This window comes from Kushneria sp. AK178, assembly GCF_053903105.1.
Map to the genome: position 1 here is coordinate 401,421 of NZ_CP096381.1, position 57,333 is coordinate 458,753.

51 protein-coding genes (2 of these 51 running past the window's edge) are annotated in these 57,333 nt (G+C 63.6%); 26 read left to right on the forward strand and 25 right to left on the reverse strand.

Annotated features, from left to right (window positions below):
* Positions 1-99, reverse strand: partial view of a ParA family protein gene (locus M1D97_RS01830; protein ID WP_456269042.1) — the beginning only. The gene continues 636 nt to the left of window position 1, outside the view; the window shows 99 of its 735 coding nt (coding positions 1-99); it begins with the start codon at positions 97-99; its stop codon lies beyond the left edge, outside the window.
* 178 nt (positions 100-277) lie between these two features.
* On the opposite strand from M1D97_RS01830, the gene M1D97_RS01835 reads away from it, so the two are divergent.
* Positions 278-1,171, forward strand: a complete 894-nt coding sequence (locus tag M1D97_RS01835) for an alpha/beta fold hydrolase (RefSeq protein ID WP_456269043.1) — start codon at positions 278-280, stop codon at positions 1,169-1,171.
* A 188-nt stretch (positions 1,172-1,359) separates the two neighbouring features.
* Complete coding sequence (locus tag M1D97_RS01840; RefSeq protein WP_456269044.1) at positions 1,360-1,761, forward strand: DUF488 domain-containing protein; 402 nt, start codon at positions 1,360-1,362, stop codon at positions 1,759-1,761.
* Between the two features lie 74 nt (positions 1,762-1,835).
* On the opposite strand, the gene fnr is transcribed toward M1D97_RS01840, so the two are convergent.
* The 5 genes from fnr to M1D97_RS01865 all read right to left on the reverse strand — a co-directional run bounded on the left by fnr (position 1,836) and on the right by M1D97_RS01865 (position 8,516).
* A complete protein-coding gene (fnr, locus tag M1D97_RS01845) occupies positions 1,836-2,579 on the reverse strand; it encodes a fumarate/nitrate reduction transcriptional regulator Fnr (protein ID WP_456269045.1) in 744 nt (247 codons plus the stop codon).
* Between the two features lie 114 nt (positions 2,580-2,693).
* Positions 2,694-4,106 carry an oxygen-independent coproporphyrinogen III oxidase gene (hemN, locus tag M1D97_RS01850; protein WP_456270161.1) on the reverse strand — a complete coding sequence of 471 codons (1,413 nt, stop codon included), beginning with the start codon at positions 4,104-4,106 and terminating at the stop codon, positions 2,694-2,696.
* 105 nt (positions 4,107-4,211) lie between these two features.
* On the reverse strand, positions 4,212-4,640 hold the full coding sequence (locus tag M1D97_RS01855) for a carboxymuconolactone decarboxylase family protein (protein ID WP_456269046.1): 429 nt from the start codon (positions 4,638-4,640) through the stop codon (positions 4,212-4,214).
* Between the two features lie 172 nt (positions 4,641-4,812).
* Positions 4,813-7,419, reverse strand: a complete 2,607-nt coding sequence (locus M1D97_RS01860) for a TRAP transporter permease (protein ID WP_456269047.1) — start codon at positions 7,417-7,419, stop codon at positions 4,813-4,815.
* A 110-nt stretch (positions 7,420-7,529) separates the two neighbouring features.
* The gene (locus M1D97_RS01865; protein ID WP_456270162.1) at positions 7,530-8,516 is read right to left on the reverse strand and encodes a TAXI family TRAP transporter solute-binding subunit; all 987 of its coding nucleotides are present in this window, start codon (positions 8,514-8,516) and stop codon (positions 7,530-7,532) included.
* A gap of 258 nt (positions 8,517-8,774) precedes the next feature.
* On the opposite strand from M1D97_RS01865, the gene M1D97_RS01870 reads away from it, so the two are divergent.
* The 5 genes from M1D97_RS01870 to M1D97_RS01890 all read left to right on the forward strand — a co-directional run bounded on the left by M1D97_RS01870 (position 8,775) and on the right by M1D97_RS01890 (position 14,566).
* Entirely contained in the window at positions 8,775-10,028 is a 1,254-nt protein-coding gene (locus tag M1D97_RS01870; protein WP_456269048.1) for a pyridoxal-phosphate-dependent aminotransferase family protein, read from the forward strand.
* On the forward strand, positions 10,021-11,250 hold the full coding sequence (locus tag M1D97_RS01875) for an allantoate amidohydrolase (RefSeq protein ID WP_456269049.1): 1,230 nt from the start codon (positions 10,021-10,023) through the stop codon (positions 11,248-11,250). Before M1D97_RS01870 ends, M1D97_RS01875 begins: the two co-directional genes overlap by 8 nt.
* A 48-nt stretch (positions 11,251-11,298) precedes the next feature.
* Positions 11,299-12,165: a MurR/RpiR family transcriptional regulator gene (locus tag M1D97_RS01880; RefSeq protein WP_456269050.1), complete on the forward strand. Its 867-nt coding sequence runs from the start codon at positions 11,299-11,301 to the stop codon at positions 12,163-12,165.
* Positions 12,166-12,387: 222 nt separating this feature from the next.
* On the forward strand, positions 12,388-13,572 hold the full coding sequence (locus M1D97_RS01885; RefSeq protein ID WP_456269051.1) for an amidase: 1,185 nt from the start codon (positions 12,388-12,390) through the stop codon (positions 13,570-13,572).
* A 91-nt stretch (positions 13,573-13,663) separates the two neighbouring features.
* On the forward strand, positions 13,664-14,566 hold the full coding sequence (locus M1D97_RS01890; RefSeq protein WP_456269052.1) for an AEC family transporter: 903 nt from the start codon (positions 13,664-13,666) through the stop codon (positions 14,564-14,566).
* Between the two features lie 68 nt (positions 14,567-14,634).
* On the opposite strand, the gene M1D97_RS01895 is transcribed toward M1D97_RS01890, so the two are convergent.
* Positions 14,635-15,255, reverse strand: coding sequence for a GntR family transcriptional regulator (locus M1D97_RS01895; RefSeq protein WP_456269053.1), 621 nt, complete (start codon positions 15,253-15,255; stop codon positions 14,635-14,637).
* 92 nt (positions 15,256-15,347) lie between these two features.
* Positions 15,348-16,673, reverse strand: coding sequence for an MFS transporter (locus M1D97_RS01900; RefSeq protein ID WP_456269054.1), 1,326 nt, complete (start codon positions 16,671-16,673; stop codon positions 15,348-15,350).
* Positions 16,674-16,955: 282 nt separating this feature from the next.
* On the opposite strand from M1D97_RS01900, the gene M1D97_RS01905 reads away from it, so the two are divergent.
* Positions 16,956-17,339: a hypothetical protein gene (locus M1D97_RS01905; protein ID WP_456269055.1), complete on the forward strand. Its 384-nt coding sequence runs from the start codon at positions 16,956-16,958 to the stop codon at positions 17,337-17,339.
* Positions 17,340-17,396: 57 nt separating this feature from the next.
* On the opposite strand, the gene M1D97_RS01910 is transcribed toward M1D97_RS01905, so the two are convergent.
* From M1D97_RS01910 to M1D97_RS01930, 5 genes are all read right to left on the reverse strand, one after another.
* Positions 17,397-19,424, reverse strand: coding sequence for a CocE/NonD family hydrolase (locus tag M1D97_RS01910; RefSeq protein ID WP_456269056.1), 2,028 nt, complete (start codon positions 19,422-19,424; stop codon positions 17,397-17,399).
* A 24-nt stretch (positions 19,425-19,448) separates the two neighbouring features.
* Positions 19,449-20,750 (reverse strand): ATP-grasp domain-containing protein, encoded by a 1,302-nt coding sequence (locus M1D97_RS01915; protein ID WP_456269057.1) that lies wholly within the window; start codon positions 20,748-20,750, stop codon positions 19,449-19,451.
* A gap of 256 nt (positions 20,751-21,006) precedes the next feature.
* Positions 21,007-21,945: an allantoinase PuuE gene (gene puuE / locus M1D97_RS01920; protein ID WP_456269058.1), complete on the reverse strand. Its 939-nt coding sequence runs from the start codon at positions 21,943-21,945 to the stop codon at positions 21,007-21,009.
* Positions 21,942-22,697 carry an aspartate/glutamate racemase family protein gene (locus tag M1D97_RS01925; protein WP_456269059.1) on the reverse strand — a complete coding sequence of 252 codons (756 nt, stop codon included), beginning with the start codon at positions 22,695-22,697 and terminating at the stop codon, positions 21,942-21,944. Before M1D97_RS01925 ends, puuE begins: the two co-directional genes overlap by 4 nt.
* Entirely contained in the window at positions 22,694-23,416 is a 723-nt protein-coding gene (locus tag M1D97_RS01930) for a GntR family transcriptional regulator (RefSeq protein WP_456269060.1), read from the reverse strand. Before M1D97_RS01930 ends, M1D97_RS01925 begins: the two co-directional genes overlap by 4 nt.
* 448 nt (positions 23,417-23,864) lie before the next feature.
* On the opposite strand from M1D97_RS01930, the gene M1D97_RS01935 reads away from it, so the two are divergent.
* The 3 genes from M1D97_RS01935 (at position 23,865) to M1D97_RS01945 (ending at position 28,085) form a co-directional block, all read left to right on the forward strand.
* Positions 23,865-25,325 (forward strand): NCS1 family nucleobase:cation symporter-1, encoded by a 1,461-nt coding sequence (locus M1D97_RS01935; RefSeq protein ID WP_456269061.1) that lies wholly within the window; start codon positions 23,865-23,867, stop codon positions 25,323-25,325.
* A gap of 202 nt (positions 25,326-25,527) precedes the next feature.
* Positions 25,528-26,745 carry an MFS transporter gene (locus M1D97_RS01940; RefSeq protein ID WP_456269062.1) on the forward strand — a complete coding sequence of 406 codons (1,218 nt, stop codon included), beginning with the start codon at positions 25,528-25,530 and terminating at the stop codon, positions 26,743-26,745.
* Between the two features lie 134 nt (positions 26,746-26,879).
* Complete coding sequence (locus M1D97_RS01945; protein ID WP_456269063.1) at positions 26,880-28,085, forward strand: MFS transporter; 1,206 nt, start codon at positions 26,880-26,882, stop codon at positions 28,083-28,085.
* A gap of 2 nt (positions 28,086-28,087) precedes the next feature.
* Here M1D97_RS01945 and M1D97_RS01950 read toward each other — a convergent pair whose 3' ends face one another.
* The 6 genes from M1D97_RS01950 to M1D97_RS01975 all read right to left on the reverse strand — a co-directional run bounded on the left by M1D97_RS01950 (position 28,088) and on the right by M1D97_RS01975 (position 33,567).
* A complete protein-coding gene (locus tag M1D97_RS01950) occupies positions 28,088-29,395 on the reverse strand; it encodes a TRAP transporter large permease (RefSeq protein WP_456269064.1) in 1,308 nt (435 codons plus the stop codon).
* Positions 29,392-29,985: a TRAP transporter small permease gene (locus tag M1D97_RS01955; RefSeq protein ID WP_456269065.1), complete on the reverse strand. Its 594-nt coding sequence runs from the start codon at positions 29,983-29,985 to the stop codon at positions 29,392-29,394. The genes M1D97_RS01950 and M1D97_RS01955 overlap by 4 nt, the downstream gene beginning before the upstream one ends.
* A gap of 11 nt (positions 29,986-29,996) precedes the next feature.
* Entirely contained in the window at positions 29,997-30,998 is a 1,002-nt protein-coding gene (locus tag M1D97_RS01960; protein WP_456269066.1) for a TRAP transporter substrate-binding protein, read from the reverse strand.
* The gene (locus M1D97_RS01965; protein ID WP_456269067.1) at positions 30,995-32,038 is read right to left on the reverse strand and encodes a LacI family DNA-binding transcriptional regulator; all 1,044 of its coding nucleotides are present in this window, start codon (positions 32,036-32,038) and stop codon (positions 30,995-30,997) included. The genes M1D97_RS01960 and M1D97_RS01965 overlap by 4 nt, the downstream gene beginning before the upstream one ends.
* 241 nt (positions 32,039-32,279) lie before the next feature.
* Positions 32,280-32,462 carry a sugar transferase gene (locus M1D97_RS01970; protein ID WP_456269068.1) on the reverse strand — a complete coding sequence of 61 codons (183 nt, stop codon included), beginning with the start codon at positions 32,460-32,462 and terminating at the stop codon, positions 32,280-32,282.
* A complete protein-coding gene (locus M1D97_RS01975; RefSeq protein WP_456269069.1) occupies positions 32,374-33,567 on the reverse strand; it encodes a sugar transferase in 1,194 nt (397 codons plus the stop codon). Before M1D97_RS01975 ends, M1D97_RS01970 begins: the two co-directional genes overlap by 89 nt.
* A gap of 649 nt (positions 33,568-34,216) precedes the next feature.
* On the opposite strand from M1D97_RS01975, the gene M1D97_RS01980 reads away from it, so the two are divergent.
* Positions 34,217-34,372 (forward strand): hypothetical protein, encoded by a 156-nt coding sequence (locus M1D97_RS01980; RefSeq protein ID WP_456269070.1) that lies wholly within the window; start codon positions 34,217-34,219, stop codon positions 34,370-34,372.
* Between the two features lie 84 nt (positions 34,373-34,456).
* On the opposite strand, the gene M1D97_RS01985 is transcribed toward M1D97_RS01980, so the two are convergent.
* Both M1D97_RS01985 and M1D97_RS01990 read right to left on the reverse strand, forming a co-directional pair.
* Positions 34,457-35,206: an alpha/beta hydrolase gene (locus M1D97_RS01985; protein ID WP_456269071.1), complete on the reverse strand. Its 750-nt coding sequence runs from the start codon at positions 35,204-35,206 to the stop codon at positions 34,457-34,459.
* A 144-nt stretch (positions 35,207-35,350) separates the two neighbouring features.
* A complete protein-coding gene (locus tag M1D97_RS01990; protein WP_456269072.1) occupies positions 35,351-36,373 on the reverse strand; it encodes a LysR family transcriptional regulator in 1,023 nt (340 codons plus the stop codon).
* 254 nt (positions 36,374-36,627) lie between these two features.
* Here M1D97_RS01990 and rhmD point away from each other — a divergent pair, with 254 nt between their 5' ends.
* The 11 genes from rhmD (at position 36,628) to M1D97_RS02045 (ending at position 49,283) form a co-directional block, all read left to right on the forward strand.
* Positions 36,628-37,812 (forward strand): L-rhamnonate dehydratase, encoded by a 1,185-nt coding sequence (gene rhmD, locus M1D97_RS01995; protein WP_456269073.1) that lies wholly within the window; start codon positions 36,628-36,630, stop codon positions 37,810-37,812.
* 91 nt (positions 37,813-37,903) lie between these two features.
* Positions 37,904-39,259, forward strand: coding sequence for a GntP family permease (locus tag M1D97_RS02000; protein WP_456269074.1), 1,356 nt, complete (start codon positions 37,904-37,906; stop codon positions 39,257-39,259).
* 55 nt (positions 39,260-39,314) lie between these two features.
* Entirely contained in the window at positions 39,315-39,650 is a 336-nt protein-coding gene (locus M1D97_RS02005; protein WP_456269075.1) for an L-rhamnose mutarotase, read from the forward strand.
* Positions 39,641-40,528, forward strand: coding sequence for an amidohydrolase family protein (locus M1D97_RS02010; protein WP_456269076.1), 888 nt, complete (start codon positions 39,641-39,643; stop codon positions 40,526-40,528). Before M1D97_RS02005 ends, M1D97_RS02010 begins: the two co-directional genes overlap by 10 nt.
* A gap of 24 nt (positions 40,529-40,552) precedes the next feature.
* Complete coding sequence (locus tag M1D97_RS02015) at positions 40,553-41,791, forward strand: MFS transporter (protein WP_456269077.1); 1,239 nt, start codon at positions 40,553-40,555, stop codon at positions 41,789-41,791.
* Between the two features lie 35 nt (positions 41,792-41,826).
* The gene (locus tag M1D97_RS02020) at positions 41,827-44,451 is read left to right on the forward strand and encodes a family 78 glycoside hydrolase catalytic domain (RefSeq protein WP_456269078.1); all 2,625 of its coding nucleotides are present in this window, start codon (positions 41,827-41,829) and stop codon (positions 44,449-44,451) included.
* The gene (locus tag M1D97_RS02025) at positions 44,448-45,236 is read left to right on the forward strand and encodes an SDR family NAD(P)-dependent oxidoreductase (protein ID WP_456269079.1); all 789 of its coding nucleotides are present in this window, start codon (positions 44,448-44,450) and stop codon (positions 45,234-45,236) included. The genes M1D97_RS02020 and M1D97_RS02025 overlap by 4 nt, the downstream gene beginning before the upstream one ends.
* 12 nt (positions 45,237-45,248) lie before the next feature.
* The gene (locus M1D97_RS02030; RefSeq protein WP_456269080.1) at positions 45,249-46,046 is read left to right on the forward strand and encodes an HpcH/HpaI aldolase family protein; all 798 of its coding nucleotides are present in this window, start codon (positions 45,249-45,251) and stop codon (positions 46,044-46,046) included.
* Between the two features lie 58 nt (positions 46,047-46,104).
* Positions 46,105-47,544, forward strand: coding sequence for an aldehyde dehydrogenase (gene aldA / locus M1D97_RS02035; protein WP_456269081.1), 1,440 nt, complete (start codon positions 46,105-46,107; stop codon positions 47,542-47,544).
* A gap of 48 nt (positions 47,545-47,592) precedes the next feature.
* Positions 47,593-49,095: a purine-cytosine permease family protein gene (locus tag M1D97_RS02040; protein ID WP_456269082.1), complete on the forward strand. Its 1,503-nt coding sequence runs from the start codon at positions 47,593-47,595 to the stop codon at positions 49,093-49,095.
* Complete coding sequence (locus M1D97_RS02045) at positions 49,092-49,283, forward strand: hypothetical protein (protein ID WP_456269083.1); 192 nt, start codon at positions 49,092-49,094, stop codon at positions 49,281-49,283. Before M1D97_RS02040 ends, M1D97_RS02045 begins: the two co-directional genes overlap by 4 nt.
* Before the next feature lie 123 nt (positions 49,284-49,406).
* Here the strand turns inward: M1D97_RS02045 and M1D97_RS02050 are convergent, their stop codons facing one another.
* The 4 genes from M1D97_RS02050 to M1D97_RS02065 all read right to left on the reverse strand — a co-directional run bounded on the left by M1D97_RS02050 (position 49,407) and on the right by M1D97_RS02065 (position 54,215).
* Entirely contained in the window at positions 49,407-50,162 is a 756-nt protein-coding gene (locus M1D97_RS02050) for a DeoR/GlpR family DNA-binding transcription regulator (protein ID WP_456269084.1), read from the reverse strand.
* 205 nt (positions 50,163-50,367) lie between these two features.
* Complete coding sequence (locus M1D97_RS02055) at positions 50,368-51,255, reverse strand: sugar phosphate isomerase/epimerase family protein (RefSeq protein ID WP_456269085.1); 888 nt, start codon at positions 51,253-51,255, stop codon at positions 50,368-50,370.
* A 145-nt stretch (positions 51,256-51,400) separates the two neighbouring features.
* Positions 51,401-52,735: a sugar porter family MFS transporter gene (locus M1D97_RS02060; protein ID WP_456269086.1), complete on the reverse strand. Its 1,335-nt coding sequence runs from the start codon at positions 52,733-52,735 to the stop codon at positions 51,401-51,403.
* A gap of 34 nt (positions 52,736-52,769) precedes the next feature.
* The gene (locus M1D97_RS02065) at positions 52,770-54,215 is read right to left on the reverse strand and encodes a rhamnulokinase (protein WP_456269087.1); all 1,446 of its coding nucleotides are present in this window, start codon (positions 54,213-54,215) and stop codon (positions 52,770-52,772) included.
* Positions 54,216-54,375: 160 nt separating this feature from the next.
* Here M1D97_RS02065 and M1D97_RS02070 point away from each other — a divergent pair, with 160 nt between their 5' ends.
* From M1D97_RS02070 to M1D97_RS02080, 3 genes are all read left to right on the forward strand, one after another.
* Positions 54,376-55,062 carry a class II aldolase/adducin family protein gene (locus M1D97_RS02070; protein ID WP_456269088.1) on the forward strand — a complete coding sequence of 229 codons (687 nt, stop codon included), beginning with the start codon at positions 54,376-54,378 and terminating at the stop codon, positions 55,060-55,062.
* Between the two features lie 19 nt (positions 55,063-55,081).
* Complete coding sequence (locus tag M1D97_RS02075) at positions 55,082-56,155, forward strand: alcohol dehydrogenase catalytic domain-containing protein (protein ID WP_456269089.1); 1,074 nt, start codon at positions 55,082-55,084, stop codon at positions 56,153-56,155.
* A gap of 69 nt (positions 56,156-56,224) precedes the next feature.
* Positions 56,225-57,333 carry the 5' portion of an MFS transporter gene (locus M1D97_RS02080; protein WP_456269090.1) on the forward strand. The gene runs 145 nt beyond the window's last position, so only the first 1,109 of its 1,254 coding nucleotides appear in the window; the start codon lies at positions 56,225-56,227; its stop codon lies beyond the right edge, outside the window.

Consider the following 57,333-nt stretch of genomic DNA (forward strand, 5'->3'; position numbering starts at 1 on the left):
CACCCGTTGACCGGTCAGGCTGGCCTGGGCGGCCAGGTTGATGGCCGAGGCCGTCTTGCCCACGCCTCCCTTGATACTGTAAAGCGCCAGCATCTGCATATCAGCGTTCCTGTTGATGGCTCACGGATTGGGTCATGGATCATGGCGCTCCAGTTTGTGTCGGGGCGATGACACTTTGATGACATTCCGGCCGCCGCCATGTCGGCATCGGTGTCGATGATCCTGTGTCATGATGGACCACAGTGGCGCAACGTGTTCAGGTAATGGAGGCAGTGACATGGATACTGAGGTGACAGAGGAGACGCTCCACTGGACGTGGGGCGGCATGACCATCGAAGTGGGCATCACCCGGCGTGGCCAGGGGCCGGAGGTGCTGCTGCTGCCGGCGCTGTCGAGCATCTCGACGCGTCACGAGATGGATGCGCTGCAGGCGGGACTGGCCGAGCGCTTTACCACGGTGTCGGTGGACTGGCCGGGGTTCGGCGACCGCCCGCGGCCTTTCATGGAGGCCGAGCCGCGCATGCTCACCGCCTTCATCGACTACCTGCTCGATGAGGTTGTCTTTCTGCCCGAGATGATCATTGCCGCCGGCCACGGGGCGGGCATGGTCATTCGCCATCTGGAGCAGAACCCCGATGCCGCCGACCGACTGGTGCTGATCGCCCCCACCTGGCGCGGGCCGCTGCCGACCATGGCCGGCGAGCATCGGCCGTGGTTCGGCCATCTGCGTGCCTGGTTCGATCGCCCGGTCATCGGCGCCGGGATCTATCGGCTCAACGTCAGCAACTGGTTTCTGCGACGCATGGCCGGGGAGCACGTCTATGAAACGCCCGACTGGCTGTCGGGAGAGCGTCTGGCCGCCAAGCGCCGGGTCGCTCGCACGCCCGGCGCCCGCCACGGCGCGATCCGGTTCGTGACCGGCGGCGTCGACCCCTTCAATAGCCGCGAGGCGTGCGTGGCCGCGCTCAAGGGCGCCAGTGCTCGCACGCTGTTGCTCATGAGCGAGCACATGCCGCCGCGCTCGCGTGCCGAGATGCGTGCGATGGGCGCGCTACCCCGGGTCACGATGATGTCGCTGCCCCATGGGCGGCTGTCGGTGCACGAGGAGTATCCCGATGACGTGCTCGCGGCCATTCTGGCATGGCATGACGACCCTTCAGGGCACGAGTAACGCCATGCACCGCGTCGGCCCGGCTGTCATCCGCGTGGCCGCCGGGCATGACGCTGCGTGATCGCAGGCGACTGTGCCGAGCCGCCCCTGATACGTGAAACGACCTGGCACCCGGTGTATTCTTGCCGGGCTGACACCTCAAAAGAAGAAGGGCATTCAGCGCCGGGAACATGAAGGCAGGGGGTAATATGCTTATTGGTGATGTTCGCCTCAAACGCGTCTATCAGCACTCGGCCCGGGAAGACGGGGCACGCTGGCTGGTGGATCAGGTATGGCCGCGCGGCAAGCGTGAGGAAGAGCTGTCGGTCGAGCGATGGTATCGCGCCGTGGCGCCGTCCCGCCGTCTGCGTCATGCATGGGAAAGCGGGCGAATCGATCGCGAAACCTTTGAGCGCCGCTATCGTCTGGAGCTCAACCCGGGCGATCTCGAGCCGCTGCTGGCGCAGGCACGTCAGCGCCGGCTGACGCTGGTCAGTGCCGTGCGCGACCTGGAAGGCTCGCATCTGCCCATCCTGCGCGAGGTGATTCTGGAAATGCTGCGGGAAGAGCAGGTCGACAGTGCGCCCGCGGCGGTCGCCGAGGCCCGCTGACCTCGGCGACAGGTCAAATCAAAAACGCCCCGATCCTGTCGGGGCGTTTTTGCTGGCAGCCTGCGATCAAACGATCAGGCGTGCTGGCGCTCGCCGCAGCAGGGCGCGACGATGCCGGCGCGCTCGCCCAGCGCGGCCATGTCCAGAATCTCGACGTGGCGCCCCTGGATATTGAGCAGCCCCTGCTGCTGGAACCGGCCCAGCACGCGGCTGATGGTCTCGATCGCCAGCCCCAGATAGGTACCGATATCGCTGCGCGACATCGGCAGGCGAAAGCGCACCGCGTTGTGGCCGCAGCGGTCAAGGCGCACCGAGAGGTTGCGAAAGAAGCTCGCCAGGCGCTCATCGGCGGTCTTGCTGGAGAGAAGGCGCATCAGGCGGCGGTCATCGACGATTTCGCGGCTCATGCAGCGATAGAGCTGATGGCGCAGCTCCGGCAGCTGCTCCGAGAGGCTTTCCAGCCGCTTGAAGGGAATTTCACACACCGTCGTGCGCTCGAGGGCGGTGAGAAAGCCCGGATGGGTATCGCTGTCGATGCTGTCCAGGCCGACCAGCTCGCCGGGCAGGTAGAAGCTGGTGATCTGCTCCTCGCCGTCGGCCTCGATGATGGTCTGCTTGAGGCTGCCGCTGCGCACCGCATAGACGTTTTCAAACGTCTCGCCCTGCATGTAAAGGGTCTCGCCGCGGGTCAGCGGGGAGCGTCGGCGCACGATCGTGTCGAACTGCTCAACATCATCAAGTGACAGGGACAGCGGCAGACACAGCGAACTCAAAGAGCAGGTCTGGCAGCGCGTCCGGTGAAGATGAGAGGTGTTCATTGGCCTGACAGGCTCCTGTGCATGGTGTGAGGTGGCAGGCTCCCGAAAGGGGCCGTGGCCGCCTGTTGCCGGCGCCGGGACCCTGCCCGGCCGGTCCCTGCCCTGAACGTACGCCTAGAGAATCCGCGAGAACCGCTGGCGGCATTCGGCCGGCAGATGCGCATCAAAGGTCATGGCCAGCTGACGGATCAGCAGTCGTCCCATGGGCGTCACCATCAGCGCATGCTTATCATATTCGATGAGGCCGTCTCGTCGAAAGGTGGCAAGCCTTTCGAATACGTCGGCAAAATAGTATGACGTATCGATGCCGAAGGCGGTTTCGATGGCATCGAAATCCAGCCGCATATCGCACATCAGGCGATGAATCACGTAGCGGCGCAGGCGATCATCACCGCTTAGACGTACGCCGCGACAGGTGGCCGGCCGGCCGCGATCGATGGCGTTCTGCCAGCCCTCGAGCTGCGCCGTGTTCTGGGCATAGACGTCATCGACCTGGCTGATGGCCGACACTCCCAGCCCCACCAGATCACAGTGGGCGTGGGTGGTATAGCCCTGAAAGTTGCGCTGCAGTTCTCCCTCGCGCTGCGCCACGGCCAGGCTGTCATCGGGTCTGGCAAAGTGATCCATGCCGATATGCACATAGCCCGCCTGCGTCAGTTTCTCCACCGTCATGCACTGGATGGCCAGGCGGGTGGCCGTGTCCGGCAGATCGGCACGGTTGATGCGCCGCTGGGGCAGAAAACGCTCGGGCAGATGGGCATAGTTGAAAACGGACAGCCGGGCCGGCGCCATGTCGATCACCTGATCCAGGGTGTCGGCAAAGCTCGCCTCGCTCTGATGCGGCAGACCGTAGATCAGATCCAGGTTCAGCGAGCGAAAGCCCAGCCGGTGGGCCTCATCGATCAGGTTTTCACTCAGCTCGCGGGGCTGGACGCGGTTGATCGCCTTTTGCACCCGCGCGTCCAGATCCTGAACGCCCAGACTCAGCCGGTTGAAGCCCAGCGACTGCAGATGGCGCAGGGTATAGATGTTGGCCTCGCGGGGGTCGATCTCGATGGCAAAGTCGCGCTCCCGCGCGCCGGAGAGACTGAAATGCGCCCCCAGCTGATCCATCAGCCGGCTCATCTGGTCCAGATCGAGAAAGGTCGGCGTGCCGCCGCCCCAGTGCAGCTGCTCGACCACGCGGTCGCCGTCGAGATGCTCGGCCATCAGGGCCATCTCGCGGGTCAGTCGGTCCAGATAGGGTTCGGCCACGGCCGTACGGCGAGTGGCAATACGGTTGCAGCCGCAGTAAAAGCAGATGCGCCGGCAAAAGGGGATATGCACGTAGAGCGACAGCGCCCGTGCGGTGGCATTGCTGCGCGACAGCGCCTGGGTCAGCTGTTCAGGGCCAAAATGATCGGTAAAGGCCGTGGCGGGCGGGTAGGAGGTATAGCGTGGACCGGCACCGTCATGACGCTCGAGCAGAGCAGCGTCCGGAGAAAACGTGGCATCGAAACGATCGGGTCGGGGCGCGGGGGACAACATGGCGATGCTCGCAGCAGGCAGTGAGCCTGCCATGCTACGAGCATCGTCATGGTCGGGGTGTGACCCAGGTCAAATCATGGCCGCACGGGGCGCCGAGCTGCGGTATCAGCCGACGTGCGCGTCGTTGTCCATGTGACGGGCCACGCGCGACATGGTACTGGTCAGCTCGATGGTCAGCGTCAGATCCGCCAGCTCGCGCGGCGAGAAGGTGGAGATGGCCATCATGCGGGTGCTGGCGTCGACCGGGCGGAAATGGGTAAAGGATTCACACCAGGCAAGCGCGGCCCGTTCACGGGCGGTAAAGCGGTCGGAGTCGGCCCAGCGGGCGAGCTCGCGAAGCTTGTCGGCATCGATGCCCAGCGACTCGGCTTCGCTGACGCGCAGGTTCTCGCAGTTGTCGCAGCCGCCGTTGATCTGCGAGGTACGAAGCTCGGCCAGACAGCGAATGGAGGGATCGAGACTGCAGTGCCGTACCGTACGCGTGGTGTGGTAGATATCGGTCGCATCGATTCGCTTGGGTCGTTCACTGGACATGAGTGCACCTCGAAATGGTATGAATCTGGTCCTATTTAACGCTCCTGGCAGCAATTAATCCACAGCCTGCCTTTATAAAGTTGAGCGCGGTTTAACTTTTATCTTTTCAGGCAGAATGCTGCCGTCACAAAGGGTTGATGCCGCCCGACAATCTGCCCGGGCGGCGCGGCGCTCAGGACGCTGCCGATGCCGCCTGCGATCCGGTGTGATCCGTTCGACGCCGGCGCTGCAGGAAAACAATCAGCGCCAGTACCCCAAGGGCCGGTATCCACAGCCACTCCTTGGCAAAACGCTCGCGGGGCAGGGCCACCGAGGTGATCGTCTGGTCCATGTCAAAGCCCAGCTCGCTTGCCTGGCTGCCCCAGCTGACCATGTCCACCAGCGTATCGCCGTCCTCCTGGCGCAGCATCAGCCCCAGATTGTCCAGCCGCGCCTGGCCGCTGTCGCCCTCGACGGCGGGGACCTCGATGACAAGACGCATGGCGGCGCCATAATCGTCGAGCCCCTCGATGGCCACGCGCAGCGACTGCCCCTCACCCAGCTCGCCATAGGCCTGAGCCAGCTGGGCCGGCGGCATTTCCTCATAGGGCGGGACGATCATGTCCTGCCAGTAGCCCGGCCTGAACAGCGTAAAGGCGATCAGCAGCAGCAACACCGTTTCATACCAGCGGCTTCTGGTCACGAACCAGCCCTGGGTGGCGGCCGCGAAGATCAGCATGGCAAGGGTCGCTACCACAAAGATCACGATACCGTGCCAGAGATCGACATCGATGAGCAGCAGGTCGGTGTTGAAGATGAACAGAAACGGCAGGGCGGCGGTGCGCAGGCTGTACCAGAAGGCCTGAAAACCGGTGCGAATCGGATCGGCGCCCGAAATCGCCGCCGCGGCAAAGGAGGCCAGGCCCACCGGCGGGGTGACATCGGCCATGATGCCGAAATAGAACACGAACAGATGCACCGCGATCAACGGCACGATCAGCCCCTGCTGCTGACCCAGCTGGACGATCACCGGCGCCAGCAGCGCCGAGACCACGATGTAGTTGGCCGTGGTCGGCAACCCCATGCCCAGAATCAGGCTCAAAACGGCCGTAAGCAGCAGCATCAGCATCAGGCTGCCCATGGAAAGCTGCTCGACCAGATCGGCCAGTACCAGCCCGACACCGGTCTGTGACACCGCGCCCACGATGATCCCGGCGGTAGCGGTGGCGATACCGATGCCGACCATGTTGCGCGCGCCGTCGACCATGCCCATCCAGACGTCGTGCACGCCGGCTCTGGCGGCCTCGCCGAGCCGGCCACGGCCGCGAAACAGGGCATCGATCGGGCGCTGGGTGACCATGATCAGTATCATCATGACGGTGGCCCAGAACGCGGACAGCCCCGGCGACAGGCGCTCGACCATCAGACACCACACCAGCACCACCACCGGCAGCAGAAAGTGCAGCCCCACCATGACGGTAGGCCGGGTCCGTGGCAGCTCGCTGATGTCACTGTCGGGGTGATCGTGCTCAAGCTCGGGGTAGTTCGAGCCAAGTTTCAAAAGCGCCACATAGACCACGGCCAGCAGGGCCGCGACCACCCAGGGAGTGGCACTGCCGAGCAGCGGCTTGAGCCAGCCCAGTCCGTAATAGACGGCGAAGGCCAGCGCCATGATGCCGATCAGTCCGGTCAAAAAGCCGAGTATCTTCTGAACCCAGGGTTTTGGCGGATTGGCGCTTTTGAGGCCGCTCATGTCCGCCTTCATTGCTTCCAGATGAACGATATAGAGCAGGGCGATATAGGAGATCACTGCCGGCAGAAAGGCGTGCTTGATCACCTCGACATAGGGAATGCCGACATATTCGACCATCAAAAAGGCCGCCGCACCCATCACCGGTGGCATGATCTGACCGTTGACGGAGGAGCCGACTTCGACGGCGCCGGCCTTGGTCGGCGTGAAACCGACCTTTTTCATCATCGGAATCGTGAAGGTGCCGGTGGTGACCGTATTGGCAATCGAGGAGCCGGAAATCAATCCGGTCAGCCCCGAGGCCACCACGGCGGCCTTGGCCGGTCCGCCGCGATAGTGACCCAGCATCGAGAAGGCCACCTTGATGAAATAGTTTCCCGCGCCGGCCTTGTCGAGCAGGGCGCTAAAGAGCACGAACAGAAAGACGAAGCTGGTGGAGACGCCCAGTGCAATGCCGAAGACGCCCTGGGTGGTCAGCCACTGATGATTGATCAGCGCCTCGAAGCTCACGCCCCGGTGGGCCAGCATGCCCGGCATGTACGGCCCGGCCAGCGAATAGCCCAGAAAGACCAGTGCGACGATCATCAGCGGGGGACCGAGCGAGCGGCGCGTGCCCTCCAGCAGCAGCACCAGTCCCACAATGCCGACCACGACATCCTGGGTGATCGGGTTGCCGGGGCGGGTCGCCAGCTGATCGTAGAAAATATAGAGATACATGGCCGCGAATGCCGCGACCAGTGCCATGGCCCAGTCCGGCAGCGGCACCCGCTCCTTCGGTGAGCGCTTGAGCGCAGGGTAGGACAGAAACGCGAGTATCAGCGCGAACGCAAGGTGGATCGAGCGGGCCTCGGTGGCGCCGAAGACGCCAAACCCCAGCATGTAGGGCAGCGGTGAGGCGATCCAGAGCTGAAAGGCCGACCAGCAGAACGCCAGCAGCAGAATCAGCCTCGATGGCCAGCCCGAGAGCTGGCGGCCGCCGGTATCGGCGCTGGCCGCCAGCTGACGGGCGCGTTCGGCCGAATCGTCTGTGTGAGTATCGGACTGTGCCATGAGAGCTTTCCTTCCAGAACCCGGAGCGCGCATGGCGTTCATCGGGCAGCAACGCAATACCCCCGGCGAACCGGGGGCGTCATGACCTTACTGGAGCAGAGGTTGTCGGCTCAGTTGTCGGTGGACCAGCCCTTTTCCTGATAGTAGCGCTCGGCGCCTTCATGCAGCGGTGCAGAGAGCCCTTCGCTGATCATGGTCTGCTCGTCGAGGTTGGCAAAGGCCGGATGCAGCTTCTTGAACCGGTCAAAGTTGTCGAAGACGGCTTTGGTCGCGGCGTAGACCGTATCGGCATCGACTTTTGAGGAGCTGACCAGCGTTGCGCCCACACCAAAGACGGTCACATCGTCAGGGTTGCCCTTGTACATGCCGCCGGGCACGGTATAGAAGCTGTAATACGGGTTGTCTTCCACCAGCGTGTCGATGGCCGGGTCGTCCATCGGGATCAGTGTCACGTCGGTGGTAGTGGCCGCTTCCTGGATGGAGCCGTTGGGGTGGCCGGCCACGAACAAAAACGCATCGATATTGTTGTCGGCAAGGGCCGAGGCCTGTTCGGCGCTGTCGAGTTCGGAGGCGAGGGCGAAGTCGTCACGGCTCCAGCCCTTGGCCTGCATGATCATGTCCATGGTGGCGCGGTTGCCGGAGCCGGGGTTGCCGATGTTGACGCGCTTGCCCTTCAGGTCATCGAGCGTCTCGATGCCGGCATCGGCGCGGGCCACCAGGGTGGCCGGCTCACCGTGAATGGCAAAGACCGAGCGCAGGTCCTCGTGGGCGTCGCCCTCGAACTGGGCTTCGCCGTTGTAGGCGTTGTATTGAACGTCGGACTGGGCGACCCCCATGTCCAGGTCACCGTTGTCGATGCCGTTGACGTTGGCCACCGAGGCGCCGGTGGACGGCGCGTTGCAGCGATAGCCGCTGTCGCCCTGGTTGACGAAGCGGCAGATCGACTGGCCCACCACGTAGTAGACGCCGGTCTGGCCGCCGGTACCGATGGTCATGAACTGCTGCTGGCCGGCCTGGGCACTGGCGGTGGAGAGCGCCATCGCGCCCAGCGTCATCACGGTGGCCGACAGCATCGAAGCGAAGGTCTGGCGTTTGATCATGAGCAGGTTCCTTTTTATGGCTTGTTATCCCTTGTGACAGGCCGCGCCTGTCAGGTGAGGCTACGTTACTGCTGCAGCGACAGCACTGCAAAACGACCATCTTACTAGCTTAAGTTTAGTAAAAGTTTTCGGCGAGTGTGTTGGGTGAGAACCCGGGCATCAGGAGAATGATAAAAATCAATCACCGAGGGGTCGCGCTGCAACCACGGTTTCCTATAGCATCGTCATGAAACGATCGTAACGAGGTTGCCCGCCATGTCGCTTGAGTCCTTCAATCCGCCGACCCGCCTGCTGATGGGCCCGGGGCCGATCAACGCCGATCCGCGCGTGCTGCGCGCCATGTCCGCGCCGCTGATCGGCCAGTACGACCCGGCCATGACCGCCTGCATGAACGAGACCCAGGCGCTGTATCGCGACGTCTTTCGCACCACCAACGATGCCACGCTGCTGATCGATGGTACCTCGCGCGCCGGCATCGAGGCGGTACTGGTGTCGCTGATCGAGCCGGGCGATCGAGTGCTGGTCCCGGTGTTCGGCCGCTTTGGCCATCTGCTGCGCGAAATCGCCGAGCGTGCCGGCGCCGAGGTGCACATCATCGAGGTCGAGTGGGGCGAGGTCTTCACGCCCGAACAGGTCGAGACCGCCCTTCGCGACGTGCGCCCGAAGGTGCTCGCCATGGTGCAGGGCGATACCTCCACCACCATGTGTCAGCCGCTCGAGGCGATCGGCCGGATCTGCCGTGACCACGATGTGCTGTTCTATACCGATGCCACCGCATCATTGGCCGGCAATGCGCTGGACACCGACGCCTGGCAGCTCGATGCCGTCACCGCCGGTCTGCAGAAGTGCCTGGCCGGCCCCTCCGGCAGCGCGCCGACCACGCTGTCGCCGCGCGCCGTCGAGCGCATTCGCGCGCGCTCGCACGTCGAGGCCGGCCTGGCCGGTAACGGTCACGATGGCGGGCAGGGCAGCCGCATCCGGTCGAACTATTTCGATCTGTCGATGATTCTCGACTACTGGGGCGAGGCGCGTCTCAATCACCACACCGAAGCCACCAGCATGCTCTACGGCGCGCGGGAGTGCGCCCGGCTACTGGTCAACGAAGGCATGGATCAGGCCGTGGCGCGTCATGCCCTGCATGGCGGCGCGCTCACCGCGGGGCTGTCGGCGATGGGGCTTGCGCTGTTCGGCGATCAGGCCCATCGCATGAACAATGTGGTCGGCATCTACATTCCCGACGGCGTCGAGGGCGAGGTGCTGCGCCGCACCCTGCTGGAGGATTACGCCATCGAGATCGGCACCTCCTTCGGCCCGCTTCACGGGCGCATCTGGCGCATCGGCACCATGGGCTACAACGCCCGTCGCGATACCGTCATGACCACGCTGTCAGCCCTTGAAGAAGTGCTGCGTCAGGCCGGGGTCAGCATCACCGGCGGCAGCGGCGCCGGGGCGGCGCGCGAATACTATCAACAACACCTGCAGCAGCGCCCGGAGCGTGCCCATGTATAACGGTGATGCCATCGTGGCGGCCTGTGACCAGCTTGCCGCCATTTCGGCCGATGAAGGCCAGCTCACGCGCGCCTACCTGACGCCGGAGCACGCCCGCGCCAACGCGCAGCTGGCGCAGTGGATGACGGATGCCGGCATGCAGACCTGGCAGGACGCCGCCGGCAACCAGTGGGGGCGGCTGGAAGGCAGTAACCCGTCGCTGCCGGCGCTGGTGCTGGGCTCGCACAGTGACAGCGTCATCAACGCCGGACGCTTTGACGGCCCGCTGGGCGTTTTGCTGGCGATCGGCGTGGTGGCGCGCTTGAACGCCGCCGATCAGCGTCCGGTCCGGTCGGTGGACGTGGTCGCCTTTGCCGATGAAGAGGGCACCCGGTTCGGCACCGCGCTGCTGGGCAGCCGCGCCGTGGCCGGCACCTGGGACCCGGCCTGGTGGGAGATCACCGGTCGTGACGGTGTGACCCTGCGCCAGGCCTTTATCGATTTCGGCCTCGATCCCGAGCGCGTCGGTGAGGCCGCGCGCGCGCCGGAGACGGTCGCCGGCTATCTGGAAGCCCACATCGAGCAGGGGCCGGTGCTGGAGGCCGAGCGCCGCTCGCTGGGCGTGGTCAGTGCCATTGCCGGCGCCCGACGATTCAGCATCACCATCGGCGGCGAAGCGGGACATGCCGGTACCACGCCGCTGGAGTTGCGTCGCGACGCGCTCTCCGGGGCGGCCGAGGCGATCGTCGCCATCGAGACGCTGGCGCGCGCCGCCGACATTGTTGCCACGGTCGGCTCGCTGGAAACCTTCCCCGGGGCGGTCAACGTCATCCCCGGCGAGGTGCGCATGACGCTCGACATTCGCGCCGAGCGCGACGAGACCCGCGACCGCACCCTGGCAGCCATTCGCGAAACCTGTGATCGCATCGGCGAGACCCGGGGGCTGGCCTGGCACTGGCAGGAGACCCACTCGGCGCCGGCGGTGGCCTGCTCGCCGCGGCTCATCGAGGCGCTGTCCGGGGCGATCGAGACGGCCGTCGGCACCGACACCGGCCCGGTCCTGCAGCTGGCCAGCGGTGCCGGCCACGACGGCATGGCCATGGCCGCGATCTGCGATATCGGCATGCTGTTCGTGCGCTGCGATCGCGGCATCAGTCATCACCCGGACGAGTCGGTCCAGGCCCGCGACGTGGATGACGCGCTCAACGCCATGAGCGGCGCCGTCGCCGCGCTGGTGACCTGACACCGCCTCCCTGATGTGTGCCCCGGGCGATGTGTGGTCCGGGGCGTCATGTCGCCATCTTCCTTCGGAACCGCCATGGATCAGCACCTGGGTCAGCGACTGCGCCAACAGTTTGACCAGCTCACGCCCAACGAACAGAAGGTGGCCGGGTTCATCCTCGATCACTTCGATGACGTGGCCGTCTACAGCGCCGCTGAAATCGCCCGGCTCACCGGGGTCTCCAAGGCCACGGTCAGCCGGCTTTTTCGCCGCCTGGGCTTTGCCAGCTTCAGCGAGGTGCGCCAGCACGCCCGCGAGCTGCGCTACCACGGCGTGCCGCTGGTCACCGATGAAAGCGCGCTGGGCAGCGGGCTGGAGCGCTTCCAGCGCCACTTCGAGCGCGAGCGCGACAATCTCCACCAGATGCTGGCGGCCATCGACGCCGAAACCTTCGATGCGCTGATCGCCGCCCTCGACCGCGCCCCGGAGGTGCTGGTGATCGGCTATCGCAACGGCTATCCGCCCGCCCTGCATCTGCGCCAGCAGCTGATCCAGATCCGGCCGGACGTGCGGCTGGCGCCGCTGCCCGGACAGTCGCTGGGCGAGGAGCTGATCGGCGTGCGTCCGGGCACGCTGGCCATCGTGATGGGCTTTCGGCGCCGGGCGCACGGCTTTTCGAACCTGCTCGAGCAGCTCGGCGGCCGCGGTCTGGACACGCTGGTGATCGGCGACCCGACCCTGGCCGCCACCGGCGTGTCGCCCACCTGGCAGCTGGAGTGCCCGCTGGACAGTATCTCTGCCTTTGACAGCTACACCCCGGTGATGAGCCTGATCAATCTGCTCGCCAACGCCCTGCTGCACAAGCGACTCGGCGAGGGGCGCGCGCGCATCGAGGCCATCAGCGAGCTCTACTCGGACCTCGACGAACTCTCCTGATCGATTGCCCGGTGCCGACCGGGTCGCCTGGTTGCCTTCAATGAGGGCAAGCGGCGTGCCGCATGCACCCCATCTGTGCACCCCTTCAGGCATTCCGGCGTTGACAGGCGGTCGTCGCGTCGGCCCGAGGCCCGCGGCAGGCGGGGCCGTTCCGGCCTGGCACAAGGCTTGCAGACGCTCTCATGGATATCTCAACAGCGCCGGTCAGGCCAGGGAGTGCACATGAGTGATGTCATCGAGCGTGTGGATCGCAGCGTCTGGGTCAAGGGGCGCCCCGGCAACAGTACCCTCGCCATGGGGCGCGGCCCGCTGGTGGGCCAGCGGCTGGCGGTCAAGGATCTCTTTGATATCGAGGGCGAGATCACCGGCGCCGGCAATCCCGACTGGGCCGCCGCCCGCCAGCCGGCCCGGCGCACCGCATCGAGCGTGCAGGCGCTTTTGAACGCCGGCGCGCCTCTGGTCGGCAAGACCCAGACCGACGAGTTCGCCTACAGCCTCAACGGCGCCAACGTACACTACGGCACGCCGGTCAACCCGACGGCCCCCGACCGCCTGCCGGGCGGTTCGAGCTCCGGCTCGGCGATCGCCGTGGCGCGCGGCGAGGCCGAGATCGGGCTGGGCACCGACACCGGCGGCTCGATTCGTATTCCGTCCAGCTACAACGGGTTGTGGGGGCTGCGTCCCAGCCACGGGGTGATCGGCTGTGACGGTCTGCTGCCGCTGGCGCCGTCGTTTGATACGGTCGGCTGGATGTGCCGCGACCATGACACCCTGGCCGATGTTGCCGATGTGCTGCTGCCCGAGACCCGCGCCGCCGCGCCCGACAGCGTCATGACGCTGCTGGTGCCCGAGGCGCTGGCCGATGAGGCGTCACGCTTTCACAAGGCGCTCGGGGCGCGCCAGGACCTGCTGGTCCAGTCGCTGTCGAGTCAGTGGCTGGCGCATCTGGGCCACACCTTCCGGGTGCTGCAGGGACGCGATATCTGGCGGGTTCACGGGGCGATGCTCACGCACGAACCGCCGCGCCTGGCAGACGATATCAGGGCCCGCTTTCAGTGGTGCGCCACCCTGACCGAGGCCGATGAGCAGGCCGCACTGAAAGCGCGCGCCGCGATTATCGAGGCGCTGCGCACCATCAGCGATGACGGCGCGCAGCTGCTGGCCCTGCCCACCGCGCCGGGCGCTGCGCCACTTTTGAGCCTGACCGGGCAGCATCTTGAGGCCTACCGCGAATGCCTGATGGGCATGACGGCGCTGGCCGGGCTGTGGGGCGCGCCGCAGCTCTCCATGCCGCTGCTGAGCGATGACCGGGACGGCGGCGGCCATGCGCCCTGGGGCGTGTCGCTGCTGGGCGCGCCCGGTCAGGACCGCTACCTGATCGCCCGGGCCGGCGTTCATGGCGCATAGGCACGCGGCGCCCCGGTGGTTATGATGCGAGGCTGCCCGGGCGCGACGATCCCTTCTGGCGCCATGGGAACATCAACCCACAGGAGTTTTCATGGCCGCCATCATCGCGATCCTGCCCATCTTCACGCTGATCGTGGTCGGCTATGTACTGGGCTGGCGGCAGTGGCTGACGCCGTCCAGCGCCGGCGGGCTCTCCTGGGTCACCTTTCGTCTTTTCCTGCCCTGTCTGCTGCTCACCGGTATCGCCCGCGCCCCGCTGGGAGATGCGCTGTCACCGCTGTTGCTGGTGGTTTACTTCATTCCGGCGCTGCTGCTCTTTGCCGGCTTCAATCTCTACGTTCGCCGGCGTACCGGCGAGGCCTCCGCCATCGGCCTGGCGGCAAGCTACTCCAATAACGTGTTGATCGGCATTCCGCTGGTGACGGCGCTGTTCGGCCACGACGGGCTGGTCTATCTCTTCGCGCTGCTGGCCGTGCACAGCCTGATCCTCTTTTCGACCCAGTCGCTCTACGCCGCGCTCGGCCAGGGCCGCGAGCAGCGCCCGAGTGTGCTGAACCTTCTGAAAACGCTGGCCAATCCGCTGGTGGTGGGGCTGCTGCTGGGGGTGGTGATCAACGTGGCGGGCATCGAGCTGCCGCAGCCGCTATGGCAGGTGCTGGACTGGCTGGCACGCGCCGCTCTGCCGTGTGCGCTGATCGTGGTCGGTGTGGGGCTGACCCGCTATCAGCTGCGCACCTCGCCCACCATCTGGGCGGTGTGTGCCGGCAAGCTTTTGATCCTTCCGCTTTTGGTGCTGGCGCTGGGCAGTGTCATGCCGGGACTGTCACCCATGGCACTGCACGTGCTGGTGCTGGCCGCCGCCGGGCCGATCGGCGTCAACGTGCTGGCCTTTGCCGGCCCGGGCGAGGAGCAGCACACCGTCGGGGCGAGTATTTTCCTCTCGACGCTGCTGGCCGCCGCCACGCTGCCGCTGTGGATGCTGGCGATGGGGTAGTGCCTGAACGACAGGTGCCCTGGTCGGGCCCGGTACGGTCGCCATGGATTCATTGGTAGTGGTGCCCATCACGACTGACATTTCTCCTTCAGCACGACGACCATATGGTCGAAATCGGCGGTGATCAGGTCAGCGAGTTCATCGAATCGCCGTTCGTTGATCAGCAACGATCCGTGCGTGACGGCGTGAACGACGCGTTCTCCGTTCTCATCCGCCCAGATGCGCTTGGCCATGAAGCCGACGTCCAGCACCTTGTTCAGCACAAAGCGTGACGCCTCTGACAGGAACAGGCGCTTGAACTCTGCCAGGCAGGCTTCCGCGAGATCGTATTCGGCCCGGTGCTCTTCAAGGCGGGCGTTGACGAAGGCGGTGTATCGATCGATCCGGTCCTGCAGAAAGGGCAGGGTCGCAGCGGACCGGATGCCGCGATCAAAGACATGCGACGCAAGGCGGATCATTTCGATCTGATCGTTGACGGATGTTCGGGCCACGGCGAACCCCTTGCCCCTGGCGTAATCCACCATGCCCCGTTCGGCGAGGCGAATCAGGGCCTCGCGCACCGGCACTGTGCTGGAGGCCAGTTCTTCGGCGAGTTCGCCCGGCAGGAGATGCTGCCCGCTCTCGAGCCTTCCGCTGATGATCCACAGGCGCAGGGTGTCGAAAACGCGATGGTCGTCCCTGAAGGCCATGACAAGCTTCCATTCTGAACTCTGGGGAGCATGTCAATATAAACGGCTGTCGGCCAGCAAAAAACGTTTCGATGCAGCGCAACCCGGGGCACTCAGGCCGCGTTGCCCCGCCGAAATGCTTCGAAAGAGGCGACCAGCAGTATCACGAATGCCCCGTTGATAAGAAAGGCGGTCGTCACGCCGAGCGCATCCGATAGCGCGCCGATGACCAGCGACGCGAACTGCCCGCCTGTCGACAGGCTCACGATCATGATGACCGAGAACGTCGAGCTGCGCGAAGGGTCGATGTCCATCGCCCGGCCCAGAAAGATCGGAAACAGCGCCCCCATGCCGGCCCCCAGTGCGAACGTGCCGATGAGATAGGCCGTGTCCATGTGGACATGACTCACTGACAGGCTGCCCCCGATCACGAGCGCGAACAGCGTGCGCAGCGCCCATGGGGTGTGCATGCGATCGTTCAAGGCGATAGCGCCCAGACGGGCGGTGATCATGCCGGCCAGAAACGTCGCGTGACCCAGGCGCGCCAGATGATCGGCGCGGCCGGTGTCGATGGCGAAGGTCACGAGCCAGACGTTGTGGCCCCATTCCAGCCAGCCGAGCGAGAAGCTCGCCGCCGCGAGCGCGCCCAGCCCCCGGGCGCGGCCCGCTTTGCCGATACGGTGACCGTCGCCCGCCGGGTTCGATGCGCCGGCATCCTTTGGCGCCATCCGACCGAGCGCGGCGAAGAGGAGGGCCAGGCCCATAAAAAACGCCGCGAGCAGCGCGAACGGCATCTGCCAGTCGATCCCCCATGCCAGAAGGGCAACGACCAGCACCGGCGCAAGCAGATTGCCTGCGCTGAACACCACATCCAGCAGGCCGAGCGCGGCGACCCGGCGATGGGTGAACGTCTGTCCGATCAGCGTATGGGTAACCGTAAATGTCGCGCCGCCAGCGCCGCCGAGCAGGGCAAACGCGGCCGCATAGATCGCGAATCGGTCGCTGGCGAAAAGGGCGAGCGACATTGCCGCTGCCGCCGCCGTCATGGCGATCAGCAACACGGTCGGCGACATGTGTGCCAGCAAGGGCTTCGACATGAACGAGCCGGCACTGAAGGCACCCGACCAGACGAAGAAGACAAGCCCCGCCTGGGTGCCGGTCAGGGCAAAATCTTCGATGGTTTCAGGCAGCAGGGGGCCGGTGACCACCCCGACCATGCCCCAGACAAGAAAGGAAAGACCCGCTGCCAACAGCCACATGGTCCGGGTCGAGAAGAGCGTCGTGGCGAACGAGTCGTTGCCGCAAGCGTTATCGAAGGCATGGGACACGCCTCCCGCCCGGCAGGAAGGTTGCGGCGCACCGGTCCGGTTTGTCAGGTCAGGAAGGGAGTCGCCGCAAGGCGGCCGGCTGTTCGGGCCTTTGTTCTGAACCATTGTCATCGCCTGCGGCTCCTGTTGTTATCGAGACCGGAAATCGAGTGTTCAGTGTCGATAAGGGCAGGGTATCCGACGGTATTTCGTGACAGGGAATGATCGGTTTATAAAGTGACGACAAGGGCCACGTGACGGTGCGTTTGAGCGCCGGGCGCTCGTTCGGAAAGGGGGCCGTCCTGCGGGGTGTCCTTGCAGAGTGACCCGGGGCGCCGGACAGGCGTCACGACGGTTTGAACCACGACTTGCCGGCACCGGCGTGCCGGACCGGCAACAGGGAGTCTGCATGATATGAACATCCGCCCTGGCATACTGATCGCTCTGGCGGCGCTCTACGGGTGTGCCGGCCATCCACCCGAGCCGCGCGGGCAGGGCCTGGTGTTTGAGGCCGCAGGCGATACCCATCGCATCGAACGCGCCTGTGTGAGCAGCGTCGTGCTGGAGCGTGATGACGCCGCCAATCCGGTGGTGTTTGTCGAGATGGTCGACTCGCCCGAATGCAGTGGCGGCGTATGGCAGTTCACCGAAGCTCATGTCGGCGGGCAGATGTCGACCCGCTTCAATGACCAATATATTGCGCGTGATGCCAGCGTTTATGGTGCCATCGGCGACGATTTTCGTTTCCGGGTGGAGAGCGACGAACTGGGCAGAGCCGTCGTCGACCACTACCGCTAGCCCGGACAGCCATGGCCATGACAGCCCGGCCGCCGGCGCCCGGGGCGGATTCCGTGGCTACACCAGATCCCGGGGAATCCGCTCGTCCCAGCTCTGCGAGTAGACCCGCGTGTCGCCCTCCCAGGCGTCCAGCGTGGCCTGGATGCGAAACGCCTCGGCCGTGGCGGTCAGCCTTGTGTACGTACGGGTATGCACCTGCCAGTCGCTGCGGCGAAACGCGCGCTCCCATAGCGTGGTGCCCTCAACGCTGTCGTAGTCGCCGTAGGTGTAGTGATAGCGTTCGGTGACCCGGCCGGCGATCTCGAGTTCGATATCGTCGAGGCGGTAGTGCCCCTCATCGTTGATCACCTCCAGGGTGTTGCGGTCGGTGGCAAGGTCGCGAATCGTGCGCCAGGCCTCGCTGCCGGGGTCGAGCACGGTGGTGGCCAGCCCCGGGGCAGCCTGCGGCGGGCCGAAGTCGGGCAGGGCGGCCTCCTCTTCCGGGCGCGGTGCGCGCACCGGCAGATGCAGATGGCACTCGGCCGGGTGGAGGGTCAGCCGTACCGGGCGCGGCGCCGGCCAGGCCAGCGGCCAGTAACTGGTGGAGACCGAGACCCGTATCGCGTGACCGGCGGGAAACTGCTGGGCGATGTGCTTGAGGGCCACCTGCACCCGATAGGTGCGCCCCGGCTCGAGCGGCTCGGGGTGTTCGTGGCTGTCGCGGTGGGTGAGGTTCAAAAGCCCCCAGGAGACGCGGGTGGCCTTGTCGTCCGGATGAATATCGATCAGCCGCACCGCCACCATCGCCACCGGCTGATCGGCGCAGAGCGACAGTTCCAGCACCGGCTGGCCGCAGATCTCCAGTGCTGCCCCCAGTGGCGCGGTCTGGAAGACCAGCGCGCCGCCATCCTCCTCGCGCTGGTCGTGGGGCAGGTCGGGCGGGGCGTTGTAGGAGCACCACTTGCCCGAGTGAAGCCCCACCGACAGCGGCGAGCGCACGCTCAGCGCGCGGTCATCCGTAGTGGCCACGACCGCCTCTTCGTGGATCAGGGCGTGACCGGCAGTGAGCTGAAAGCGCTGCGTGACAATATGGGGGGAGGGCCAGACGGGCTCCGATACCCAGCGCCCCGGGCGATGGTCATAGCGGGTCGACGGCGGCGCCGAATCCTGCATCCAGACCCGCAGCGCCGGTTCGTCCATGATGCCGGTGTCGATCCCCTTGAGCCACTGATCCCACCAGCGCAGCGACTCCTGCAGAAACCCGATCGCCGGCCCCGGCACACCCAGGTGCGGATACTTGTGTGCCCAGGGACCGATCAGTCCCCTGACCGGTCCCTCGAGCCCGGCCAGCAGACGGAAGACGGCATTGCAGTAGCCGTCGGCCCAGCCGCTGATGGCGTAGACCGGGCAGCGAATGGCGCTGAAGTTCTCGCATACCGAGCCGTGCTTCCAGTAGTCGTCGCGGCGCTGGTGGCGCAGCCACTTCGCCAGCCACAGCCCGCTGCCGGTGAGCCGCTCGTGCCACATGTCGCGCCAGCGTTCGCCCACCAGCGCCGGGTCGGGCGGACAGGCGTTGCCGTCAAACATGGTCGAGGCCCACGAGAGGTTGTCGACCAGCAGGCAGCCGCCCATGTGGTGCACGTCGTCGGCGTAGCGGTCATCGGTGGAACAGATCGTGATGATCGCCTTGAGGGCCGGGGGCTGCAGGGCGGCGAGCTGCAGGCCGTTGAAGCCGCCCCAGGAGATGCCCACCATGCCGACGCTGCCGTTGCACCAGCGCTGGCGCGCCAGCCATTCGATGATGGCAACGCCGTCATCGAGCTCGCTCTGGCAATACTCATCCTCGAGGACGCCGTCGGACTCGCCGGTACCGCGGATATCGACGCGTACCCCGGCGTAGCCGTGGCCGGCCCAGTAGTGATGCATGCCGGCGTCGCGCTGGGCCGTGAGATCGCGCTTGCGATAGGGCAGGTACTCGAGGATGGCGGGCACCGGCGGCCCCTCGGCCGGGCGCCGGATGCGGGCTGCCAGACGCAGGCCGTCGGGCAAATCGATCCAGGTCTCCTCTTCGAGCACCCGGTGGGGAAAGTCGTTGATGATCTGCATGGCGATTCCCTGAAAAGCGACGCCTCAGCCGGCCACGTCGGTAAACTCGAAGGTCAGCCGCTCGGCGAGCCGGCGGTAGTTCGCCTCCAGCGCGTCGCTGCTGTCGGCCCCCATCCAGACATGGGCCAGCGCAAAGCTGTAGCTGTCCTGTTCGGGCAGCCCGGAAAGACGCTGGCCGGCGGTGACCTGCAGCTCGATCACGGTGCCGGGGAACGCCTCGCCCAGCGCCGTGAGTTCCTGATCATCCGGCACGCGACTGACCGTGGCGTCGGTGAAGAACACCCGGTAGAAGAACTTGCCGGCGACCGGAAATTCGCCCGCGCGGTGAGGCATGTCGGGCCTTTGGCCCAGTGCCAGATCGACCGTGACCTGCTGATGGCTGACGCCGTCGACCTTCTCGAAGAGGTCGCAGTGGGACTGGGAGATACGGGTGTTGATCTCCAGCAGCCAGATCCGGTTTTGCACCTCGTCCCAGAAGAACTCGACGTTGAAGGCGGCGTTATCGAAGCCGATGTGCTCGAGAACCGTGACGGTCAGCTCGCGCATCTTCACCTGAATCGGCTCGGGCAGTCTCGAGGGGTAGTGGTAGCAGAAAAAACTGAGTACCCGGGGGTAGCGCAGCGAATCGACGATGCCGTAGGGAACGACCTGCCCTTCATGGACATAGCCCTCCACCGTGCACTGCCAGCCGCCGATGATCTCTTCGGCCATGCAGAAGCCGCCGTCCACGGCGCGCACCGCCTCGGGCACCTCGGCCTGATCGAGAATGAAGTTGAACGGTTCGGAGATCAGCCCGATCTGGTCGCGCAGCTGGGCAATGGCGGCGATGAAGTCTTCGGGGCTGTCGATGCGAAACCCGAGCCGTGAGCCGGATGACTTGATCGGCTTGATGAAAAAGGGGAAGTAGAGCCCCGCCTGACCGATGACCGACAGGGCGTCGTCATCGAAGGGGTCGAAGGCGGTAAAGCGCGGGATATAGTTGCCGATGACCTCGCGCTGCACCAGCCGGCTCCAGTACTTGTGCTCGCACTTCAAAAGGCTCTCGAGGCTGGTCGTGCGGGTGCCGAAGCGCTGGCACAGCAGCGGCAGCATGGTCGAGACGGGAAAGTCCATGTAGCCGACGATGGCATCGATAGGCCCGTCGAAGGCAGCAAGCGTGGCGCCGGCGCGCTCGACCATCGCCTCGATGGGAAAGATTTCGGTGTCGTACACCTCGGCAGGCTCGATGACCCCGAGGAAGTTATAGCGCTCGGCACCTCTCAGCCTACTTAATCGCGCGCGATTGAAATCGTTAAGGCCTACCACGAAGATATTCTGCGTGTTCATGTTGTTATCCCTCTGCTTGCCGTGACGGAGCGGGTGCAGCGGCTTCCAAGGTTGCCTGCTACTCAAGCGTAGCGCGCTTCTGCCGTCAGCGGCGCTTTTTGGACCATTGACGCATCCTGAGGGGCGTGACAAGTGCGGGATACGACGGCGCGGCGGTCGGCAGTTCGAGCGGTGCGGGCGTTAGTGGTGTCGGCCAGACCGGCAGGCGGGGCGAACGTGACACGGGGCGACCCGGGCGGGCCGCCCCTGCCGGGCGTTACTGCCCCGGGGCGTGATGCGTGTGCCAGTGGCGGGCAATGTCCACGCGGCGGGTGACCCACACCCGATCGTGCGCCTCGATGTGATCGAGAAAGCGCTGCAGGGCCCGGAAGCGCCCGGGCCGGCCGATCAGACGGCAGTGCAGGCCGATCGAAAGCATCTTGGGGGACTCGGCGCCTTCCTCATAGAGCACGTCAAAGGCGTCCTTCAGATAGTTGAAGAACGGATCGCCGTAGTTGAACCCGCCCGGGGAGGCGAAGCGCATGTCGTTGGTGTCGAGCGTATAGGGCACCACCAGGTGATCGCGCGATTCGCCCTCGGCGTTGTCGACCTGGGTCCAGAAGGGCAGATCATCGCCGTAGTAGTCCGAATCGTAGAGAAAGTGCTCGTGCTCGCCCACCAGTGCCCGCGTATTGGGGCTGTCGCGGCCGGTGTACCAGCCCGGCGGCAGCTCGCCGGTCAGCTTCTGGTGCAGTTCAATTGCCTGCACCATCATGGTGCGCTCCTGCTCGATGCTCATGTCCTGATAGTGAATCCAGCGCAGCGCGTGGCAGGCGATCTCGTGGCCGGCCTCCTGAAAGGCGCTGACCACTTCCGGATAGCGCGCCATCGCCATGGTCACGCCAAAGACCGTCAGCGGCAGATTGCGGCGCTCGAACTCGCGCAGGATGCGCCAGACCCCGGCGCGCGAGCCGTACTCGTAGAGCGACTCCAGGCTCATGTGGCGGTCGGGGTAGGGGGCGGCGCCGATGATGTCGGAAAGAAACGTTTCGCTGTGGGCATCGCCGTGGAGCACGCTGTTCTCGCCGCCCTCCTCGTAGTTGAGCACGAACTGCACCGCGACCCGGGCACCGCCCGGCCATTTCGGGTCCGGCGGATTGGCGCCGTAGCCGCGCAGATCGCGGGGATAGTGATCGAGATAAAGATTGTGTCTCATGAGGTGCTCCGGCCGAGATGTTCAAAGGCGCCGTGAATGGGCTTGGCAATGGGGGCGGCGCGGTCGCCCTTTTTGGAGACCGGATAGCCGGTGGCGCTGGCCGCTTCCAGCAGGGCCACACCGGCGGTGACGCCGTCGATGATCGGTACGCCGAGCGTCTCGCCCAGCCGCTCGGCCAGCTCGCTCATGCCGGCGCAGCCCAGCAGAATGGCGTCGCTGTCATCCGCCTCGAGCGCGTCCCGGCAGGCGGCCAGCAGCGTGTCGTACACGCTGTCATCCTCGGATTCAAACGCCGCCACCGGCAGCTCGCAGGCGTTCAGGCCGGCGCACTGCTCGCGCTTGCCGTACTCATGCAAAAGCCGCTCGGCGATCGGCAGGGTGCGCGCCAGCGTGGTCACGATCGAAAAACGCCGCGCCACCATGGTGGCCATCTGCATGCCGGCTTCGGCCACGCCCATGACGGGTACGGAAGCCACCTCGCGGGCGGCGGCCAGGCCCGGGTCGCCGAAGCAGGCGATCAGGTAGCCATCGACGGGCGTGTCGCCGTTTTCGGTCTCGACGATGTGCTCGAGCATGCCGGGCACGGCGATGGCCTCGTCAAAGTGGCCCTCGAGACTGGCCGGCCCGTGGCGCGAGGTCAGCATCAGGATATCGCCGCGCGACACGCGGCGAGCACTGGTGGCAATGCCCTCGCTCATGGCGGTGCTGGTGTTGGGATTGATGACGCAGATGGTCGGGGATCGAGAGGTCATGAGGCACTCGGCTCGCGGTGGTGGCCAAAAAGGTGTTCGAAGTCGGGCAGGGCGTCGCCGCTGGCGGTGAAATCAAGGCTGGCCTCGATATCGCTGAGATGCTGGTGCATCCACGCCTGGGCGGGGGCGAGTTCGCCCGCCGCCAGCAGCTCGATCAGGCCCTGGTGTTCGCCGGGGCAGCCGGCCCGGCCGCGCCCGTAGACGGCGATGATCAGGGAGGTGCGCGACATCAGCTGGGAGAGCGCATCCGACAGCGAGGCGTTGCCGGCAATCGCCATCAGTCGGGCATGAAACCGCGCCGACAGGCGGATCGCCGCTTCACGGCTGGCGTGGCGCTCCTGCTCGGCAAGCTGTGTCAGGGCCTCGAGGTCTGTCGGCGTGAGGTGCGTCATGACCTCGGCCAGCAGCGCGCCCTCGAGCAGGCGCCGTGCCCGGAAGACATCGCGCGCCTCGTCGGGCGTGGGGCTGGTGATCCGGGCGCCGCGATGGCTGCGCAGCGTGACCAGCTGCTCCAGCGCCAGACGCTGCAGCACACGGCGGATCATGGTACGGCTGACGCCAAAGGCACCGGCCAGCGCATCCTCCGGCAGCCGCGCGCCCGGTGAGAGGCGATGCTCCACGATGGCCTCCCACAGCGCCTGATAGATCGCGTCGTCGCTGCGCGTGTCACGTCCGGTCATGATGCCGGCCAACAGGTGAAACTGACGAGTGTCGTTCATGAGGCTCCTGTCATGCTTGTCCTGTCGAATGACTGCCCTGGGAGATTGTATACAAGCATGTTTCGTGCCAGTGCCTTCTGCGGCGGTTTGCCGCGCGCCTGCCACGGTGCAGGACGCTATCAGAACTTTCCGGCAGGTGCATTTTGTATACGATAAAGCCTCTCTTTGGTGCGCATAAGGCGCATGAAGCACTCTTTTGGTGCATCAAAAGAGCGGCGTTTCGACCATGGTCGCCATGCCGCGTGGTATCCCGGGAAGCCGGCGGTCTGCCCCGGGTGCCAAAAAATGGCGTCACAACAGGGGGTTGTGACCGGAACACAAATTTTTAATGTCACCGGCGTCAATCTGGCATGGAGATTGTATACGACGTGACGTGACAGACAGTGTCGGCCACCCGGCCATCGCAGGGCTGCCATCGGCAGCGCAACGATCCTTCATGGAGTCGCTCATGAACAACACCAGCCCCCAGGCACCCGAGCCCGCCGCGCCCGACCCGCACCTCTATAACGAGGATCTGGCGCCGGCCCGGCAGAACTGGCGTGCCTACAACATTTTCGCCTTCTGGATGGCCGATATTCACAGCGTTGGTGGCTATGTGCTGGCGGCCAGTCTGTTCGGCCTCGGGCTGATGGGGTGGCAGGTCCTGGTTTCGCTGCTGGTCGGCATCCTCATCGTGCAGTGTTTTGCCAACGCTGTGGCGCGGCCCAGCCAGCGCACCGGCGTGCCCTTTCCGGTGATCTGTCGCATGGCCTTCGGCACGAAGGGCGCCAACGTGCCGGCGGTTATTCGCGGCATCATCGCGGTGGTGTGGTACGGCATCCAGACCTGGCTGGCTTCCAACGCGCTGCTGCTGGTACTGCTGCGCTGGTTTCCGGGGCTCGAGGGCTGGACCGAGGTGAGCTTTCTGGGTCTGTCGGCGCTGGGCTGGCTGTGCTTTGCACTGATGTGGGTGCTGCAGGCGCTGGTGTTCTGGCGCGGCATGGACACCATCCGGCGTTTCAACGACTGGGCCGGGCCGCTGGTCTATGCGGTCATGTTCGCGCTCGCCGGCTGGATCGTCTGGCGCGCCGGGCCCGGCAACATCAGCCTGTCGCTGTCCAGCGAAACCCTGAGTGGCGGCGAGGCGCTGTGGCAGATGGTGGTGGCGGCGGTGCTGGTCGCCGGCTACTTTGCCGGGCCGACGCTCAACTTCGGTGACTTCTCGCGCTACTGCGCCACTGAAAAGGCCGTGCGGCGCGGTAACTTCTGGGGGCTGCCGGTCAACTTCCTGGTGTTTTCCATCATTACCGTGGTGGTGGTGTCCGGTACGCCGCAGGTCTTTGGCGAGATGCTGACCGACCCGATCGAGACCGTGGCGCGTATCGACAGCGTCACCGCTGCCGTGCTGGGCGTGTTTGCCTTTGTGGCCGCCACCATCGGCATCAACATCGTGGCCAACTTCGTCGCACCGGCGTTCGATTTTTCCCACGTCGCTCCCGAGAAGATCAGCTGGCGCATGGGCGGCATGATTGCGGCGGTCGGCTCGATCTTTCTTACGCCGTGGAATCTGTTCAACAATCCCGAGCTGATCCACTACACCGTGGGCGTGCTGGCCGCGCTGATCGGCCCGCTCTACGGCATCATCCTGATGGATTTCTACCGGGTGCGCCGTCAAAGGATCGATCTCGAGGCGCTCTTTTCGTCCGAGCCCGGCAGCACCTATCACTATCAGCGCGGCGTCAATCCGGTTGCGCTGCGCTCGCTGATCATGGGCGGGCTGGTGAGCATTCCGATCAGCCTGGCGCCGCTGGGTGATGTCAGCAGCTTTGCTGTCTTCTTCGGCGGCGGCGTGGCGGCACTGGCGCATGGCTGGCAGTCCGGTCTGTGGCGTCGCGGCGGGGCCGGTAGCCCGGTCACGTCACGCTCCTGACTCCGGTTCGTATCCTCGGGGGCATCGGGTGTCGCGCACACCCGGTGCCCCTTTTTCATGCGCCGTCGCCGGGGCGGCGGCGGTCGTCAGCATGGGGAGAAAAGAGCCCTGGCGACCCGAGTGGCCTTTACGACTTTAGCCTTAGACGGTCGATGTCTATACTGCACGGCGTCACAAGGTGCCCACTGTTTCCGAGGTTGTCATGTCACTGCCCCTGATTGCTCTGGCCATTGCCGCGTTCGGCATTGGCACGACCGAATTCGTGATTCTGGGTCTGCTGACCGGGGTGGCCAACGATCTGGGCGTCTCGGTGCCGGCGGCCGGCTACCTGGTGTCGGGCTATGCCATGGGCGTGGTGGTGGGCGCGCCGCTGCTGGCGGTGATCACGTCCAAATGGCCGCGCAAGCCCACGCTGATGATGCTGATGGGCATCTTTATTACAGGCAACGTGCTGTGTGCGCTGGCCCCGGACTATCTCAGTCTGATGGCGGCGCGCGTGGTGACGTCCTTCTCCCACGGGGCCTTTTTCGGTATCGCCTCGGTCACGGCGGCCGGGCTGGCGGTGCCCGAAAAGCGCGGCCAGGCGATTTCGCTGGTGTTTGCCGGGCTGACGCTGGCAAGCGTACTGGGCGTGCCGCTGGGCTCGGCGATCGGCCAGGCGGTCAGCTGGCGCGCCTCCTTCTGGAGCGTGGCGGCCATCGGCGTGGTAGCCATCGTGGCGCTCTGGCAGTGGCTGCCCTCGAGCCTGCCACGCCACGAGGGCGGCATTCTAAGCGAGTTTCGCGTGCTGAAGGAGGGCTCGGTGCTGCTGGCGCTGGGGCTGAGCGTGCTGGCGTCGATCTCGATGTTCACCGTGGTGACCTACATCGAACCGATGCTGTCGGATCTGACCGGGGTCGGCGGGCTGTGGATCACGCTGATCATGGCGATCTACGGGCTGGGGCTGACCGCCGGCAGCATTCTGGGCGGGCGTCTGGGTCATCGCGCCCTGATGCCGGTGCTGATGAAGCTGATGCTGGGCACCGGCGTGATTCTTGTGATCATGTCGTTCACGCTCTTTTCGCTGGTGCCGGCGATGCTGACCATCTTCCTGTGGGCGGCGATCTCCTTTGCCATCATGCCGCTTTTGCAGCTGCTGGTGGTGGATCAGGCCCTTGATGCGCCCAATCTGGCCTCGACGCTCAATCAGAGCGCCTTCAACCTGGGCAACGCCACCGGCGCCAGCGTCGGCGGTGTGGTCATCAGCGCGGGCTTTCCGATGCACACCATTCCGGTGGTCGGAGCGGTCGTGATCGTGGCCAATATCGGTCTGACGATGCTGGCCCGGCGGGTCATGCAGCGCCGCAGCGTCAGGCGTCAGGCCGAGCATGACGCCCGTCATGCAAGCGTCACCGGTGGCGAGGCGTCGGCCTCGGCCTGACACCCCCGATACCCGGGCACAGCGCGGTCGAAGGCGCTGTGCCGGTTTGATTCAGAAACCCTTGTTACATACGGCTCCGGCTGTAGCGCCGCCGGCGCCGTTCTCTTGCGTAACGATCTGACAGGAGCAGGATCATGTCCCTTGCATTAATGGCGCTGGCCGTCGCCGCCTTCGGCATTGGTACCACCGAATTCGTGATCATGGGGCTGCAGTCGGCCGTCATGATGGATCTCGATATTTCGCGACTGCAGGCGGGACTGCTGGTCTCGGGCTATGCCATGGGCGTGGTGATCGGCGGGCCGATACTGGCCGTGGTCTCGTCGAAAATGCCGCGCAAGGCCACCCTGATGGGCCTGATGAGCATTTTCATCATCGGCAATCTGGCCTGTGCGCTGGCGCCCAACTACACCGCGCTGATGATGGCGCGTGTTTTTACGGCGCTCTCCCACGGCGCCTTTTTCGGTATCGGCGCGGTCACGGCGGCCAGCATGGTGGTGCCCGAAAAGCGCGGCCAGGCGATTTCGCTGATGTTTGCCGGGCTGACGCTGGCCAACGTGCTGGGCGTGCCCTTTGGCACCTTTCTGGGGCAGCTGGCCGGCTGGCGCTCGACCTTCTGGGCCGTCACCCTGATCGGGGTGATCGCGATGCTGTCGCTGTGGCGCTGGGTGCCCGCGCATCTGCCGCGCAGCGAAGGGCGCGTGCTGGGCGAGTTTGCCGCGCTCAAGAGCAAAACGGTGCTGATGGCGCTGTTGTGCAGCGTGCTGGCCTCCAGCAGCCTCTTTGCGGTCTACTCCTACATCGAGTCGCTGCTCACCGATGTCACCGGGATTCCGACCGCCTGGGTGGCCTGGGTGCTGCTGCTGTTCGGCGCCGGTCTGACGCTGGGCAGCGTGGTCGGCGGGCGGCTCTCCAGCGGCCGGCTGATGCCGCCGGTGATCGGGCTGATGCTGATGACCGCCGCCATCCTGATGATTTTTGGCATCACCGTGCACACGCCGCTGGCCGCGCTGGTGACGCTCTTTTTGTGGGGCGTGGTGTCGTTTGCGCTGGTGCCGATCCTGCAGCTTCTGATTGTCGATCAGGCGGTCGAGGCGCCTAACCTGGCTTCCACGCTCAACCAGAGCGCCTTTAACCTGGGCAATGCCTTCGGCGCCTGGCTGGGCGGCATGGCGCTGGAGCAGGCGCTGCCGCTGGAGAATCTCCCCTGGCTGGGCAGCGCCGTGATGCTGGTGGCGCTGTTCGCCGCGCTGATGACGTGGCAGGTCCTCAACCGTCGTCTGAAGCGCCTCGATGCCCGCGAACATCGCGAGGCCCAGGCCAGTACCGCCACGGTGCAGTAGTCTCAGCCGCTGTCGGGGCCGAAGGTCTGCGGCAGATAGAGGATCAGGTCGGGAAAGACGATCAACAGCGCAATCACGCCCAGCATCACCAGCAGATAGAGCATGGTGGTGCCCAGCGCCTGCAGCAGCGGAATGCCGCCGATACGCGCCGAGATCATCAGACACAGTCCGTAGGGTGGCGTGATCAGCCCCAGGCCCAGTGCCATGACGCTGATCACGCCGAACTGCAGCGGATCGATCCCGGCCTGGGCGGCCAGCGGCTGAAAGATGGGCGCCAGAATCGCCATCGCCGGCAGCGAGTCCATGAAGGTGCCCACCAGCAGCATGACGCCGGCGATCACGATCAGAAGCACCGTCGGGTCGGTAATCTCCACCCCCACCATCAGCTGCGGCGGAATGCGATAGAAACTGATCAGATAGCCAAGGATCGCCGCGCCCACCAGACTGAACAGCGACAGCGAGCAGAGCCGGACGGTGTCGGTCGAGGCGTCCAGCACGCTTTTGAAACTCAGCTCGCGATAGACCACAAAGCCCAGCACCAGCGCATAGAGCACCGCCATCACAGCGGCTTCGGTCGGCGTCATGATGCCCAGCGTGATGCCGCCGATGATCAGCACCGGAATGCCGGCGGCCAGCAGGCCGTCCTTGCCGGAGTGCAGGATCTCCTTGAACGTGGCGCGCGGGCGGCGGGGCACGTCATAGCGGCGCACATAGCCCAGATTCATCAGAAGCTGGGTGATGGCGATCAGAATGCCCGGGATGATACCGCCCAGAAACAGCCCGGCGATCGAGGTGCTGGTCAGCGCGCCCCAGACGATCATGTTGATCGACGGCGGGATGATGATGCCCATCACCGAGGAGGCCGCGGTCACCGCCACGCTGAAGTGCGCCGGATAGCCCTGCTTTTTCATCGCCGGAATCAGCACCGTGCCGATACCGGCGCTGTCGGCGGTGGAAGAGCCCGACACGCCGGCAAACAGCATGCTGACCAGCACGTTGACGTGCGCCAGCGCCCCTTTCACGTGGCCGACCAGATTGAGACACAGCGTGATCAACCGGTCGGTAATGCGCGCGGCGTTCATCAGGTTGCCGGCCAGCAGAAACAGCGGCACGGCCAGCAACACAAAGGAGTCCATGCCGTAGTACATGCGCTGGAACAGGATCCACGGCGTCAGCCGCGGGTCGAGCACGATCACGCTGAAGGACGTCAGCACCAGCGCCATGGCAATGGGCACGCCCAGCACGATCAGCACGCCCAGCAGCACGAACAAAAGCCACGGCAGCAGAAACAGCAGATCACCCGTCATCATGAGCGTTGCTCCTGTGGGTCGTTCGGGGCGGTGGGCGTATTGATGTCGGTGGTGGGCGGCGCGGTGTCGTCGATCTCCGAGGGGGTATCAAGCTCGCGCTCCATGGCCTCCAGCCCCCGGGTGGCGCCAAGCAGCAGCCGCTGCAGGCTGAACAGCACGATCAGCACGCCGCAGACCAGAAACGCCGAGTAGGTCACCACCATCGGCAGCTGTGAGGCGCTGGCGATGCGGTTGAAGCCGGAGACGGCAAAGGCCTGGCCGAAGACGATGAAGATCACGCCCACGCTCAGACAGGCCAGATCGCGCAGCGTCCGGGTCAAGCGCCCCATGACACTTTTCCGCGCAAAGGCCTCGAGCACGAAGTGGTCGGCGTGCAGCACGCCGATTGCCGTGCCCAGCAGGATCATCCACTGAAAGGCGAAGCGGCTGAGCTCCTCGGTGGCGTAGACCGTGGGCAGCATGCCCAGGTTGCGGCTGGCAATCTGATAAAGGATCAGAAGGATAAAGCCGGCCAGCAGCACCAGCAGCACGACGTTGAGTGCTCGTTCAAGGGCGCGGTTGAATCGGCCCAGGGCCGCGATGATGCCCATGGCACGTCTCCTCAGTCGGTGTTGATGATCAGGTTGTAAAGATCGCGCAGGTCCATGTCGTCGATCACCTCACCCAGCGGATCGGCCACCATCGCCTGCATGCGCTTGCGATCCAGCGGGTAGAAGGTGGCGCCTTCTTCCCGGAGAGCGTCGCGGGACTTTTGGTCCAGCCGGATCTGCAGGTCGCGGGCATACTGCTCGCTCTCATCGGCGGCGGCCTGCACCTCGCGCTGCTGCTCGGGGGACAGCGAGTCCCAGGTCCGGGACGAGACGGTCAGCAGTCGCACGGTAATGTCGTGCTCGGACAGGCCAATGTGCGGCGCCACTTCGTGAAAGCGCATGCGATGAATCCACTCCGCCTCGTTGAGCAGCCCGTCGATGGCGCCGAGCTGCAGCCCGGTGTAGATCTCCTGATACGCCATGACCGTGGGCCGGGTGCCCAGCGCTTCCCAGGCGGTCACGACCGGCCGGGTCGGGTTGGTGCGCAGCTTCATGCCCTTCAGATCATCCAGACTTTCCAGCGGCCGGGTGCTGACGATCTGGCGGGTGCTGCCGCCGTAGTAGGCCAGCACCTTCACCCCGGTCTCGTCCTCGATGCGCCGGGCGATCTCGCGGCCGGCCTCGCCGTCGAGCACGTGCTGCCAGTGGTCGATGTCGCGGTAGAGAAACGGGATCGAGAAGATGCTGGCGGTGTGGGAGAACTCCGAAATCAGCCCCGGATTGACGATCGAGAAATCCAGCGCCCCGGCGGTCTGCTGCTCGAACATCTCGGTTTCGTGACCCAGCACCGAGTTGCTGTAGAGGCTGATGCTCAGCTCACCGTCGCTCTTGTCCTGTAGAAGTTCACCAAAACGCTCGGCGCTGGCGTGGTAGGCCGTCTTTTCGGTGGCGCCGTGACCGAAGATCAGCTCACGCGCGCCGGCCGTGGCGGGGGCCAGCACCGCCAGGGCCAGAGAGGCGATGGCCGCCAGCAGTGCGATGCGGCGGCGCGGGGAAAACGGACAGGACATCATGGCAACTCCCGTGAATGGTCGGGCGCGGGATCGGTGCTGGCGCGGGCCCTGAGCGAGGTGTCCAGAACGAGGCGCTGCGGCGCGCCATCAGCGGCCTTGAGACAGTCGAGTGCCAGCCCGGCGGCCGTTTGGCCGATGGCGTAAGGGTGGGTCGCGAGGCTGCTGAGTGACGGCTCGCTCAGTGCGGCCTCGTCGCTGTCGTCAATGCCGATCACGGCGCAGTCGATACCGGGCGTCAGGTCCCGACGGTGCAGGGCCAGCAGCGCGCCCAGTGCCATCAGGTCGTTGTGACAGATCAGCGCCGTGGGCGGCGTGGGCGCCTCCAGGATCCCGAGGGTGCGCTCGAGCCCCGCGCGGCGGGTCAGCTCATTGCCACCGGTGCGAATGTCGGGTTCGAGACCGGCGGCCTGCATGGCCTCCTGATAGCCCGTCATGCGCTCGCGGTCGGCGGAGCTGTGGCCCGGGCCGGTCAGCAGGGCGATGCGCGTATGGCCCTGCTCGGCCAGATGGGTCACGGCGCGAATCATGCCGGCGCGAATGTCGGCGCCGACATAGTGGCCGCGGGGCGACTCGCCGACGTGGCGCATCACTTCAATGCAGGGCAGGCCCCAGCGCTCAATGGTATCGAGCAGGGTCTCCGGGGTGTTCTCGGCCGGGCAGAGCAGCAGGGCATCAATGCGCTGCTCGTGCAGCCGGGTGATCAAACGCGACTGACGCGTTGGATCGTCGCCGCTGCTGACCAGAAAGGGGACGTAGTCGGCGGTCTGCAGGGTGTCATCGATGCCGGCCACCATGGCGCCAAAGAAGGGGTTGGCGATGTCATGGATCACCACGCCGATGGTGTGGGTGCGGGCGCTGCGGAGCGTGGCTGCGCCGCGATTGTAGATATAGCCCAGCGTCTCGACGGCGGCCATCACGCGCTCGCGGGTACTTCTGGCTACCAGCGGGCTCTCCTGCAGTACCAGCGACACGGTCGAGCGCGATACCCCGGCGTGGGCGGCCAGGTCCCTGAGCGTGACGGATTTCCCGGAATGGGGCATGTCGATGTCCTGTCGAATCAGCGTTTTGGATCGATCCAAATGCGTTCGACAGGCTAGCGCTGTCCCGTGGGCCGCGCCTATTGCGCTTTAGTGCTACGACCCGGGTCCAGGAGAGGGTGGGGGGCGAGGAAAGCGCGCTCGGACAGTGCCGTCGGGCCGTCCGAAATGCCGCGAGGCTCATGCCGAAGGGCCCGCCAGTGGCGGGCCCTTTTCTCATGTCCTCAGGCGTCTGCCGTGTCGATCAGCGCGCGCCGGAGCCGGTAAAGATGGTGCGAATGGTGCGAATGACGACCAGCAGGTCCATCCAGAACGAGAAGTTGCGGATGTAGTAGAAGTCATACTCGAGCTTGGTGCGCGAGCCCTCGACTTCCGAGGCGTAGCCCTGCTCGACCTGGGCCCAGCCCGAGATGCCGGGTCGAACCACGTGGCGGTAGCGAAAAAAACGGGATGTCGCGCTCATAGGCTTCGGTCAGCGACGGCGTCTCGGGGCGCGGGCCGATCAGGCTCATCTCGCCCTTGAGCACGTTGAACAGCTGCGGCAGCTCATCAATGCGATACTTGCGCAGATACCTGCCGACCTTCGTGATGCGCGGGTCATCGCCTTCCTGGGTGGGGCGCGCATCGCCGGGGTTTACGTACATGCTGCGCATCTTGTAGACGTCAAACTCCTCGCCCTGAAAGCCCGAGCGTCGCTGGCGGAACAGGATCGGGCCCGGGTCGTCGCGTTTGATCAAGATCGCCGCCACGCCCATGATCGGCAGCGCCACCGGCAGCATCAAAAGCGCTGCAAACATGTCGGCCAGTCGCTTGAAGAGCTCATAGCTGGTTTTGGGCATCAGCGAGCCGTAGCGATTGGCGTGAATCTGATCGAGTCCGATGCGGCCGGTACTGGCTTCACCGAAGCGACGCGCGTCATGTACCGGAATGCGCTTGATGGTGCAGTCGGCCAGAAATCGCTGCCACTCGTCGCTCAGGTCGCAGGAGAGATCCACGATCACGCCGTCGACGCGAAGATTGGCCAGATCCGGCTCCGACAGCCAGCGCTGGTCGATGTCCTGATGGCTGAACCACTCCTCGATGTTGCCCAGCGGCACCAGGGCCATCTTGCGGCGACGGTAGCGCCGGGTGGCCCGATAACCGACCCAGCCGCACAGCAGCGCGAGCCCACCGGACATCAGAAGCTGTAACGGATGAAAGGGGATGGCCATCAGCTCCAGCACGGCCATCATCAGCATATAGACGGCCGTGACCACGACAATGACATACATGCAGGGCTCGGTCCCCGGGTGGCGGGAGAGCTGATGCACGGCACGAAAGCTCACCATCCAGGCGATGGCGCTGGCCAGTACCGTGGTATTGATGGCGATGGCACCCAGGGCCGACGCGGACCACTCCCGATCCCACAGTGCCGGCAGCAGGGAGGTCAGCGTCAGCCCGAGAAGATAGTGGACCCGAAAGCTCAAGAGAATGCGCTCATACCACAGTGAGTGCCGGTGATTGCCTCGTACCGGTCGTGTTGTCATTTCCATGACCTGTCCCTGAATGAGAATCTTTGTTGACGGGTAACAATCCTTCAAAAAAATCAAACGGCTGCAGGCCGACAGCAGGGCCGGTGCAGACAGTGAGATCTTATCCAAACATGGGGAGTAATATCGTTTTATTTGGCAGGATTATCTATGCAATATTGTGCATCGATAAATATGATGGAAGCGCAGTTTATTGATGTGATTAAAACACGTCGTGACATTAGATATTATCGAATTAATGGAATGTATCGCATGGTTTTTTCAGGGGTGACGAGCGCCAAAAAAGCCATGCCGTTGACTGTCAGTCTTTCCCTCTCGCCCCTCACAGGGGCTCCGGAGACCGTCATGGCGGTGCTCATGGAGGCCCGTAGAACGCTTACATTTCATTACGCCAGATAGACCTTTGGGTAATCTCGCTGACGGCGGATGTCAGGCATGATGATTGTGTCGGTTGTATGACGAGCGTCAGAAAATTCGACAACATTGATTATTTTTTCAGGTGTCGAAAGGCTGATTCGCAAAATGGTTTTCTGCGATCGCCGGACATGAGAATAACAATAGAGTTGTTCGGTCCATCATATTAAAAAGAACCACAAAATAGTGGTCCGGCTCTCATCCAATCTCGTGATTATCGCGACCAGGGAGTAACGCTATGGGAATTCTGATTGCTTATCTTGCGGTAACAGCACTGGCTGTTGTTGCCATCTTTGCCGCCATGGGCGTGTCGGCAAACAGCGGTCACTTCATGGAGGTCGTGGAAGAGACGCCGGCAGGCGAGGACAATACCCTGCGTCATGGCTACTCATGAGCCTTTTCGAACAGGCTGTCCTGATGCCTCCGACACCCGGCCATGCGCCGGGTGTCGTGCTGTTGGGGCGGGGGAGCGGGTCTGTCACGGAGTGGTGGATGGCGTGATCGGCAGCCATTTGAGCACGCGCTGAATCTGGCGATCCCAGTAGCGCCACTGATGATCCCCCGGGCCGTCATGCCAGGTCAGCTGCAGCGCACTCTCCTGTGCCGCCTCTTTAAAGCGCAGGTTGTCGGCATACAGGAAGTCTTCCCGCCCGCACCACTGAAACAGCGCCGGCTGATGCGTCTGCGGCGTGTGATAGCGCGTGAGCAGCGCAAAAAGATCATCGTCCGTGCCGGCCGGTGATCGATCAAAGATCAGCGGGTACTCCGGTGGCGGGGTTTCGCGCTGTCCTACCGCCACGATATCCAGCGACCCTGACAGGCTGGCCGCCGCCGCAAAGCGCTCCGGCTCGCGCAGGGCCCACTTGAAGGCGCCATAGCCGCCCATCGACAGCCCGGCCACGAACGTCTCCTCCCGGCGCGTCGAGATGGGAAACAGCCGCTCGCTGATGAGGGGCAGCTCCTCGCTCAAAAACCGGTACCAGTCCGGACCAAACGCCATGTCGGTGTAATAGCTTCGCCCCACCTGCGGCATGATCACGGCAATGCCGTACTGTTCGGCGTAACGCTCGATGGCACTGAAGCGCTGCCAGGCGCTATCATCGTCGGACAGGCCGTGCAGCAGATACAGCACCGGCGATGGCGCGCTGGCATGTTCGGGCACGATGGCGTTGAGAGACAGCGTCACCTCGAGAATCCGCGAGGCGAAGCGACAGGTCAGCTGTGCCATGAGGGTCTCCGGCAGTCGTTGGAAAGAACAGGCGGTGCCTGTCCTTTGACACCGTCCGCCCTTCAGCGTGCGATACTGGCCACAGGCTGTCACCCCGGCCTTCCGCGCCACCGGCACGATTTCACTTCAGCGAGATCACGAGCGCTACAGCGTCTGCGGCGCTTTCTGTCGGTCACCAGGGGTAATGAGTTGCGAATGGGACCGGTCCGGTGCCAGCGTCGACCGATCCCGACGGGCCGCGATCGAACGCAGGATGGCGCAGAGCTGCTGCATCGGCTCGCTCAACGGCTCTTCCCGGCGGGTCATGATGCCGTAGGGGGGCAGCGTCTTGCCCAGTGATAGCGGCAGGGCGATCACCATGCCCATCTGCAGATAATCCCGCAGGACCGACTCGGCCAGCACCAGAATGCTGTCACTGCGTCTGACCAGCTGCAGGGCAGCGAAAATCGAGCCGCATTCGATGATATCCCGCGGTGACATCAAACCGGCAAGCTCAAACTCCTTTTCCAGTACCTGGCGCGCCGGACTCTCGATCGGCTGCAGGATCCAGGGCCACTGCTCCAGCGTCTCCGGCAGCGACAGCTCGCGCGCATCGGTCAAGGGGTGCCCGCGGCGCACCACGGCCAGCATGCGCTCGTTACCCAGCGGCTCGAAATCGAACAGATTGTGCTGCAGGGCCGTCACATGGCGAGCGATGGCCATGTCGATGCGGTTGTGCATCAAAAGCTCGACCAGCTGATCGCTGGTCTCTCCCAGCAGCCGCACCTGCAACAGCGGGCGCTGACGCTTGATCTCGGTCACGGCTTCCGCCACCAGATCCGGCGCGGCGCCCATGATGGCCCCGATCGCCAGCTGCCCCTGATCGCCCAGCTGATGACGCTGCAGCGAGGTCGCGCAGCGATCCAGCCGGTTGAGCGCGCCGTGGGCAAACTCGATCAGCACTTCACCGGTGCTGGTGGGTTGAACGCCCCGTGAGGTGCGCTCGAACAATGCGCAGCCAAACATGCCCTCGATATCGCGCAGCATGCGCGTGGCGGCCGGCTGTGACATGTTCAGAATTTCTGCCACCCGATGCAGATTGCGCTGCTCGTCCAGCAGGGCAATCAGACGCAGATGCTTGTAGCGCAACCGATTAAGCAGCGCAGCCTGCCTGTGAACATCCGACACGTGGGCATCTCCAGGGTTATCGTCACCTACAGCGTATTGATAACGCAGGCGCATGGCAGCCAACGGCCATAAGACATTGGTCCAGGCGAGGCACGCTTCTTTTGCCCGTCAAAACGCAGGGTTAGCGCTGTGAGGCGTCTCGTGGCACGTGATAACAACAGGGTATCGGTTGCGCCGTAGCCTGCATTAGTCATCCCTTTTGTTTCCCGGTATTCCTTTTTGAACTCTGATTCGGACCGCAAAAGGGAAATGCCATGTCGATGCCCACCATCCAGCAGATACGTGCCTATACCGTCCGTGGCGGCGGGGCCGACTATCACGACCAGGGCGAAGGGCACTGGATCGACAGCCAGATCTCGACGCCCATGAGCAAGTATCCCGACTACCGCATGACCCGGCGCAGCTTCGGGCTCAACGTGCTGGGCACGCTGGTGGTCGAAGTGGAGGCCAGTGACGGCACGGTAGGCTTTGCGGTGACCACGGCCGGCGAGATCGGCGCCTTTATCGTCGAAAAGCATCTGGCCCGGTTCGTCGAAGGCCAGCGTGTGACCGATATCGAAAAAATCTGGGACCAGATGTTTCACGCCACGCTGTTCTACGGTCGCAAGGGGGTGGTGCTCAATACCATTTCCGGCGTCGATCTGGCGCTCTGGGATCTGCTCGGCAAGATTCGTGACGAGCCGGTGCATGCCCTGCTGGGCGGGCCGGTGCGCGATGAGCTGCAGTTTTACGCCACCGGTGCGCGCCCGGATCTGGCGCAGAAGATGGGCTTTATCGGCGGCAAGATGCCCCTGAAACATGGCCCGGCCGAGGGTGATGCAGGGCTTGAAAACAATATTGCCCAGCTGGCCGAAATGCGCGACAGCGTCGGACCGGACTTCTGGCTGATGTTCGACTGCTGGATGAGCCTGGATCTCGACTACGCCACCCGGCTGGCGCAGCGCGGGCGAGAGCACGGCCTCAAGTGGATCGAGGAGGCGCTGCCGCCGGATGACTACTGGGGCTATGCCGATCTCAAAAAGCGTGTGCCGCCCGGCATGCTGGTCACCACAGGCGAACACGAAGCCACCCGCTGGGGCTTTCGCATGCTGCTGGAGATGGGCTGCTGCGACATCATTCAGCCCGATGTGGGCTGGTGCGGCGGCGTCACCGAGCTTTTGAAGATCTCGGCGCTGGCGGATGCCCACAACACCCTGGTCGTGCCGCACGGCTCCTCGGTCTACAGCTACCACTTCGTGGTGACCCGTACCAACAGTCCCTTCTCCGAATTTTTGATGATGGCCCCGCAGGCCGACGAGGTAGTGCCGATGTTCAACCCGCTGCTGCTGGATGAGCCGGTACCGGAAAACGGCCGCATGCGGGCCTCGAGCCTTGATGCACCGGGCTTTGGCGTGCGCCTCAATCCGGACAGCGATCTGGCCCGACCCTATACCCACTGACCACGAGCGCCGCGGCACCCTTGATGGTGCCGTGGCGAGGCGATCGACAGCGACAACCACAACAGGTCGACAGCGTCACGGGAGGGGGTTCATGGAAATACTGCATCTGGCAGTCACGATCGGTCTGATCCTGCTGCTGATTCTCTATCTCAAGCTCAATCCGGCGATCAGCCTGATCCTGGGGTGTCTCTATCTGGGTCTCACCATGGGGCTGGGCATGACCACGACCGTTGAGGCCGTCGGCGATGGTTTCGGCAATATCATGGCGGCCATCGGGTTGCCCATCGGCTTTGGGGTCATCATTGGCCAGCTGATGAGCGACTCCCGCATGGCGCATCAGATCGCCCACACCATGGTCAAAAGCGCGCCGCGCGGCGCCGGGCTCTATGCGCTGGGGTTGACCGGCTTTCTGCTGTCGATTCCGGTGTTTTTCGATGTCACCTTCGTGATCCTGATTCCGCTGGGCATTGCACTGGCCAGAACGCTCGGCAAACCGCTGCCCTACGCCATCGGCGCGCTGGTCATCGGTGCGGCCACCTCGCACACCATTGTGCCGCCGACCCCCAATCCGCTGGCGGCCGCCTCGATCCTGAATTTCGACATCGGGCTGATGACGCTGGCCGGGCTGGGCGTGGGGCTGATCACGGCGCTGGTGGTGATGAAGCTCTACTTTCTGGTGCTCGATATGGGGCTCTGGAACGCCGCGAAGGACGAGCTGCATCTCGACAGCCGTCAGCCGGCACCGGAAGAGGAGATTGAACTGCCGAATCTGCCGCTGTGGCAGGCGCTGCTGCCCATTGGTCTGCCGATTGCGCTGATTCTCTCCGGCACGCTCTACGACTACGCCCAGCAGACCGGCATGGTTGGCGGTGACGGCCTCCCGCCCTTCGTGGCCTTTATCAGCGACCGCATCGTGGCGCTGCTGGCCGGCGCGCTGGCCGCCTACGCCGTTGCCGGGCGTCTCATGAATCGCGACGCGTGTGACCGCTCGGCATCACAGGGCCTGCAGACCGCCGGGCTGGTGCTGCTGGTCACCGGCGCCGGCGGCTCGCTGGGTAGCGTCATTGAGGAGACCGGTATCGGCCGGTCGCTGGTGGACAGCCTGTTTCAGGAGACCGGATCACCGCTGGCGATGGTTCTTTTGACCTACGCGCTGGCGCTGGTGTTCCGGGTCGCGCAGGGCTCCGGCACCGTGGCGGGCATCACCGCCATGACCATCATGGCCGGTGCCGCCTCCACCGGCGTGGTCGATCCGCTCTGGATCGCGCTGGCGGCCCTGTCGGGCGGCATCAGCATCGGCCATGTCAACGACAGCGGCTTCTGGATCACCACCCAGCTCTCGGGCTTTAGCGTGCGCGGCGGTTTCAAGACCTACACCCTGGCCGAGCTGATGGTGTCGCTGACCATCCTGTCGCTGACCCTGGTGGGAGCGTTGATATGGCCGTGATGCCCCCGACCAGCATACCCGCACGTCGTCCACCCCGACGATCAGGAGGGCCGACATGATCGTTCGCGCCTTTCGCATGACGCTCAATCCCGGCTGTGAGGCCGAGTACAAAAAACGCCATGACGAGATCCGGCCGGAGCTGACCGATGCCCTGCTTGATGCCGGCATCCGGGAGTACCGCATCTTCCTGGACCCGGCATCACATCATCTGTTCGCCATCATGTGGCTGAGTGATGACCATCATGTTGATGCGTTACCGAAGCTTCCCGTCATGCAGTGCTGGTGGGCCCATATGGCCGATCTCATGGCGACACACAACAGCAATGCCCCGGTCGAGATCGCCCTCGACGAGATGTTTTCGCTGACAGCAGGAGAGACGCCATGCAGGTAATCGACCCTCACGTGCACTTCTGGCAGATCGCCACCGGCAATCAGCCTTGGCTGGCGAAACCGGTGCCCAATCTGCTGGGCGACTACACCCCAATGGCGCGGGATTACGGTCCTGCCGATCTGCGCGGTGAAAGCGAGGCCGTCGAGCTGCTCGGTGCGGTGCACATCGAGGCCGATGCCGTCGATCCGGTCGAGGAGACCCGCTGGCTGGCCGGGCTCGACGACGACGGTTCACCGGCGCTGCCCTCGGCGCTGGTGGTGGGTGCCGACCTGTCACGACCGGATGCCGCCGACATTCTGGCGCGTCAGCTCGAGCTGAGCGACCGGGTGCGCGGCGTACGCCAGATCCTTAACGTCCATTCGGACCCGCTGTTCGATTATGTCGGGCGCCACTACATGGACGAGCCGCTGTGGCAGGACAACTTCGCGCTGCTGGCCCGGCACGGTCTCTCCTTTGATCTGCAGCTCTACCCATCGCAGATGCCCCGTGCCGCGACGCTTGCCGATGAGCACCCCGAGACACTGTTCGTCATCAATCACGCCGGCATGTATGTCGACCGCCAGGGCGTGGCCGGCTGGCGCGCCTGGCGCGATGGCCTGCGCGCGCTGGCGGCGCGGCCCAACGTGGTCATCAAGCTCTCGGGCTTTGGCATGCTCGACCACCGCTGGACGGTGGGAAGTGTGCGCCCGCTGATTCTGGAAGCGATCGACGCCTTCGGAACCGAGCGCGCCATGTTCGCTTCCAACTTCCCGGTCGATGGCCTGTACGCCCGCTACGACGATCTCTGGCACGCCTGGGCCGAGGTGGTTGCTGACGCATCAGACGAAGAAAAGGCAGCGCTGTTCATGGATAACGCCCGACGGCTTTATCGCCTCTAACCGGTGGATCGGCAGGAGACAGGCATGAGTACACAAACAGGTACAACAAAAAGGGTCGTCTGGGCGACCACCATTCTGGCCGGCATGGCCTCCTATCTGGATGCGGCGGCCATCGTGGGGACCGGCCTTGCACTGGTGCTCTTTCGGGAAGGGTTTGCGCTGAGCAGTGGTGATATCGGCCTGCTGTCGAGCCTTTTGACCATTGGAATCGCCATCGGGGCGGGCTGTGGCGGCAACCTGGGGGATCGCTTCGGCCGCAAGCGGGTCTTCATGCTGACGATGATGCTGTTTCTGGTGGGGTTGATCATTGCCGTGTTCGCTCCGAGCAAGACATGGCTTTTCGTGGCGCTGCCGCTGATCGGGCTGGCGGCCGGGGCGGACCTGCCGGTATCGCTGGCGATGATCGCCGAGGTTGTCCCGGAAAAAAGAGTCGGCAAGATGATCACCTTCACCCACGTGCTCTGGATGCTGGGCATCATGGCCGCCAATGTGATCGGCATCATCGTTGGCGACATGGGAGAGACCGGCGCTCGTATCATCTATGGCCATCTGGCCGTGATTACGCTGACAGTGCTGGTGCTGCGCTCCTTTTTACCCGAGTCGACAAAATGGCAGGCGCTGCATGAGCGCAGCCAGCAGGTGGAAGGACCACGCGTCCATCTGGGCTCGCTCAAGGCCCTGGTGCAAAACGCCTATCTGGCGCCGCTGATCGCGGTCAGCCTCTTCTATGCGCTGGTCAACATCCCGGCCAATACCATGGGCCAGTTCAGCAGCTATCTGTTTGTTGAAGCCGCCGGTACCAGCGTTTCCGTGGCCTCGACGGTGGGCCTGCTGACGGCCTTTCTCTCCCTGGCCGCCACCTTCACCCTGATGCGGCTGGTGGATACCACCCATCGACGCCTCGTCTTCGTGGTAGGCCTTTGCGCCTCACTGAGTGCCTTCATGATTCCGATCCTGCTGGGCGCCGGGCTGGTCACGCTGGTGGCCATGTCGGTGCTGTACGCCGTTGGGGGTGTGATCGCGGGTGAGCCGATGTTCAAGGTCTGGGCGCAGGAGCTTTTTCCCACCGAATACCGCGCCAGTGCCCAGGGAATCGCCATCTCTTTTACCCGCGTCGTGGCAGCAGCCACGGCCAGCGTGACGCCGCTCATTGTCGCCTATAGCGATACGCTGATCTTTGTCCTGGCGTTCGGTGCGATGCTGACTGCCGGCGCCATCGGGCTGCTGTGGATTTCGCGCTTCGAAAAGGTGCGCGCACGCTAGCGTGCCTGAATTGTCATCACTACAGGGAAGCTGTCATGTCATCAGACAATATCCATGTTCACGAGCTGCGCGCGGAGCTTTTGACGCGCGCCATCGGGATCGATCATGACCGACCGCGCCTGTCCTGGAAGGTCATGGCGCCGGCGGACTGGTCCCCGGCACGTCATGAGATCGCCATTACCCGTGACGGGAGCGTCGAGACCGTTTTCAGCGTGACCGACCATCATCTGGTGGCCTGGCCCGATGCGCCGCTGGCTCCGGGCGAGCGGGCCGAGGTGCGGGTGCGCGCCGGTGAGGCCGACGGCGGCTGGTCGCCGTGGAGTGCGCCGCTGGCGGTGGAGCGCGGCATCGAGCACCGTGACTGGCCGCGTCAGGCGGTCAGCGTGCCGTGGCCGGAGCCCGATCATGACCGTCAGCCGCCGCTCTTTCGCCGCGCCTTTGATGTGCCGCAGTCCATTGTACGGGCACGGCTCTACATCACCGCCCACGGCATGTTCGAACCGAGCTGTAACGGTCAGGCCGTGACCCGCGATGCCTTTCTGCCCGGCTGGTCCAGCTACGACCAGCGGCTGCGCTACTGGACGTATGACGTGACCGCACTGCTGGAGCGCGGGCGCAACGTGCTGGGCGTTCGCATGGCGGACGGCTGGTATCGGGGGCGGCTGGGTTTCAACGGCGGGGCGCAGGATCGCTACGGCCGCGAGCTGAGCCTGCTGGTGCGGTTGGACATCCTCACGTCGGACGGCCAGCGCCACATCATCGAGCCCGACAGTGACTGGCAGGTCGGCACCGGGGGCACGCTGATCTCGAGTCTGTATGACGGCGAGACCTTCGATGCCCGCGCCGAGCCCCGGGACTGGGACCGGGCCGATTTCGACGCTGCCGGCTGGCAGGCCGCCTGCCTGGTCGACTTCGATGTCGAGCGGCTGGAAGCCGCCCAGGGACCGGCGGTACGCGCGCAGCAGTGGCTGCCGCCGGTCAGGCGCGAGCGGCTCGCCCATGACCGGCTACTGCTCGACATGGGGCAGAACATGGTCGGGCGCGGCCGCATCACCTCCTCGGGGGCGCCGGGGGAGACGGTGACCCTGCGCCACGCCGAGGTCCTGCAGGGCGGTGAGCTCTACACCCGGCCGCTGCGTTTTGCGGCGGCCACCGACCACTATTGCCATGAGGGCAGCGGCCGCGAAGTCTGGGAGCCGCACTTTACCTATCACGGCTTTCGCTATGTCGAGGTGACGGCATCGCCCCGGACCTTGGATGACTTCGAATTCGAGGGCATCGTCTATTACTCCGACATGGCCCGCAGCGGCTGGTTTGCCTGCGCCGACCCGGCCATCAACCGGCTGCACGACAACGTGCTCTGGTCGCTCAGGGGCAACTTCTTCGATATTCCCACCGACTGCCCGCAGCGCGATGAGCGCCTTGGCTGGACCGGCGACATTCAGGTGTTCATGGCCACGGCCGCCTTTCTCTACGACTGTGCCGGCGTGATGCGCTCGTGGCTGCGCGATCTGATCGCCGACCAGCTCGAGGACGGCACCGTACCGCCCTATGTGCCCTATATCGAGACCACCGACACCTGGACGCCGATGGCGCCGCTGGCGGCCTGGGGCGATGCCGCGGTCATCGTACCCCATGCCCTGTGGTGGGCGACCGGCGATCGTCATTTTCTGGAGCAGCAGTGGGCCAGCGCCCGGGCCTGGGTCGATCTGATGGATCGGCGCGCCGGCGACAACCATCTGTGGCAGGGCGATACGCAGCTGGGCGACTGGCTGGACCCGTCGGCGCCGCCGGATGACCCGGCCGCCGCCATGACCGACCGCGAGCTGGTCGCCAGTGCCTGCTTCGCCCGCTGCGCCCGGGTGCTCTCCGAGATGGCCGAGGCGCTCGAGTATCGCGACGAGGCGACGCACTACAGCGGGCTGGCCGATGCGGTGGGCCGGGCGATTCTCGAGCACTACACCGACCCGGCCACCGGTCGGCTGCACCAGGAGTCACAGACCGGTTACGCCATGATCATCGCCTGGCGGCTCAGTGACGACGACGCGCTGCTGCATCGCATGGGCGACCGGCTGGCAGCGCTGGTCGCCGAGGGCGACTACCGCATCGCCACCGGCTTTGTCGGCACGCCCATTATCTCCCGGGCCTTGACCGATACCGGCCATTTCGACACCGCCATGCGACAGCTGCAGGAAACGCACTGCCCCTCCTGGCTCTATCCGGTGACGCAGGGTGCCACCACCATCTGGGAGCGCTGGGACAGCCTGATGCCCGACGGGCGCGTCAATCCGGGCGAGATGACCTCCTTCAACCACTATGCCCTCGGCGCCGTGGCGCAGTGGCTCCACGAGCAGCTGGCGGGACTGGCGCCGGCCTCGCCCGGCTATCGCGACATCCACTTTGCGCCGCAGATTCCGGCATCGCTGCCGTGGGCGGCGGCCGAGCATGAATCGCCGCACGGGCGGATTGCCATTCGCTGGACCCAGCAGCCGGACGCCGTGCTGTATGACCTGACCGTGCCCACCGGCTGCCGCGCCGAACTGACGCTGCCCGATGGACGCCGCCAGTCGCTGGCGGCCGGCCGTCATCACCTCTCCTTCGACCGCACCTCCGGCGCGCTGGACACACAACCCGGCGTGGAGGAGCCCACCCATTCATGATTCAGGAGACTGCCATGCTGCTGCAGGACAAGCGCGTTTTTGTCACCGGCGGGTCGAAGGGCATCGGCCGCGCCATCGCCCTCAAGTGCGCCGAGCAGGGCGCCTATGTGGCCATCAGCGCCGAGGATACGCCGGAGTCACGCGAGGCGCTCGCCGCCACGGCCAATGAGATCGCCGCCTTCGGCGTCCAATCGGCCTGGACGGCAGCCCCGGCGCAGGACCCGGCTACCGGCGAGCGACTTGTCGAGACGGCAGTGAATGCCTTCGGCGGGCTCGATGTGTTCATCAACAACGCCGGCATCTGTCCCTTTCACTCCTTTCTCGACATGCCGCGGGATACCTACCTCACAACGGTCGACGTCAATCTCAATGGCGCCTTCTTCGCCGTGCAGGCCGCCGCCAATCGGATGAAGGACCAGGGGGAGGGCGGCGCCATCATCGCGGTGAGCTCGATCTCGGCGCTGGTCGGCGGCGGCATGCAGACCCACTACACGCCCACCAAGGCCGGCGTACTGTCGCTGATGCAGTCCTGCGCCGTGGCGCTCGGCCCTTACGGCATTCGCTGCAACGCGCTGCTGCCCGGCACCATCGAAACCGACATCAACCGTGATGACCTCGCCGACCCGGACAAGCTCCGCCACATGGAAGATCGTACGCCGCTGGGCCGACTGGGCCGCCCCGAGGATATGGCCGGGCCGGCGGTCTTTCTCGCCTCCGACATGGCGGCCTACGTGACCGGGGCGTCGCTGCTGGTCGACGGCGGCATGTTCGTCAATCTGCAATAGGAGCGACCTTTCATGGAAATGCCGACCAATACCTTCAAACGCTCGCTGGATGGCACGACGCGCTACGGCTGCTGGGCCGGGCTGGGCACGGCCTGGGCGGTCGAGATTCTGGCCACCACCGGCTTTGACTGGCTGCTGATCGACGGTGAGCACGCGCCCAACCCGCTGCCGGCGGTGCTCGGTCAGCTGCAGGCGGTGGCGCCCTACGACAGCGCGCCGGTGGTGCGCGCCGTCAATCACGACCCGGCGCTGATCAAGCAGCTGCTGGATATCGGCGCCCAGACCCTGATGGTGCCGATGGTCGATACGCCCGAGCAGGCCGAGGCGCTGGTGCAGGCCACGCGCTACCCGCCGCACGGCATTCGCGGCGTGGGCGGCGGCCTGACCCGCGCCACCCGCTGGGACGCCATCCCCGACTACATCGACAACGCCCACCGCGAGCTCTGTCTGATCGTGCAGATCGAATCCCCCCGGGGGATCGACAACGTCGAGGCGATCGCCGCCGTGGACGGGGTCGACGCGCTCTTTGTCGGCCCGGCCGATCTCTCCACCGGGGCCGGCCACATCGGCAACCCCGGGCACCCGGACGTGCAGGCCATGATCCGTCGTGCGCTCGAGGCGGCCAAAGCCAACGGCAAGGCCGCCGGCATTCTCGCTCCTGCGGAAGCGGACGCCCGCGCCTACGCCGAGTGGGGCTTCGATTTTATCGCCGTGGGCATCGATATCAGCCTGCTGCGACAGGGCGCGCTCCAGACGCTGGCGCGCTATCGGGATGACCAGCGCGATTCAGGTACGTCTCGCACTTATTAAGGCGTCACGCTTCTCGACACGCATTGGTTGAAAGACTGTCATGACAAGGAGCCACCCCATGACCCAGAACGTCACCACCTGGCAGAACTACATCAACGGCGAATTCGTCACCGCTCGTAATCACCTCGACGTCTACAACCCCGCCAACGGGGCCGTGCTCTCCCGCGTGCCGGATTCTTCCTCCGAGGAAGTGGACACCGCTTTGAAGGCAGCGCGCGCGGCGCAGAAATCCTGGGCGGCGCGCCCGGCGGTAGAACGTGCTGGCTATCTGCGCGCGCTGGCCGAGAAGATTCGCGGCGAGGCCCAAAGGATTGCGCAGGTGATCACTCAGGAGCAGGGCAAGATCGCCTCACTGGCCGAGGTCGAGGTCAACTTCACCGCCGACTATCTGGACTACATGGCCGAGTGGGCGCGGCGCATCGAAGGCGAGATCATCGAAAGCGACCGTCCGGGTGAAAACATCTTCCTGTTTCGCAAGCCCCTCGGCGTGGTGGCGGGCATTCTGCCGTGGAACTTCCCGTTCTTTCTGATCGCCCGCAAGATGGCGCCGGCGCTGGTCACCGGCAACACGGTGGTGATCAAGCCCAGCGAGGAGACCCCCAACAACTGCTTTGAGTTCACCCGCCTGCTCGATGACATCGGCCTGCCGCCCGGTGTATTCAACGTGGTCAGCGGCGGCGGCGCCGGTACCGGCCATGCGCTGAGCGCCAGCCCGCTGGTGGACATGATCAGCTTTACCGGCAGCGTGGCGACCGGCACGGCGATCATGAAAGGGGCGGCGGAGAACATCACCAAGCTCAATCTGGAGCTGGGCGGCAAGGCGCCGGCCATCGTGCTCGATGACGCCGATCTGGACCTGGCCGTCAACGCCATTCGCGCCTCGCGCATCATCAATACCGGGCAGGTGTGCAACTGCGCCGAGCGGGTTTATGTCCAGCGCGGCGTGGCCGAAGCCTTCAGCCGGAAGATCGCCGAGGCGATGGCCGACACCCGCTACGGCGACCCCTCCGAGCAGCCGGATATCGAGATGGGACCGCTGATCAACCAGCAGGGGCTCAACAAGGTCGCCGCCATGGTCCGCCGGGCCGTCGACGAGGGCGCCGAACTGGTGACCGGGGGCGATGTGGCCGACCTCGGCGCCGGGTTCCATTACAAGCCCACGGTGCTTTCCGGCTGCCGGGAAGACATGGAGATCATGCGTGACGAGATCTTCGGCCCCGTGCTGCCGATCCAGATCGTCGAGGATCTGGATGAGGCGATCGCCCTGGCCAACGACTCCGACTACGGCCTGACCTCGTCGATCTACACCCGGGATCTGGCCAGCGCCATGCGCGCCTGCCGCGAGCTGGAGTACGGCGAGACCTACATCAACCGCGAAAACTTCGAGGCGATGCAGGGCTTTCACGCCGGCGCCCGCAAGTCAGGGATAGGTGGCGCCGATGGCAAGCACGGCCTCTATGAGTACACCCGCACGCACGTGGTCTATCTCGATACCTGATGTCAGCGCTGAAGGGCTTTCACGCCAACAATGACAAGAGGACATGCCATGAGTGCGACGACAGCGAAGGAGACTGCCGCAGAGACGGCAGCAACCGGCGGGGAGTATGAGCGCCAGCCCGTGCCCAAAAGGGCGCGGCTGGGATTTCGAAGCTTTATCGGCATGTATGCCGGCGAGCACACCGCCGGTACCGAGCTGATGATCGGCCCGCTGTTCGTGCTGGCCGGGGTATCGGCGTTTGATGTCGTGGCGGGGCTTTTGATCGGCAACGTGCTGGCCGTGTTGAGCTGGATGGTGCTGACGGCGCCCATCGCCACCCGCGTGCGCCTGACGCTCTACTACCATCTGGAGCGCATCGCCGGGCGCTATACGGTGGTGCTCTACAACCTGGCCAACGGCATCTCGTTCTGCTTTCTGGCCGGGGCCATGATCACGGTGTCGGCAACGGCGCTGGGGGTGTGGTTCGGCTTTCCGCTGCCGACGCTGTCCGATATCACGCCCAATAGCGTCGGCTGGGTGCTCAGCGTGCTGGCGGTGGGGCTGGTGATTACCCTGGTGGCGGCCTTTGGCTATCGCTTTGTCTCCTGGTTTGCCAACCTGGCGGCGCCCTGGATGGTACTGGTGTTTGTCGGCTTCGGCATCGTCTCGCTCAAGTGGTTCGTCGATGCCACCGGCACCACGCTCGACTCGCCGGGGGCGGTGTGGACGCTGGCCGAGACGGCGATCTGGACCGGCGTCCGGGTGCCCGGCCAGCCCGCCTTCACGATCTGGCACGTCATCTTCTTTGCCTGGTTTGCCAACATGGCCATGCACGTGGGCATGGCGGATCTCTCCGTGCTGCGCTTTGCGCGCAGGAGCTGGTACAGCGTGGCCTCGGCGGCCGGCATGTACGTGGGCCATTTCGTGGCATGGCTGGCAGCGTCGATGATGTTTGCCTTTCAGATGTATGAGGCGGGCCTGACCAGCGAGGCCGCCATGGTTGCCGCCGCCGATGCCGGCACCATTCCCGCCCCGTTGCCCGGGCCACTGGCCGATCAGGCGCTGGGTGTGGCCGGGCTGCTCTGCGTGATCATTGCCGGCTGGACCACGGCCAACCCCACCATCTACCGGGCCGGACTCGCCTTTCAGGCCGTCATGCCAGGGCTCTCGCGCTTCCGGGTGACCATCGGTACCGGGCTTTTGACCACGATGGTGGCGATGTTCCCCGGCGTGGCGATGCAGCTGCTGGAGTTCGTGGCGCTCTATGGTCTGCTGCTGATGCCGGTCGGCGCCATCATCGTGATCGACTACTGGCTGCTGCCGCGGCTGGGGCTCAAGAGCTTCTACGCCGAGTACGCCGGTCGCCGCCTGACCGTGCCGGTACTGGCCACCTGGCTGGTCACCCTGGGGATCTGCCTGGCGCTGGTGCAGTTTGCCGGCATCGAGATCTTCTTTGTGGCGCTACCCGGCTGGTTCATCGCCGCCGCGCTGTATGTCGGCCTGAGCATCATGACCCAGAAGCGCACGACGTCTTCGCATGACACCGCTCAACGAGAGGAGGGCACCGCATGATGCGTCTTCTGAAGCTGATCTCGGCTCTCATGCTGGTACTGACCGTGTTGCTGCCGCTGCTGTACCTGTTCGACGCGCTGGGCGAGGTGACCATGAAATGGCTGATGCTGCTGGTCACGCTGGTCTGGTTTGCCGTGACGCCCTGCTGGATGGATCGGGACAAGGCGCCGGAGGACAGCCACGGCTGACGGATCATCGCTTTTGATCAGGAAAGGGGCGGAGCGTCCGACAGACCGCGCCCCTTGTTCTGTTCTGAAACACGCTTTTGAACTCGGAAACGGTATCCGCCGTTCTCTTGCAGCGTCATGATTTCAATAAACAAGCCTGATGCCAAACGCCGCCAGACGCTCGATCCAGGTCGCGTTGGGCCTGCGGTCAGTAACGATGACATCGATACGGTCCAGTGTGCAGATCTGAACCAGTGAACTGCAATCGAATTTGCTGTGATCGACCAGAAGCGCAATACGTTTGGCATGCGAGATCATGACGCGTTTAAACTGTGCTTCACTAGGATTGGATTCCAATACGCCGGCCTCGGCGTGAAGTGCGCCGCAACCGATCAGTGCCCAGTCGGCATGGAAACGCGACAGCAACTCTTCTGCCAGCCCGCCCACGAAAGCCAGCGATTTTTTTCTCAAATCACCGCCAACCGTTATCAGAGAGTGTTCACTGTTCGTACTTTCCACGGCCAATCGCAGGGAGTTACTGATCAGCTGCAGATCACGGTGCTGTTTCAAAAAGCCAAGTATTTCAAAAACGGTAGAGCTGGAGTCAAGCATGACAGCATCGCCATCGCCAATAAGCTGAGCAGCCTTGTAGGCGATCTGTTGCTTGGCAGCGTGGTTGAAGGATTCGCGAGTGAGGTAAGGGAGATCCCGACTGCGCTCGACAATAGCGACCGCGCCACCATGGGTTCGCTCAAGCTTTCCCTCGGCCTCCAGCTTCTCCAGATCCCGGCGCACGGTCTCGCGGGTTACCCCGAAAGTTTCAGCAAGCTCCGCTACACCGGCTTTACCATTCCCGAGTAGTAAATCGAGTATTTTCTGTTTTCTTTCTGCAGGTAACATGCCTGGCTCTATGTCGGTGATGATGCTCGAAGCGTGGGAGGAGTATATGGCCTTGCATGTGACACATGAAGCCCGGAGTAACGACCCCACATCGAGATGTGGGGTCATTCGATACATCGCGGCGTTTGAAGAGGAGTGGAGCGTCGATGGTATTGCTGTGTGGTTCTGGCAGTGAAGGGTGGGTCGTCACAGCCGACAATGTGTGTCAGGCAAGGGATCGGGTATTGTGCCGCCGACGCACGGCTTCTTCATACTTCAGGTCCAGAAAATGTTTCGCGTGTTTCGCAAGTGGAGCACTTTCTGTCCAGGTATCACGCCAGATCGCACAGGCACGCGATAGTTTTTCGTCGACCACGGCGCTGGAGAAACTTTCATAGACGATATCGCCATCGTAACCGATGTCCAATAGCGCATCGAATATCCCCGCAAAATTTATGACGCCATCGCCGAGATAGCCGCGGTTGTTTTCCCCCACGTGGAAATAGCCGAGCTGATCACCTGCCAGTCGGATTGCCCCTTCTGGATCGGGCTCCTCGATATTCATGTGAAAGGTGTCAAGGTGTAGCTTGACCGAGTCGTCACCAAGGTCGTCGAGAAATTTCAGACCCTGCGCTGTGGTATTCAAAAGATTGGTTTCAAAGCGATTGACAATCTCCAGAACCAGCTTGACGCCACATTCCCTTGCCGTCTGTGACGCCTTGCCTACGGCAGCAACGCTTCGCTGCCACTGATCCTTTGTCGGCATGGCAGCGTATTTTTGATGAGCCGAATAAATAATACCGCCAAGAGATGAGGCGCCCACGTCACGAGCCGCCCTGATGGCTGCCTCGAGTTCGCGGTGTCCATTGGCCGCTATTTCGGCGTCTTCGCTGGAAACGTCCGCATCAGGGGACAATCCCATGGTCATGGTGAGCTCGAGCCCAAGGTCGCGCGCCATGTTACCTAGCCGATCCAGTTCAAACTCATCCGTCCTGAGGTTGGCCAGTTCAACAATACGGAAACCATGCTCTGCTGATTGCTCAAGGGCCATTTCGAGCCCGCGCTGTGATTTTCCAGCGGTCCATACGAAGGAGTGAATTCCAAAATGTTTCATGTCACCTCTCAGTTTTCGACGATAATGACGCCTGTTTTCATTCGCCACGGGAGTAATGCTTACACTTCAGGGGTCGCCTTGATATACCAAAAATAGAATGCCTCCTTGATGGGTTGATCAAAAAAATTACCTGTATTGTTTTACCTCATCGATCCTTTTTTTGAAGCAGTCTGGACTGCAATGCTTCAAGTGAAACGCCTTTGGTTTCCGGCATCAGGAAAGCGACAAAAATAATCTGAAGAACAATCATGGCGGCGAAGAAAGCGAACAAGGGACCGCCGTTGAACGTTGACAACACCCAGGGTGCCAGCAGAGTAATCAGCGCTGCCAGACTCCAGTGTGTAATGCTGCCTATCGATTGACCGCGTGCTCTTTCGCGGTTGGGGAATATTTCGGAAATAAAGACCCAGATGACAGTTCCCTGGCTGATGCCGTGGGCTGCTACAAATAGACAGAGCTGTAGCGGAATCAGGAAGTTGCCAAGATTGTTGGTAAAAAAGGCATATGAAATACTGGTCAGCGATATAAAATAACAGATTGAACCGGCATACATGAGCGGGCGCCGGCCAACGCGATCGATGAGAAACATCCCGAGCAGCGTGAACAGTAGCATGATGAAGCCTATACCAGCGGTGGAGAGCAGTGCGGCGTTGGCACCAAGCTGGGCAGCTTCAAGTATGCGCGGCGCGTAATACAAGACGAAATTGATTCCGGTAAACTGATTAAAGAAGGCAATCAAAAATGCCAGCAGAATCAGTGGGCGGTAACGTTTCGACCAGAACCCTGTCTTTTGGTCATCCTGCGCATCGGCCTGTTTGATCTCGGCAATTTTTCCATCGATGTCACCGTCAGGATCGATCTGGCGCAGCACTGCTGCCGCTTCGTCCTCTCGCCCGGCCTTGAGGATAAGCCAGCGCGGACTACGCGGAACCTTCAGCACCAGCAGGGTATAAACCAGGGCCGGCAGAGCCTCTATTCCTACCATCCAGCGCCAGGCATCGTCTCCCATGAGACTGTTCATGATAGCGTTTGAAACATAGGCGATGAACATGCCGAAGATGACATTGGACTGATAAAGGGCTACAAGAAATCCTCGCCTTGAGGCTGGTGCGATTTCCGATATATAAGCGGGGGCGACAATGGTCGACATACCAACACCCAGTCCACCAATCAGACGAAAAATCGAAAACCAGACAGGATCGGTTGCCAACGCCGAGCCTATGGCGGATATAAAATAAAGTACGCCGATTGCTATCAGCGTACTGCGTCGGCCGAATCGGTCAGCGGGCCAGCTTCCTAAAAGCGCACCGATTACTGTCCCCCAGAGAGCGACCGATATTATCAACAGGCCATGCATCAGATCGCTCAAACCCCACAGTGCCTGTGTCGGTTTATCAGCTCCTGAAATGACTGCCGTATCGAAGCCAAAAAGAAAGCCGGCCATCGCGACAAACATCGACCATTTAAGTATAGGCGTCATGTGTTGTCCCCTGTTTCTGGTATAGAGTCCGGGTTTACATGGACTTGATCGTGTCACTCTCTGGAAGAAGGGTGCGAGCCGACACTAACGAGTCGATCACCCCCAGCCCCTTGAGTTGCATAAGCGCATTGCCATATGCGGATGCCTCAGTCACGCCATGGCGCAGTGGCTTGCCTGTCGCCCGCGCGATGCTCTCGCACAGCAGTGCGTCCTGACTGCCGCCGCCGCTGACATGGATTGCATTAACAGGTCGGTCGAAAACGGTTTCCAGTATCGAAATTCTGGCTGCAACCTGGTCGGCCAGTCCGCGATAAATTGCCAGAGCGTATTCACCGAGGTTGCCAGGGCGCGATTGCCCCTGAAATACACACCATTCATCGATAGCTGCAATCATGTCGTCAGGCGCAAAAAAACGTTTGTCGTTGGGATCAATGCGCAGACTGGAATCACAATGTGTATCACGTGCAAGAGACATGATTTCGGCGTAATCAGGTGCTTCGCCATGTCGATCCAGCCACGCTTCACGCAGCATCTGAAGCAGATAAAGCCCGTTGATATTGGTGATGAATCGGTGCGTACCGCAGACGCCACCTTCGTTACCAAAGTCATGAGAGAGTGTACGCTCATCGATGATCGGGGCATCGTTTTCAACACCTAGAAGTGACCATGAGCCCAGAATAAGAAACGCCTCATCAGGGGCGAGAGCAAGTCCGGCGACGGCACTGGCAGTGTCGTGCGAACCAACGGCAATGACTGCTGTTTCGACATCGTTATCGCCGGCAAGCGCAGGCCGAAGCTGTCCACACACATGTCCGGCATGAACAAGGGGCGGCAGAATACGGGGTGGTATACCCAGCGATAGGGCGAGCTCTTTATCCCACTCACCACGGCGCTGGTCGAGCAGTCCGCTCGTGGAGGCCAGCGTATATTCAGCGTGATATTTACCACATAGATGGGCGGTCAGCAGATCGGCCATCATCAGCATCGTATGTGATTCGGCCAGTCGCTCGGGCCATCTCTCGGCCAGCGCGATCAGTTGGTAAACCGTATTGATATCAAGCCGCTGGGCTCCGGTGCGCTCGTGCATGACATTCAAGGGCAGCAGACCGCGCTCGAAGCCGCGCTTACCGTGACCGTTGCGGTAATGCAGCGGTGGCATGACCGGATTGCCTTGCTCATCGAGCAGGCCGAAATCCACTCCCCAGCTGTCAACGCCAACCGAGTGAATCGGCCCATGAGTCCGAGCCTTTGATAGTCCCTTCTCAAGCCCGGCGTAGAGAGCGCTGAGGTCCCAGCAGTTTTGGCCATCGCAGGTAAGCGTAGTGGTCTCGAAACGATGGACTTCCACGATCGACAATCGAAAACCTTCAAGCTTGGCGAGCATAGCGCGACCACTGCCGGCGCCGAAATCAAAAGCCAAACATCGTATCGGTCCGGCCCCTTTTTTCAGCTTTGGCGGATTGGAATCCTCTCGTTGCATCGGGATTGCCTCTCAATGAATCTCGTAACGAAGCTATCGCGTGCATTCCCAAATAACAACATAAACAAAAGTATTGTCTTTTTTTGTTTTTGAAAAAAGCGCTTTGTGGTTAGATAATGCAGCAAAACGAAGAAATAAACTCCTCACGATGGATCCATCTATGTCCCAATCCAGCAATGAAAACGCCCTTCGCGAACACATCTGCGCTATAGGGCAGCGGCTTTACCAACGTGAGATGGGAGCGGCAAACGACGGCAATATTTCGGTAAGGCTCGATGATAAACACTTGCTTTGCTCACCAACCGGCGTATCCAAAGGGTTCATGACACCCGAGATGGTTTGCGTGATCGATTACAACGGCGATCCGATCGAGGGTGAAAAAAATCGACCGTCTTCGGAAATCCGAATGCATCTGCATGTTTATGAACACCGTCCTGACGTCAATGCCGTGGTTCACGCACATCCACTTTATGCGACGGTGCATGCCATCTGCGGTAAACCCTTGGTGCAACAGGTAATGCCGGAATCAACAATCCTGCTGGGAGAGGTGCCCATCGCACCTTACGGTACGCCTTCAACGATGGATCTACCGCGTTCGATCACCGAGTTTCTGGCGACACATGACGCATTACTGTTGGAAAACCACGGCGCGCTCTCTTATGGCGTTGATCTCGATAACGCCCATTTCAAAATGGAAGCACTGGATTACTACGCAAAGGTAATTTATCTGGCTTCACAGTACGGTGGCGCTCACGAGTTCAATCAGGCCGAGGTCGACAAGCTCGTCGAACTGCGCCAGACCCGTTTCAAGCTGCCCGGCCGTCACCCCTTTGTGGACGGTAGATAAATCCGGCGAGGAGACAATTATGTCGCAAACCATGCAAGCTGTGGTTAACCACGGCCCGCGCGATTATCGCTTGGAGACCGTAGCCATCCCTGAAGCCCGGGGACATGAGGTGGTTATCCGCATTGAGGCCTGTGGTATCTGTGCCAGCGACGTCAAATGCTGGTCCGGCGCCGACATGTTCTGGGGCAACGAAGAACAGCCGGCCTATGTGAAAGGCCCGGTCATTCCCGGCCACGAATTCGTCGGTCGGGTGGCTGCCGTCGGCCCCGAGCACACCCGCTTTGCCGTCGGCGATCGCGTGATCGCCGAGCAGATCGTGCCCTGCGGGGACTGCGACTACTGCGAGCGCGGTGCCTACTGGATGTGCGAGCGTCACGATATCTTCGGCTTCCAGAACAACGTCAACGGCGGCATGGCCGAGTTCATGCGGTTTCCGGACAACGCCCGCTTGCATACCGTGCCCGAGGATCTGCCGGTCGACAAGGCGGTGTTGGTCGAGCCGTTTGCCTGTGCCATGCATGCCGTGGAAAGGGCGAATATCCAGCTGGCCCATACGGTCGTGATCGCCGGGGCTGGCACGCTCGGTCTTGGCATGGTCGGCATCGCGAAACTCAAAAGCCCGCGTCGGCTGATCGTGCTCGACATGAACGACGACCGGCTGACCCAAGCCGCCGCCTACGGGGCCGATCTTACCCTCAATCCGGCCCGCGAGGATGTCGTCGCCCGGATCAAGGACGAAACCCGCGGCTACGGCTGTGATGTCTATATCGAAGCCAGCGGCGCGCCGGCCAGTGTCCGCCAGGGCCTGAATGCCATCCGGAAGCTCGGCCGTTTCGTGGAGTTCAGCGTATTCGGCGAACCGGTGACCGCCGACTGGTCGATCATTGGAGACCGCAAGGAATTGGATTTGCTGGGCGCCCATCTGGGCCCGTACTGCTATCCGGCCACGATCGAGGGCATCGCCGACGGGTCGATTCCCACCGATGGCATGGTGACCCATCGCCTGTCGCTGGCCGAATTCGAGACCGGTTTCGAACAAGTCAAGGCCGGGCGCGACGCGCTCAAAGTGATCTTGGTTCCCGAGACCGCCTAAAACGCCGATCACGCCGCGACGGAGAGTTTCATCATGTCCAATCATCCTTCCTCACGCGTGCTCTTCGGCATGCCGCTCGCCCTGCTGGGCGGGTACATCGCCATCGCCCTTTTCATGACGGGCGACGGCATCGAACTCGCCTTCCTGTCCAAATATTTGGTCGATATCGGTTTTTCCGAATCCAGCGCATCGCTGGTGTTCTCGATCTATGGCTTCATGGTGGCTGTCGGCTCCTGGCTGGCCGGCGTATCGGCCGAGATCTACGGCCCCCGACGCGTCATGAAATGGGGCGCGATCATCTGGGTCGTGTTCCATGTGTTGTTTTTGCTGTTCGGCTTGGGAGCCGAGAGCCTGCCGATGATTCTGCTGCTCTATGGCATTCGGGCCGTGGGCTATCCGCTGTTCATCTACTCCTTCGTGGTCTGGATCGCCCGGACCGCGCCCGACGAGCGCCTGGCCTCGGCCATGGGCTGGTTCTGGGCGATGTACTCGGTGGGCATCGGCTTCGTCGGTACCTATCTGCCGAGCTATACGCTGCCGGTGATCGGTTTCATGGGCACGTTGTGGTTTTCGTTGATCTGGGTAGTCGCCGCCGCGCTGATCGGTCTGTTGACGATGACCGAAGACGAAGATGCCAAGGGTAAGCAGCTCACCTCGACCGCGGGCAAGCTTAAGGAGATGAGCCGCGGTATCACGCTGCTGTTCGAGAACCGCAACATCGCGCTGGCTTTCGTGGTGCGGATCATCAACCAGCACTCGTTGTTCGGGTTCATGGTGATCATGCCGATCTTCTTCACCGACACGCTGAGTTTCTCCACACCGCAATGGCTGCGAATCTGGGGCGTGGTCTTCATCACCACGATCGCCACCAACGTGCTCTGGGGCATCTGCGGGGATCGCTTTGGCTGGCTACGCCAGATCCGTTGGTTCGGCTGTGTGGGCATGGCCCTGACCTGCCTGATGTTCTATTACATTCCGCTGACCTATGCCGGCAACGTACCGATCGCCATTGGCGTGGCCATTCTCTACGGCATCACGCTCTCGGCCTTCGTACCGATGTCGGCCATGTTCCCCGTACTGGCGCCGAAACATCGCGGTGCGGCCATTTCCATCCATAACCTGTCGGTGGGACTGTCGAACTTCGTCGGGCCGGCCATCGCCACGCCGCTGTTGCCCTG

Coding starts and splice junctions, on each gene's coding strand:
- M1D97_RS01835 (WP_456269043.1), top strand. CDS start 278: ATGGATACTGAGGTGACAGAGGAGACGCTCCACTGGACGTGGGGCGGC.
- M1D97_RS01840 (WP_456269044.1), top strand. CDS start 1,360: ATGCTTATTGGTGATGTTCGCCTCAAACGCGTCTATCAGCACTCGGCC.
- fnr (WP_456269045.1), bottom strand. CDS start 2,579: ATGAACACCTCTCATCTTCACCGGACGCGCTGCCAGACCTGCTCTTTG.
- hemN (WP_456270161.1), bottom strand. CDS start 4,106: ATGTTGTCCCCCGCGCCCCGACCCGATCGTTTCGATGCCACGTTTTCT.
- M1D97_RS01855 (WP_456269046.1), bottom strand. CDS start 4,640: ATGTCCAGTGAACGACCCAAGCGAATCGATGCGACCGATATCTACCAC.
- M1D97_RS01860 (WP_456269047.1), bottom strand. CDS start 7,419: ATGGCACAGTCCGATACTCACACAGACGATTCGGCCGAACGCGCCCGT.
- M1D97_RS01870 (WP_456269048.1), top strand. CDS start 8,775: ATGTCGCTTGAGTCCTTCAATCCGCCGACCCGCCTGCTGATGGGCCCG.
- M1D97_RS01875 (WP_456269049.1), top strand. CDS start 10,021: ATGTATAACGGTGATGCCATCGTGGCGGCCTGTGACCAGCTTGCCGCC.
- M1D97_RS01880 (WP_456269050.1), top strand. CDS start 11,299: ATGTCGCCATCTTCCTTCGGAACCGCCATGGATCAGCACCTGGGTCAG.
- M1D97_RS01885 (WP_456269051.1), top strand. CDS start 12,388: ATGAGTGATGTCATCGAGCGTGTGGATCGCAGCGTCTGGGTCAAGGGG.
- M1D97_RS01890 (WP_456269052.1), top strand. CDS start 13,664: ATGGCCGCCATCATCGCGATCCTGCCCATCTTCACGCTGATCGTGGTC.
- M1D97_RS01895 (WP_456269053.1), bottom strand. CDS start 15,255: ATGGCCTTCAGGGACGACCATCGCGTTTTCGACACCCTGCGCCTGTGG.
- M1D97_RS01900 (WP_456269054.1), bottom strand. CDS start 16,673: ATGACAATGGTTCAGAACAAAGGCCCGAACAGCCGGCCGCCTTGCGGC.
- M1D97_RS01905 (WP_456269055.1), top strand. CDS start 16,956: ATGAACATCCGCCCTGGCATACTGATCGCTCTGGCGGCGCTCTACGGG.
- M1D97_RS01910 (WP_456269056.1), bottom strand. CDS start 19,424: ATGCAGATCATCAACGACTTTCCCCACCGGGTGCTCGAAGAGGAGACC.
- M1D97_RS01915 (WP_456269057.1), bottom strand. CDS start 20,750: ATGAACACGCAGAATATCTTCGTGGTAGGCCTTAACGATTTCAATCGC.
- puuE (WP_456269058.1), bottom strand. CDS start 21,945: ATGAGACACAATCTTTATCTCGATCACTATCCCCGCGATCTGCGCGGC.
- M1D97_RS01925 (WP_456269059.1), bottom strand. CDS start 22,697: ATGACCTCTCGATCCCCGACCATCTGCGTCATCAATCCCAACACCAGC.
- M1D97_RS01930 (WP_456269060.1), bottom strand. CDS start 23,416: ATGAACGACACTCGTCAGTTTCACCTGTTGGCCGGCATCATGACCGGA.
- M1D97_RS01935 (WP_456269061.1), top strand. CDS start 23,865: ATGAACAACACCAGCCCCCAGGCACCCGAGCCCGCCGCGCCCGACCCG.
- M1D97_RS01940 (WP_456269062.1), top strand. CDS start 25,528: ATGTCACTGCCCCTGATTGCTCTGGCCATTGCCGCGTTCGGCATTGGC.
- M1D97_RS01945 (WP_456269063.1), top strand. CDS start 26,880: ATGTCCCTTGCATTAATGGCGCTGGCCGTCGCCGCCTTCGGCATTGGT.
- M1D97_RS01950 (WP_456269064.1), bottom strand. CDS start 29,395: ATGATGACGGGTGATCTGCTGTTTCTGCTGCCGTGGCTTTTGTTCGTG.
- M1D97_RS01955 (WP_456269065.1), bottom strand. CDS start 29,985: ATGGGCATCATCGCGGCCCTGGGCCGATTCAACCGCGCCCTTGAACGA.
- M1D97_RS01960 (WP_456269066.1), bottom strand. CDS start 30,998: ATGATGTCCTGTCCGTTTTCCCCGCGCCGCCGCATCGCACTGCTGGCG.
- M1D97_RS01965 (WP_456269067.1), bottom strand. CDS start 32,038: ATGCCCCATTCCGGGAAATCCGTCACGCTCAGGGACCTGGCCGCCCAC.
- M1D97_RS01975 (WP_456269069.1), bottom strand. CDS start 33,567: ATGGAAATGACAACACGACCGGTACGAGGCAATCACCGGCACTCACTG.
- M1D97_RS01980 (WP_456269070.1), top strand. CDS start 34,217: ATGGGAATTCTGATTGCTTATCTTGCGGTAACAGCACTGGCTGTTGTT.
- M1D97_RS01985 (WP_456269071.1), bottom strand. CDS start 35,206: ATGGCACAGCTGACCTGTCGCTTCGCCTCGCGGATTCTCGAGGTGACG.
- rhmD (WP_456269073.1), top strand. CDS start 36,628: ATGTCGATGCCCACCATCCAGCAGATACGTGCCTATACCGTCCGTGGC.
- M1D97_RS02000 (WP_456269074.1), top strand. CDS start 37,904: ATGGAAATACTGCATCTGGCAGTCACGATCGGTCTGATCCTGCTGCTG.
- M1D97_RS02005 (WP_456269075.1), top strand. CDS start 39,315: ATGATCGTTCGCGCCTTTCGCATGACGCTCAATCCCGGCTGTGAGGCC.
- M1D97_RS02010 (WP_456269076.1), top strand. CDS start 39,641: ATGCAGGTAATCGACCCTCACGTGCACTTCTGGCAGATCGCCACCGGC.
- M1D97_RS02015 (WP_456269077.1), top strand. CDS start 40,553: ATGAGTACACAAACAGGTACAACAAAAAGGGTCGTCTGGGCGACCACC.
- M1D97_RS02020 (WP_456269078.1), top strand. CDS start 41,827: ATGTCATCAGACAATATCCATGTTCACGAGCTGCGCGCGGAGCTTTTG.
- M1D97_RS02025 (WP_456269079.1), top strand. CDS start 44,448: ATGATTCAGGAGACTGCCATGCTGCTGCAGGACAAGCGCGTTTTTGTC.
- M1D97_RS02030 (WP_456269080.1), top strand. CDS start 45,249: ATGGAAATGCCGACCAATACCTTCAAACGCTCGCTGGATGGCACGACG.
- aldA (WP_456269081.1), top strand. CDS start 46,105: ATGACCCAGAACGTCACCACCTGGCAGAACTACATCAACGGCGAATTC.
- M1D97_RS02040 (WP_456269082.1), top strand. CDS start 47,593: ATGAGTGCGACGACAGCGAAGGAGACTGCCGCAGAGACGGCAGCAACC.
- M1D97_RS02045 (WP_456269083.1), top strand. CDS start 49,092: ATGATGCGTCTTCTGAAGCTGATCTCGGCTCTCATGCTGGTACTGACC.
- M1D97_RS02050 (WP_456269084.1), bottom strand. CDS start 50,162: ATGTTACCTGCAGAAAGAAAACAGAAAATACTCGATTTACTACTCGGG.
- M1D97_RS02055 (WP_456269085.1), bottom strand. CDS start 51,255: ATGAAACATTTTGGAATTCACTCCTTCGTATGGACCGCTGGAAAATCA.
- M1D97_RS02060 (WP_456269086.1), bottom strand. CDS start 52,735: ATGACGCCTATACTTAAATGGTCGATGTTTGTCGCGATGGCCGGCTTT.
- M1D97_RS02065 (WP_456269087.1), bottom strand. CDS start 54,215: ATGCAACGAGAGGATTCCAATCCGCCAAAGCTGAAAAAAGGGGCCGGA.
- M1D97_RS02070 (WP_456269088.1), top strand. CDS start 54,376: ATGTCCCAATCCAGCAATGAAAACGCCCTTCGCGAACACATCTGCGCT.
- M1D97_RS02075 (WP_456269089.1), top strand. CDS start 55,082: ATGTCGCAAACCATGCAAGCTGTGGTTAACCACGGCCCGCGCGATTAT.